The organism is Kitasatospora sp. NPDC005856, assembly GCF_040629945.1.
Lineage (GTDB): Bacteria > Actinomycetota > Actinomycetes > Streptomycetales > Streptomycetaceae > Kitasatospora.
Window position 1 is genome coordinate 1 of sequence record NZ_JBEXWT010000068.1, and the last position, 51,140, is coordinate 51,140.

Annotated in this window: 25 protein-coding genes and 1 pseudogene; 20 read left to right on the top strand and 6 right to left on the bottom strand. The window is 74.5% G+C overall.

Translation table 11 applies throughout. The features are described 5' to 3' along the window. Window positions 1–4 precede the first annotated feature (4 nt). Complete coding sequence (locus tag ABZ449_RS30835; protein WP_360352745.1) at window positions 5–787, bottom strand: maleylpyruvate isomerase family mycothiol-dependent enzyme; 783 nt, start codon at window positions 785–787, stop codon at window positions 5–7. 250 nt (window positions 788–1,037) lie between these two features. Here ABZ449_RS30835 and ABZ449_RS30840 point away from each other — a divergent pair, with 250 nt between their 5' ends. The 3 genes from ABZ449_RS30840 to ABZ449_RS30850 all read left to right on the top strand — a co-directional run bounded on the left by ABZ449_RS30840 (window position 1,038) and on the right by ABZ449_RS30850 (window position 4,486). Next, window positions 1,038–2,060 carry a DUF1702 family protein gene (locus ABZ449_RS30840; RefSeq protein ID WP_360352747.1) on the top strand — a complete coding sequence of 341 codons (1,023 nt, stop codon included), beginning with the start codon at window positions 1,038–1,040 and terminating at the stop codon, window positions 2,058–2,060. Window positions 2,061–2,150: 90 nt separating this feature from the next. Further along, window positions 2,151–3,125: a DUF1702 family protein gene (locus ABZ449_RS30845; RefSeq protein WP_360352748.1), complete on the top strand. Its 975-nt coding sequence runs from the start codon at window positions 2,151–2,153 to the stop codon at window positions 3,123–3,125. A 2-nt stretch (window positions 3,126–3,127) separates the two neighbouring features. Then, complete coding sequence (locus ABZ449_RS30850) at window positions 3,128–4,486, top strand: cytochrome P450 (RefSeq protein WP_360352750.1); 1,359 nt, start codon at window positions 3,128–3,130, stop codon at window positions 4,484–4,486. Between the two features lie 143 nt (window positions 4,487–4,629). Here the strand turns inward: ABZ449_RS30850 and ABZ449_RS30855 are convergent, their stop codons facing one another. Beyond that, window positions 4,630–5,406, bottom strand: coding sequence for a helix-turn-helix transcriptional regulator (locus ABZ449_RS30855; protein WP_360352752.1), 777 nt, complete (start codon window positions 5,404–5,406; stop codon window positions 4,630–4,632). 450 nt (window positions 5,407–5,856) lie between these two features. Between ABZ449_RS30855 and ABZ449_RS30860 the strand changes: the two genes are divergently transcribed. From ABZ449_RS30860 to ABZ449_RS30890, 7 genes are all read left to right on the top strand, one after another. After that, entirely contained in the window at window positions 5,857–6,387 is a 531-nt protein-coding gene (locus tag ABZ449_RS30860; protein WP_360352754.1) for a DUF5987 family protein, read from the top strand. Beyond that, the gene (locus tag ABZ449_RS30865) at window positions 6,384–8,039 is read left to right on the top strand and encodes a GMC family oxidoreductase (RefSeq protein ID WP_360352756.1); all 1,656 of its coding nucleotides are present in this window, start codon (window positions 6,384–6,386) and stop codon (window positions 8,037–8,039) included. The genes ABZ449_RS30860 and ABZ449_RS30865 overlap by 4 nt, the downstream gene beginning before the upstream one ends. Window positions 8,040–8,079: 40 nt before the next feature. Next, window positions 8,080–9,141, top strand: a complete 1,062-nt coding sequence (locus ABZ449_RS30870) for a carboxymuconolactone decarboxylase family protein (protein ID WP_360352757.1) — start codon at window positions 8,080–8,082, stop codon at window positions 9,139–9,141. 393 nt (window positions 9,142–9,534) lie between these two features. Further along, window positions 9,535–15,414, top strand: coding sequence for an SDR family NAD(P)-dependent oxidoreductase (locus ABZ449_RS30875; RefSeq protein WP_360352759.1), 5,880 nt, complete (start codon window positions 9,535–9,537; stop codon window positions 15,412–15,414). Continuing rightward, complete coding sequence (locus ABZ449_RS30880) at window positions 15,414–15,911, top strand: acyl-CoA thioesterase (protein ID WP_360352761.1); 498 nt, start codon at window positions 15,414–15,416, stop codon at window positions 15,909–15,911. The genes ABZ449_RS30875 and ABZ449_RS30880 overlap by 1 nt, the downstream gene beginning before the upstream one ends. Further along, window positions 15,908–16,486: a flavin reductase family protein gene (locus ABZ449_RS30885; protein ID WP_360352762.1), complete on the top strand. Its 579-nt coding sequence runs from the start codon at window positions 15,908–15,910 to the stop codon at window positions 16,484–16,486. The genes ABZ449_RS30880 and ABZ449_RS30885 overlap by 4 nt, the downstream gene beginning before the upstream one ends. Before the next feature lie 14 nt (window positions 16,487–16,500). Beyond that, window positions 16,501–17,532 (top strand): NAD-dependent epimerase/dehydratase family protein, encoded by a 1,032-nt coding sequence (locus tag ABZ449_RS30890; RefSeq protein ID WP_360352764.1) that lies wholly within the window; start codon window positions 16,501–16,503, stop codon window positions 17,530–17,532. Window positions 17,533–17,625: 93 nt separating this feature from the next. Here ABZ449_RS30890 and ABZ449_RS30895 read toward each other — a convergent pair whose 3' ends face one another. The 3 genes from ABZ449_RS30895 to eccCa all read right to left on the bottom strand — a co-directional run bounded on the left by ABZ449_RS30895 (window position 17,626) and on the right by eccCa (window position 25,911). Next, window positions 17,626–18,507 carry a chitosanase gene (locus ABZ449_RS30895; protein WP_360352766.1) on the bottom strand — a complete coding sequence of 294 codons (882 nt, stop codon included), beginning with the start codon at window positions 18,505–18,507 and terminating at the stop codon, window positions 17,626–17,628. 160 nt (window positions 18,508–18,667) lie between these two features. Further along, on the bottom strand, window positions 18,668–21,733 hold the full coding sequence (locus ABZ449_RS30900; protein WP_360352768.1) for a hypothetical protein: 3,066 nt from the start codon (window positions 21,731–21,733) through the stop codon (window positions 18,668–18,670). 188 nt (window positions 21,734–21,921) lie between these two features. Further along, the gene (eccCa, locus tag ABZ449_RS30905; protein WP_360352786.1) at window positions 21,922–25,911 is read right to left on the bottom strand and encodes a type VII secretion protein EccCa; all 3,990 of its coding nucleotides are present in this window, start codon (window positions 25,909–25,911) and stop codon (window positions 21,922–21,924) included. 199 nt (window positions 25,912–26,110) lie between these two features. Between eccCa and eccD the strand changes: the two genes are divergently transcribed. The 9 genes from eccD (at window position 26,111) to ABZ449_RS30950 (ending at window position 47,831) form a co-directional block, all read left to right on the top strand. After that, window positions 26,111–27,478 (top strand): type VII secretion integral membrane protein EccD, encoded by a 1,368-nt coding sequence (gene eccD / locus ABZ449_RS30910; RefSeq protein ID WP_360352769.1) that lies wholly within the window; start codon window positions 26,111–26,113, stop codon window positions 27,476–27,478. A gap of 52 nt (window positions 27,479–27,530) precedes the next feature. Further along, window positions 27,531–28,985, top strand: coding sequence for a type VII secretion protein EccB (gene eccB, locus ABZ449_RS30915; protein ID WP_360352771.1), 1,455 nt, complete (start codon window positions 27,531–27,533; stop codon window positions 28,983–28,985). A gap of 104 nt (window positions 28,986–29,089) precedes the next feature. Next, complete coding sequence (locus ABZ449_RS30920) at window positions 29,090–29,422, top strand: hypothetical protein (protein ID WP_360352772.1); 333 nt, start codon at window positions 29,090–29,092, stop codon at window positions 29,420–29,422. A 98-nt stretch (window positions 29,423–29,520) separates the two neighbouring features. Then, window positions 29,521–29,820: a hypothetical protein gene (locus ABZ449_RS30925; protein WP_360352774.1), complete on the top strand. Its 300-nt coding sequence runs from the start codon at window positions 29,521–29,523 to the stop codon at window positions 29,818–29,820. A gap of 18 nt (window positions 29,821–29,838) precedes the next feature. After that, window positions 29,839–30,351, top strand: a complete 513-nt coding sequence (locus ABZ449_RS30930) for a hypothetical protein (protein WP_360352776.1) — start codon at window positions 29,839–29,841, stop codon at window positions 30,349–30,351. A 129-nt stretch (window positions 30,352–30,480) separates the two neighbouring features. Beyond that, entirely contained in the window at window positions 30,481–32,670 is a 2,190-nt protein-coding gene (locus tag ABZ449_RS30935) for a hypothetical protein (RefSeq protein ID WP_360352778.1), read from the top strand. A 60-nt stretch (window positions 32,671–32,730) separates the two neighbouring features. Further along, a complete protein-coding gene (locus ABZ449_RS30940; protein ID WP_360352779.1) occupies window positions 32,731–33,219 on the top strand; it encodes a YbaB/EbfC family nucleoid-associated protein in 489 nt (162 codons plus the stop codon). Continuing rightward, on the top strand, window positions 33,212–33,526 hold the full coding sequence (locus ABZ449_RS30945; protein ID WP_360352781.1) for a hypothetical protein: 315 nt from the start codon (window positions 33,212–33,214) through the stop codon (window positions 33,524–33,526). The genes ABZ449_RS30940 and ABZ449_RS30945 overlap by 8 nt, the downstream gene beginning before the upstream one ends. Window positions 33,527–33,539: 13 nt before the next feature. Then, the gene (locus ABZ449_RS30950) at window positions 33,540–47,831 is read left to right on the top strand and encodes a toxin glutamine deamidase domain-containing protein (RefSeq protein WP_360352783.1); all 14,292 of its coding nucleotides are present in this window, start codon (window positions 33,540–33,542) and stop codon (window positions 47,829–47,831) included. Window positions 47,832–47,961: 130 nt separating this feature from the next. On the opposite strand, the gene ABZ449_RS30955 is transcribed toward ABZ449_RS30950, so the two are convergent. Then, the gene (locus tag ABZ449_RS30955) at window positions 47,962–49,932 is read right to left on the bottom strand and encodes a hypothetical protein (RefSeq protein WP_360352785.1); all 1,971 of its coding nucleotides are present in this window, start codon (window positions 49,930–49,932) and stop codon (window positions 47,962–47,964) included. A 249-nt stretch (window positions 49,933–50,181) separates the two neighbouring features. Between ABZ449_RS30955 and ABZ449_RS30960 the strand changes: the two are divergent. Continuing rightward, window positions 50,182–51,140: pseudogene (locus ABZ449_RS30960) on the top strand (hypothetical protein); the annotation flags it as partial.

Genomic DNA, 51,140 nt, shown 5'->3' on the forward strand with positions numbered 1-51,140 from the left:
CACCTCACTTCAGATTCCGTTCCCGCACCGCCGCAGTCCGCACGGCGTCCACGCCACCGCACTGCACAGGGACTGGCTGAGCCGCCACCCGCTGCGGCGGCCGGAACGGGCCCCAGGTGAACGCGGGCAGCCAGGACTCGGGCGCCGCGCTCCAGTCCAGTTCGGCGATCTGCCCGAGCGAGCGCCGGCCGGTGAGCGAGCGGAGCAGGTCGTGCCGGTGCCCGCGGACGACGGCGGCCGGCTCGCCGTCACCGGCCTGCCAGTCGGAGCCCGGCGTCTCGATGCGCAGCGCCGGGAGCCCGAGCGTGCGCACCGCGGCGGAGAAGCCCCGGACGACCAGGTCCAACGACGAGGGGTAGGACGCGTGGTCCGGGACGACCGGCGCCCCCAACGCGCCCCGCAGGTCGATTTCATGGGTGAACGCGTCCATCATCAGCATGGTGTGCCGCAGCTGCGGGGATTCGGTGAGCACCCGTTCCACCCGGCCGTCCAGCCGCGACCACTCGTCGAGCAGACCGGCGAGGCCGTCGTCGGAGTCGGCGTGCGGGACCTCCCACAGGTTGCCCGGCGCGTCGGCGGCCACCGTCCGGCAGACCTCCAGCAGGTGGCCGACCACGTCCAGGACGGTCCACCCCGGACAGGCGGGCACCGGAACGTCGGCCGCCCCGGTCCGGTCGCCCACCAGCGCGGTGATGTTCTCCCGGGCACCGCGGTAGGCGAGGTGGTCGGGCGCCCGGTCCCAGAGCGATCCGGGCGTGGCCTCGGCGTTCCGCTGATCCGTGCTCATACGGGTTCTCCTTCGGTCGGACGACGTTGACGGGGACGGACCGGCGACGCCGGAACCCGGCCCCGCGCGGGCCGGTTCCATTGTGGCGTCCGGGGTCCCCGGAGGCCGAGGGGGCGGAGGGCGGAGCACGTCCGAAGACGCCGGGCGGCCGCGCCGGTCCAGGAACGCAATCGCGGAGATGCGTTCCGCGACACGGCGTCAGGACCATGGGGAGACAGTCACATTCGGGACGTGAAGCCTGGGAGGGATCGTGCCGACGACCTTCGGATCGCTGCGCCGGCTGGTACTGACACCGTCACTGGCCTCGGTGACGTTCGCCGGACGCGGCTTCCCGGTGACACCGACGGAGAGCACCGAGCGGCTGGAGGCGGTGCCCCAGGCGGTGGTGTGCGGCTTCGAGTGGGGGATCGACGCCCGCAGCCAGTGGGAGGTCGAGCGCCGCCTCGGCCTGGTCGAACCCGAGCAGCGCGGATTCGCGTACGAGGGCGCGACCATGGCCTTCACCGTGCTGGACGCGATGGGCCGGGGCGGCCACCGCACCCGCGACCTGCTGGCCGGGTCCGGGCAGCCGCACATCTTCCTGGCCTACATCGGCATCGGCTTCGCCATGGCGCGGCTGCCGAGGCCGCTGTGGCGCAAGGTGCTGCCGGACCTCACCGGGACGCCCTACCACCCGACGATGAGCTGGCTGGCCGTCGACGGCTACGGCTTCGACCTCGCCTACTTCCACACCCGGCGCTGGGTGGACGAGCAGCGCAGGCCGAAGCCGTACCCGTGGCAGGGCGCGCCCGAGTACTTCCAGCGGGCCGTCGACCAGGGCGTCGGACGGGCGTTGTGGTTCATCCACGGCGGATCGCCGGTGAACGTCGCGGCCGCGGTGGGCAGGTTCGCCGCGGACCGGCAGGGCGATCTGTGGAGCGGTGTGGGCCTGGCCTCGACCTTCGCCGGAGGCGGCACGGCCGACGGCCTGGCCGGGCTGCTCGACGTCGCGGGCCCGCACCGGGCGCAGCTCGCCCAGGGGTCGGTGTTCGCCTCCAAGGCCCGCGCGTACGCGGGTTTCGTGCCCGCGCACTCCGAGGTCGCCTCGACGAGCCTGACCGGTCTGTCGGTCGAGGCGGCGGCGAAGGTGGCCGACGACTGCGCGGTGGACGGCCGCACCCGGGCCGCCGCCGACGGGCCGCCCCCGTACGAGCTCTGGCGGGCGAACGTGCGCGAGCACTTCCGCGACGCCGGGCCCTCGCCCGCGCCGGGGAAGACGGCCAGGGCGGACTGAGCGCCTTTCGGGCGGCCCCGGGCCGGACCGGTGCGAAGTCATCCGCGGGGCAGATCGGCTGCCCCGGGGGAAATCTGAGAGGAGTAAGGCGTGTCCAGTGCATGGCGGACGCTCCGACGACGAGTTCTCACTCCGAGCACCTCTGAAACGCTCTTGGAAACGCGTGGTTTCCACCGGAAGTCGCCGGCCGCCCAGGAACTCCTGGAGACGGTCGGCGCGCGGTTCCTGGAGGGCTACGCCTACGCGGTGGAGGCCCGGAACCCGGCGGAGGCGGAATACCCGCTGGAGGAAATCCCGGACCGGTTCCGCGGCTTCGCCTACGAGGGCGCCGGCATGGGCTTCGCCATGCTCGACGGGCTGCGGATGTCCGGCCGGAATTCGGTGGCCCGCTGCCTCGAGGGGCGGGGCGCCGACCACGTCTACATGGTCTACGTCGGAATCGGCTGGGCGATGGCCCGGCTGCCGAGGTTCTGCTGGCCCGACGTCGACAGGCTCGACCCGCTGCTGCGCTGGCTGGTCCTCGACGGGTACGGGTTCCACCAGGCGTACTTCCGCACCGACCGGTACGTCCACCAGCAGTACCGGGACCCGGCCTTCCCGTGGCCGGCGCACGACAACCCGTCGTACGCCGGGCGGGCGATCGACCAGGGCATCGGCCGGGCCCTGTGGTTCGTCGGCGGGACCGACGCCGATCTGGTCGCGACCATGATCGAGAAGTTCCCGGAGTCCCGGTGGTCCGACCTCTACGGCGGTGCCGGACTGGCGGCCACCTACGCCGGCGGCGTGGACGAGGCGGAGCTGTGCGCCTTCCGCGAGCGGGCCGGAGAGCACCGGTCGATGGTCGCCCAGGGCAGCGCCTTCGCGGCCGAGGCCCGGATCCGGGCCGGACTGCTGGTGCCGCACACCGAGCTGGCCACCCGGGTCTTCTGCGGCATGGCGCCCGCCGAGGCGGCCGCGGTCACCCAGGAGGTGCGGCCGAGCGGGCCGGTGCCGGGTGCGCTGCCCGCGTTCGAGGTGTGGCGCCAGGCCATCGCCGACCGCTTCGTCGACGCCGGGGGGTGCTAGCCGTGGCCGCCACCCGCCGGGTGCCGCCGGGCCCGCCGCGCCGGGCCGCCCCCGTCCTGCTGCGCAGGCTGGTGGGGGACCGGCTGGAGATGATGCGCGCCGCCGCGTCCGAGTACGGCGACGCCGTCCGGATCTCCATGGGCCCCAAGACGCTCTACTTCTTCAACCACCCCGACCACGCCAAGCACGTGCTCGCGGACAACGCGGCCAACTACCACAAGGGGATCGGCCTGGCCCAGGCCCGGCGGGCCCTCGGCAACGGCCTGCTGACCAGCGAGGGGGAGCTCTGGCGCAAGCAGCGCCGGCAGATCCAGCCCGCCTTCCAGCACAAGCGGATCGTCCAACAGGCCGGTGCCGTCGCGGAGGAGGCGGCCAAGCTGGTCGGCCGGCTGCGGGCGCACGAGGGCGGCCGACCGGTCGACGTGGTCAAGGAGGTGACGGCCCTCACCCTCGGGGTGCTCGGCCGCACCCTGCTCGACGTCGACCTCAGCGCCTTCGAGGCGGTCGGCCACGACTTCGAGGCCGTCCAGGACCAGGCGATGTTCGACATGGTCACCATGGGCATGGTGCCCGGCTGGGTGCCGCTGTCCAAGCAGCTCCGCTTCCGCAAGGCCCGGCAGGACCTGCAGCGGGTGGTCGACCGGCTGGTGGCGGAGCGGGTCTCCCGCGACGCCGGGCGGATCGAGGGGGAGGACGCGCTGTCCCGCCTGATCGTCGCCACCCGCCAGGAGTCCGACCGCAAGGTCGCCCGCCAGCGGATGCGCGACGAGCTGGTCACGTTGCTGCTGGCCGGCCACGAGACCACGGCGAGCACCCTCGGCTGGACGTTCTACCTGGCCGACCGGCACCCCGAGGTGATGGACCGGCTGCACGCCGAGGCCGTCGAGGTGCTCGGCGACCGCCTGCCCGAGTTCGAGGACCTGCACCGCCTGCGCTACACCTCGATGGTGGTGGAGGAGGTCATGCGGCTCTACCCGCCGGTGTGGATCCTGCCGAGGCAGGCCCAGGCGGACGACGAGGTCGGCGGGTACCACGTGCCGGCCGGCTCCGACGTCCTGATCTGCCCGTACACCCTGCACCGCCACCCGCGCTTCTGGGACGCCCCCGAGCAGTTCGACCCGGAGCGCTTCGACCGGGACAGGGCCACGGACCGGCCGCGCTACGCCTACATCCCGTTCGGGGCGGGGCCGCGCTTCTGCATCGGGAACCATCTCGGGCTGCTGGAGGCGACGTTCACGATCGCCATGGTCGCCCGGGAGCTGCGGCTGACGAAGGTGCCCGGGTACCGGGTGGTGGCCGAGCCGATGCTGTCGCTGCGGGTGCGCGGCGGTCTGCCGATGACGGTGAGCCCCGCCGGCTGAGCGGCCGCGGCCGTGGCCGCTCAGCGCTCGCGCCGCGCACGACAGAGCCCCCGCGACATCCGTCGCGGGGGCTCTGCGCGGAGGGCCTCCGTCGTCGCGCAAGGCCCCTGTGGTGGTGGCCGGCCGGCGCGGCCCGGGCCGGATCAGGCGGTGTCCGTGATCGGGGCCAGTACGGTCTGCGCGATCGCCCGGGCGTCCAGCAGGGCCAGCAGGACCGGCGGGTCGAGGACGCGGGCCGGGCGCAGGCGCAGTTCGATCGGCAGCAGCGGCACGTCAGGCCGCACCTCGATCGGTCCGACCGATCCCACCGAGACGGGGTGGTCGCCCGTCAGCACCTCGTCGAAGGCGGCCGGGACGGAGTGCGCCAGCAGGTACCAGGTGCCGGCCGGCACCTGGTCGAATAAGAAGACGCCGGGTCGGGGGAGGACGGTACAGGCGGCGGGCCGGCCCTCGGGGACCCGGGTCGGGAACAGCCCGACGTACACCAGGCCGAGGCTCCCCGCGACCGGGGGCCGGATCTCGCCGCGGAAGGTGGAGAGCTCCGTGCTGCGGGCCAGGCCGCGCGAGTCGACCTCGATCCGGGGAGTGAAACCCCCGAGCTGGCGGTAGGTGGTGGGAGGCACGCCGACGCTGCTGGCGAACCGTGAGCTGAACGTGCCGACGCTGTTGTACCCGACGCGGTGGCTGATCTCGGTCACCGTGAACGAGGTCTCGATGAGGAGGCGCTTGGCCGTTTCGAGTCGGAGGGCGGAGAGGAACCGCCGTGGTGACACCCCGGTCATCCGCTGGAATTCCCGGGAGAAGTGAAACTTGCTGTACATGGCCGCCTGCGCCATATCGTCGATCGTCAGTAACTCGCCGATGTTGTCGTGCATGGTCTCGATGGCCCGGGAAACAGCTTGCTCGATGGCAGATGTCATCTTTGACTCCAGCTTCTCCGCCGCACCTGCGGATGAACAGAATTCCACCCTTGCGATGATCGGGAACGAAAGTCACGGCCGCGGTGACAGGCCGACTGTCGAAGGCGCCAGGGCAAGCGAAGGGAGAACCCCCTTCGGAAGGCGAAGCTGAAAAGTGTCGCCGCCATAGCAAGTGACGACCGTAGCAGCAGGCACATGACAGTCGCAATGGTGCGTGGGGCACTTGCCGTTGGCATGCCCGATCGTCAGACAACCCGGGATTTCGGGTTTGAACGGCGTCCGGACCCCTCAGCAACGCGAGAGATGCGGGGGGTAGCGCATTGCGCGCACGATGCCACAGTCGCGTATGCGAATCGGGACCGGCCGGTCTGCGCCGTCCCCGCTTTTCGACAAGCTCCCGAGGAGATGCCGGTGGGATCGCCTACCTCAGATCGAAACCATGACCGGACCATGACACTCGAGGCCTTCGCGGACACGATCGTCCCGGGCGAGAAACGGTCGCCCGACGACCGGGCGGTGGCCGGCGCCTCGACCGGCGGCGGTGCCGTCCAGGCGGGCGCCATCGAACTGCTCGAAACCCCCGCGACCGGACTCACGGACGCGCTGGACGACTACGAACAGGCGCTCAACCGCCACGCGACCAGCTACGCGGACGAGCACGGCCTGCGGCTCGACGACTCGGTGCCGCCGTTCGTCGCCCTGCCGTTCGCCGACCGGACCCGCCTGGTCCAGGAATTGACCGGAAAGGGTCACCAGGAACGGGAACTGTGGGTCCTGCTGGCGCTGTTCGCCAACATGGCCTTCGACACCGCCGCCCACATGCACACCACGGACGCGCTCGCGGCGGGTCACCCCGGCCTCACCGGGATGGGCTTCATGAAGCCGGGCGAGGACGGCCTGTGGCGGTTCCCCGACTTCTCGTACGGCAAGCAGCTGGCCGATCCCCACCCGGACACCACGCCCACAGGGAGTCCCGCATGACGAGCAACGAGAGCACCGACGTCCTGATCGTGGGCAGCGGCTTCGGCGGCGCGATCGCGGCGTACCACCTGGCGGCCGGCGGCGCGCGGGTCACCATCCTGGAGCGCGGCCCGTGGCTGAAGGCGGACGACTTCGACCACGACTTCATGCTCGGCTCCTCGTACACCCGGATCTTCGACTTCGTGGTGGGCGACGGCATGAGCCTGCTCGGCGGGAACTGCGTCGGCGGCGGCAGCGTGGTGTACTTCGCCGCGATGCCGCGCGCGCCGCGGTTCGCCTTCGAGCGCCGCGGCAGCATCGGCCGCCGGATGTGGCCGGCCGCCATCGACCGGGACGTCCTCGATCCCTGGTACGACCGGGTGTCCGAGGCGCTGCCCATCAACCAGCAGGACTGGAACGACGTCACGTACGCGGGCGGGCTGTTCGCCGCCGCCTGCGAGCACGCGGGACGCACCGCCAACCCCGTCCCGGCCGCCATCGACCGGGCGAAGTGCACCAACTGCAACTGGATGATGTCCGGTTGCCGCTTCGACGCCAAGCGCTCCCTGCTGCTGAACTACCTGCCGGCGGCCCTCGCGCACGGCGCCGAGATCCGGCCGCTGCACGAGGTGCAGCAGCTCTCCCGGACGGACGACGGCGGCTACCGGGTGCACTACAACGTCGTCGACGACGAGGACTACCGGGTGCACGTCGGCAGCGGCACGATCGACGCGAAGATCATCGTGCTCGCCGCCGGCGCCGGCGCCACCCCGGTGATCCTCCAGCGCTCCGAGGCGACCCTGGGCACCATGCCGCACGCCGTGGGCCGCTACTTCTCCGGGAACGGGGAACGCCTCAACACGGCCGTCGTCGACGAGGACAAGGCCCGTGACCTGCTGGGGCTCAAGCGCTCCGACGGCCGGGCGTTCCGGGCCAACCAGATCGGCAAGGGCCCGGTCGTGGCGAGCTGGGACAACCTCGACGGGTCGCTGCCGGAGCACTCCCGGTTCTCCCTGGAACAGCTCTACTTCCCGCCGGGGTTCGGCACGATCCTGGCCCAGGTGCCCGACGCGACCGGGCCCAGCTGGTTCGGCGTGGAGAAGAAGGAACTGGTCCGGCAGTGGCAGTCCTGGCTGACCGTCTTCACCATGATCGAGGACGACAACGAGGGCGTCTTCGGGCCGCCGCCGCCCACCGGCAACGCCGCCCGGATCTCCCAGCAGATGCTCGGGCGCGGGACGATCTCGTACCAGCCGACCGCCAACACCCTGCGCGCCTGGGCCGATTCGGACGCCGTCGTGAAGGACATCCTGGAGCGCGACGGACTCGCCCGCGTCATGCCGTGGACCAACGACCTGGTGGGCGCCTACACCGTGCACCCGCTGGCGTCCTGCCGGATCGGCGACGACCCGCAGACCTCGGCGCTCGACGACCGGCAGGAACTGCGCAACCACCCGGGCATCTTCGTCACCGACGGCTCCGCCGTCCCGGGAGCGCTGACGGTCAACCCCGCGCTGACCATCTCCGCGCTCGCCGAACGCGCGATCCCCGGCATCGTGAGCGCCGCGCAGGAGCGCGGCGTGAACGTCAAGTACGGCGCGCCCGCGCCGGACGGTGCGACCAGCGGACGGCGCGGCGTGCAGGTGCAGCTGCCCGGCCTGATGCGCCGCTAGCGGGCCGGAACACCGGATCGAGCCATCGAGGAGGAGGCACATGACGACACCGTTCCTGCGGCCGGCCCTGCGGCGGTCGATGGCGCAGATCCACCGGATCGCCGCGGTGCGGCCCGGTGACGCGGGGGAGGAGGTGGCCGGCGTCTTCGCCGACGTCGAGCGGGAGTTCGGCATGCTGGCACCGCCGATCGGGCTGCACGCGGCCTCGCCGGAGGTGCTCGCCGCCTCCTGGGTGATGCTGCGGGAGACCCTGGTCGCCGGCGGGCGGGTCGACCGGGCGACCAAGGAGGCGGTGGCCGCGGCGGTCTCGGCCGCCAACTCCTGTCCGTACTGCGTGGAGGTGCACGGCACGACCCTGGCCGCGCTGCTGCCCGGGGCCGCCGCCCCGGGCACGGCCCGCGCGACGGCCGAGGGGTGGGCCGACTGGTTCGGGCAGGACGGCGACCGGGAACGGGCGCCGGAGGAAGGGGCGCCGTTCCCCGCGCAGGCGGGGCCCGAGCTGGTCGGGGTGGCCGTCACCTTCCACTACCTGAACCGCATGGTCAACCTGTTCCTCGAACCGAGCCCGCTGCCGGCCGGTCTCCCGCCGGCCGCCCGGGCCGTGGCGAGGGCGGTCCTGGGCCGGCTGATGCGCCGTGGCGCGCGCGTCGCCCCGCCGGCCGGGACCTCGCTCGACCTGCTGCCCTCCGCGCCGCTGCCCGGGGACCTGCGCTGGGCGGCGGGCACCCCCAGCGTCGCCGGGGCGTTCGCGCGGGCGGCCGCCGCGATCGATGCGGCGGGAGCCCGCGCGGCGCCCGAGGGCGTGCGCGCCCTGGTGGCGGAGCAGCTGGCCGCGTGGGACGGCCGGCCGCCGGGGATCAGCCGCGGTTGGGTCGAGGAGGCGGTGTCGGACCTGCCCGGGGACGAGCGTCCGGCGGGCCGGCTGGCCCTGCTGACCGCCAAGGCCTCCTACCAGGTCGACGACGGCCTCGTCGCCGAGTTCCGGCGCGGCCGGCCCGGCGACACCGCGCTGATCGAGCTCACCTCCTGGGCCGCCCTGACGGCGGCCCGCGAGCTGGGCGCCCGGCTCGGGGCACGCCTGCCGGCGAGCACCGGCGGCTGACCCTTCGCACGGCCCGCACGACCCGCACGACCCTGTACGACCCTGTACGACCCGAGGCTCCCGCCGAACCGGCGGGAGCCTCGGTGCGTTCCCGGACGCTGCACAGCCGTTCGCACAGCCATTCGCACGGCACTTCGCACGGCCGTCCGCACGGCCCTCGGCACAGCCGCCTGCACGGCCCTCCGCACGGGCGCCGGAACGGACGCGGCCGGTCCCGGAAAATGACGGCGTTATTGAATAGCGGCGCCATGAAATCACACCGTTATGTCAAATCCGCGCCCCCACCAGGCGGAAAGCAAACTCGGAGATGACACCCGTACGGCCGCGGCCGCACCCTTGAGGACAGTGCAGTCGTGTCGAGTCGGCGAAAAGAATCGCCGTCAATTCATCTCCATGGGTGGTGAATACGTGAGCAGTGAGCGGATCGCTATCGTGGGAATTGGCCTCCGTTACCCGGACGCCAATTCGGCGAGCGAACTGTGGGAGAACGTACTGGGCGGCCGGCGGGCTTTCCGGCGGTTGCCGGACGAGCGGATGAACCAGGCCGACTACTGGTCGGAGGACCGGAGCGCGCCCGACCGGCACTACACCAAGAAGGCCGCGGTCCTCCGGGACTACGCGTTCGACCGCATCAAATACAGCGTCGCCGGAAGCACGTACCGGGCGACCGACCTGACGCACTGGCTGGCCCTCGACGTGGCCGCCGAGGCGCTCGCCGACGCCGGATTCCCGGACGGTTCGGGCCTTCCCCACCAGAGCACCGGCGTGGTGGTCGGAAACAGCCTCACCGGGGAATTCTCGCGGGCCAACATCATGCGACTGCGGTGGCCCTACGTGCGCCGCACGGTGGCCGCCGCGCTGAGCGGCCAGGGCTGGACCGAGGGGGAGGTCGCGAAGTTCCTCCAGGAGCTGGAGCCGCAGTACAAGGCGCCCTTCCCGGCCATCGACGAGGACTCGCTGGCCGGCGGCCTCGCCAACACCATCGCCGGCCGCATCTGCAACCACTTCGACCTGCGCGGAGGCGGCTACACGGTCGACGGGGCCTGCTCCTCCTCCCTGCTGTCCGTCGTCACGGCGGCGAAGGCGCTGGCCGACGGCGAACTGGACGTGGCCGTCGCCGGCGGCGTCGACCTGTCGATCGACCCGTTCGAGGTGATCGGCTTCGCCAAGACGGGCGCACTGGCCACCGGCGAGATGAAGGTCTACGACCGGGACTCCAACGGCTTCTGGCCCGGCGAGGGCTCCGGCATGCTCGTGCTGATGCGCGAGCGGGACGCGCTGGCGCAGGGGCGGCGGATCTACGCGAGCATCAGCGGCTGGGGAGTCTCCTCGGACGGCAAGGGCGGCATCACCCGGCCGGAGGCGAGCGGGCACCGGCTGGCGCTGACCCGCGCCTACCGGCGGGCCGGCTACGGCGTCGAGACGGTCTCGTACTTCGAGGGACACGGCACCGGCACGGCCCTCGGCGACGCCACCGAGATCGAGGCGCTGTCCTCCGCCCGCCGGATGGCGGACCCGACGGCCCGTCCGGCCGCGCTCGGGACGGTCAAGGGGAACTTCGGGCACACCAAGGCCGCCGCGGGCGTGGCCGGCCTGATCAAGGCGACCCTCGCCGTGCACCACCAGGTGATCCCCCCGGCCACCGGCCACGTCGACCCGCACCCCGGCCTGCTCGGGGACGAGGCGGCCATGTACGTCCCGCGGGATGCCGAACTCTGGCCGACCGACCAGCCCGTCCGGGCCGGGGTGTCCGCCATGGGCTTCGGCGGGATCAACACCCACATCACCCTCGCCGAGGCACCCGGCAGCACCCGGCGGGATGCGCTCGACGAGGACACCACCCGGCTGGTGGCCGGCCGCCAGGACGCCGAACTCCTGCTGCTGGACGCCCCGGACACGGCCGCGCTGCGCGCCGAACTGACCCGGCTGCTCGACCTGGTGCCGAAGCTGGCCCAGGCGGAACTGGCGGACCTGGCCGGCACGCTGGCCGACCGGCTCACCGGCGGCCCGGTGCGGGCCGCCGTCGTGGCGACCGGTCCGGACGACGCCGTGCGCGCCCTCGAACGGCTGCTCGCCCTGCTCGACTCCGGAGCGCGGGAGGCGTTCTCGGCCGGTGAGGGGATCTTCCTCGGCCACGACCGGACCGCCCCCCGGATCGCCTACCTCTTCCCGGGGCAGGGTTCCGGCCGCGGCGCCGTCGGCGCGATCCGGCGCCGCTTCGCCACGGCGGAGGAGGTGTTCCGCGCCGCCGCCCTGCCCACCGGCGACGACCAGGTCGCCACCCAGGTGGCCCAGCCGCGCATCGTCACCGGTTCGCTGGCCGCGCTGCGGGTGCTGGACGCGTTCGGCATCCAGGCCGACACCGCCGTCGGCCATAGCCTCGGGGAGCTCACCGCCCTGCACTGGGCGGGAGCGATGACCTCGGAGCAGGTGGTGCGCCTCGCCACGATCCGCGGCCGGGTGATGGCGCGGGCGAGCCGCGGCGGCGGCGCGATGGCCGGCCTCGCGGCGACGCCGGAGCAAGCCGCCCGGCTGTCCGAGGGACAGGACGTGGTCGTCGCCGGCTACAACGGGCCCCGGCAGACCGTGCTCTCCGGCCCCGCCGAGGCGGTCGACGAGGTCTGCCGCCGGGCCGCGGGCGAGGGCGTCACGGCCACCAGGCTGAACGTGTCGCACGCCTTCCACTCGCCGCTGGTCGAGCCGGCCGCGGTCGCGATGGCGGAGGAACTCGCGCGGTTCGACTTCGACGAGCCCGTCCGCCCGATCGCCTCCACCGTCACCGGCCGGCTCCTGGACCCGTCCGCCGACCTGCGCGAGGTCCTGCGCGAACAGGTCCTGCTGCCGGTCCGGTTCCAGGAGGCCGCCACCGTGGCGGTCGCCGACGCCGACCTGGTCGTGGAGGTCGGCCCGGGCCGGGTGCTCTCCGGCCTGCTGGCGGAGATCGCCCCGGACGTGACCACCCTGGCGGTCGACACCGACAGCGCCTCGCTCGGCTCGCTGCTCAGGGTCGCCGGCGCCGCGTTCGCGCTCGGCGCACCGCTGCGGACCGAGGCCCTGTTCGGCGACCGCCTGGTCCGGCCGCTGCCGGCGGACGGTGCGATGACCTTCCTGGCCAACCCCTGCGAGGCCGCCCCGGCCATCGACGCGGACCTGGCGGCGCAGGACGGCGGGCCGGGCCAGGGCGAGCGGGCTGGCGCGGCGGTGTCCGCGGACACCGGCGAGGGCCCGGACTCCACCCTGGAACTGCTGCGCAGGCTCGCGGCCGAGCGGGTCGAACTGCCGCTGGAGTCCGTCACCGCGCAGACCCACCCGATGGACGACCTGCACCTGAGCTCCATCACCATCGGTCAGATCGTCAACGACGTCACCCGGGCGCTCGGCCGACCGGTGCTCGCCGCGACGCCGAACTACGCGACCGTCAACCTGGGCGGGATCGCCGAGCTGATCGACCAGCTGGCGGACACCGCGCAGGACGGCGGCGAGTCCGCGGGCGAGGCCGCCGGCGTGGCTCCGTGGGTGCGGCCCTTCGCGGTCGAGCACGTGGACGCCGTCCTGCCGGCCCGCCCCGCCGCGCCGCAGTCCGCCGCCGCCGGGCAGTGGACGGTGCACAGCACCCCCGGCCACCCGCTCGCCGAACCGCTGCGCACCGCGCTCGCGGCAGCGGGCGTCGGGGACGGTGTGCTGCTCTGCCTGCCGGACGCGTGCGGACCGCAGGAGGCGGAGCTCTTCCTGACCGCCGGGCGGGCCGTCCTGGCCGCCCCCGAGGGCACCCGGCTGGTCGTGGTCCAGCACCGGCTGGGGGCGGCGGGCCTGGCCAAGACCCTGCACCTGGAGCACCCGTCGGTCCCGACCACGGTGGTCGAGCTGGCCGACACCGCCCCCGAGGGCGCGGCCCGCGACGAGGCGGTGGCCCGGGTGGTCGCCGAGACCGCCGCCACGGCCGGCTTCGCGGAGGTCCGCTACCAGCCGGACGGGCGCCGGACCGTCCCGGTGCTCCGGCCGCTGCAGCTCCGTCCGGCGGTCGAGGGAGAGTCCCCGCTGGACGCCGGGGACGTCCTGCTGGTCACCGGCGGCGGCAAGGGCATCACCGCCGAGTGCGCCATCGCGATGGCCCAGGACTCCGGGGCGGCCCTGGCCCTGATCGGCCGCGCCGATCCGGCCACCGACCCCGAACTCGCCGGGAACCTCGCCCGGATGGAGGCCGCGGGCCTGCGCCACCGGTACGCCCGCGCCGACGTCACCTCGGCCGAGCAGATCACCGCCGCGGTGGCCTCCTTGGTCGACGGGCTCGGCCCGGTCACCGCCGTCCTGCACGGCGCCGGCTTCAACCACCCGGCCGCCCTGGAGGCGCTCACCGCCGAGGACTTCCGGCGGACCCTGGCGCCCAAGACGGACGGCCTGGAGGCGGTCCTGGCGGCCGTCGAACCGGAACGCCTGAAGCTGCTGATCACCTTCGGCTCGATCATCGGCCGGGCCGGACTGCGCGGCGAGGCCCACTACGCCACCGCCAACGACTGGATGACCGAGCTGACCCTGCGCTTCCAGGACCGCCACCCGCGGGCCCGGGCCATCGCGCTGGAGTGGTCGGTCTGGTCCGGCGCGGGCATGGGCGAACGGCTCGGCGTCGTCGAGGCGCTGATCCGCGAGGGCATCACGCCGATCTCCACCGAGAACGGGATCCAGGTGCTCCGCGAGGTGCTCGCGGACCCCACGGCCGGCCCCGTCCTGGTGGTGAGCGGACGGGCCGGCGGCCTGCCGACCCTCACCACCGTGCGGCGCGAGCTGCCGCTGACCAGGTTCGTCGAGCGGGTGCTGGTGCACCACCCGGACATCGAGCTGATCACCGAGACCGAGCTGACCGAGGGCGGTGACCCCTACCTGTCCGACCACCGGCTCCAGGACGACCTGCTCTTCCCGGCCGTGCTCGGCATGGAGGCGATGGCCCAGGTCGCCGCCGCGGTGAGCGGGCACCAGGGCCCGCCGCTGCTGGAGGACGTCGAGTTCCGCCGTCCCGTGGTGGTCCGGCCGGGCGGCTCGACCACCATCCGGATCGCGGCGCTCGTCCGGGAGCCCGGAACGGTGGACGTGGTGCTGCGCAGCGAGGGCACCGAGTTCGCGGCCGACCACTTCCGGGCCAGGCTGCGCTACCCGCGGCCCGAGGTGCCCGGGACGCCGGTGCCGGTCGAGTTCGGCCTGCCGGCGGTGCCGGTGGACCCGGTGACCGAGCTGTACGGCAGCGTGCTCTTCCAGGGCAAGCGGTTCCAGCGCCTGCTGGAGTACCGGCGGGCGAGCGCCCGGCACGCGCTGGCGGAGATCTCCACCACCGCCCCCGCGCCGTGGTTCGCGGCCTTCCTGCCGCAGGACCAGCAGCTGGCCGACCCCGGCACCCGGGACGCGATGATGCACGCCATCCAGTGCTGCGTGCCGGACGCCACCCTGCTGCCGCAGAGCATCGAGCGGCTGTGGCTGGCCGACCCTGCGGACCAGGACGCCGAGTACGTCGTGCTCGACGCCCGGGAGCGCTCGCAGGACGGCGACACCTACGTCTACGACCTCGACGTGCGCACGCCGTCCGGGAAGGTCGTCGAACGCTGGGAGGGGCTGACCCTGGTCGCCGTCCGCAAGCGCGACGGAGCCGGGCCGTGGGTGCCCGCGATGCTCGGTTCGTACCTGGAGCGCGGCTTGGAGCAGGTGCTGGGCGGCAACCGCGCGGTGGTCGTCGAACCCGCGGCGAAGCCGACCGCGGAGCCCGCCGCGGAGTCCGCCGCGGACGGGGACCGCAGGGCCCGCACCGAGACGGCCCTCGGCCGGGCGCTCGGTCGGCCCGTGGCACTGCTCCACCGGCCCGACGGCAAGCCCGAACTCGCCGGTGCGCCCGGCCTGGAGGGCATCACGGTGTCGGCCTCGCACGGCCCCGGCCTGACCCTGGCGGTGGCCGGAGCCGGGCGGCTCGCCTGCGACGTCGAGACCGTCCTGGAGCGCAGCACCGAGGACTGGGACGCGCTGCTGGGCGCCGGCCAGCTCGCCCTGCGGGACCTGCTGGTCAGCGAGGCGGGCTGCAGCCCGGCGGTGGCCGGCACCAGGGTCTGGAGCGCGCTGGAATGCCTGCGCAAGTCCGGCGCGACCACGCAGGCGCTGACGCTCGACCGCGTCCACCCGGGCGGCTGGGTCGTCCTGTCCGCGGGTGACGCGGCCGTCGCCACCTGGGTGACCACCGTCAACGACCGGACGGAGCCGGTGCTCTTCGCCGTGCTCGTCGGGAAGGAGAACTGATGTCGGCCTACTACGAGATCCGGCACACCGTGGGCTTCGAGGAGACCAACCTCGTCGGCAACGTCTACTACGTGAACTACCTGCGCTGGCAGGGGCGTTGCCGGGAGATGTTCCTCAAGGACAAGGCGCCGGGCGTGCTCGCCGAGCTGCAGGACGACCTGAAGCTGTTCACCCTCAAGGTGGAGTGCGACTTCTTCGCCGAGATCACCTCGTTCGACGAGCTGTCGGTCCGGATGCGGCTGGAGGAGCTGACCCAGACCCAGATCCAGTTCAGCTTCGACTACCTGCGGATCGACGGCGAGCAGGAGAACCTGGTCGCCCGCGGTCGGCAGCGGATCGCGTGCATGCGCGGGCCGAACACGGCCACCGTCCCCTCCCGGGTGCCCGAGGAGCTGCGCCAGGCGCTGGCGCCGTACGCCGAGGGCCAGGCCGCACGGGCCCTCGCGGTGGCGCCGGCCGCGCCCGCCGGGCCGGTGCGGACGGGGGAGGCACGGTGATCGGCAACGGCCGGTCCCCGGTCAACACCCAGCTGCCGGACGTGACGCCGGCGGCCACCGAGAACCACGCCGTTCTTCCGAAGGCCCTGCGCGAGACGATGGCCCGGTTCGCCACCGGGGTCACGGTGCTGACCACGGGCGGCGAGTACGCCCACGGGATGACCGCCAACGCCTTCAGCTCGGTCTCCCTGGAGCCGCCGATGGTGCTGTGCTGCGTGGGCCGCTCCGCGACGATGCACGAGGCGATCACGGCGACCAGGTCCTTCGCGGTCACCGTGCTCGGCGCCGACCAGGAGCACCTGGCGCGGTACTTCACGAACAAGAGCCGACCGCGCGGGGCCGCCCAGTTCGACGGCCTCGACTGGCAGCCCGGCCCGTTCACCGGGGCGCCGCTGCTGTCCGGCTCGCTGGCCTGGCTGGAGTGCAAGCTCGCCGAGCAGTACGACGGCGGCGACCACTCCATCTTCCTCGGCGAGGTGCTCGCCTCGGACTGGGCCGACGACCGGCAGGCACTGCTGTTCTACGGCGGCGCCTTCCACCGGGGCATCGGCGGCACACCGGAACAGATCGGCTGAGGGGAGGACGACCGATGTTGGTGAGCGTGACCGGCGGCACCGGATTCGTCGGCATCCACTCGGTCGCGGCGCTGGTCCGCGGCGGCCACCGGGTGCGGATGCTGGTCCGCGACCCGGCCGCCGCGGAGCGGGTCCTCGGCCTGCTGGCGGTGGACCCGGGCGCCGTCGACCTGGTCGTCGGGGACGTGACCGACGAGGGCGGCGCGGCCCGAGCGGTGCGCGGCGCCGACGCCGTGCTCCACGCGGCCGCGGTGTACTCATTCGACAGCCGGCACGACGAGCGGATGCGCCGGACCAACGAGCGGGGGACCGAACTGGTGCTGGCCGCGGCCCGCCGCTCGGGCGCCGACCCGGTCGTCCACGTCTCCAGCATCGTCGCGCTGCTGCCGTCCCCCGGACGGCCGCTCGGGGAGCACTCCCCGGTCGGCTGTCCCCGGGACACCTACATGGCGACCAAGGCGGCGGCCGAGCGGATCGCCCGGGGCCACCAGCGGGACGGCGCGCCGGTGGTCATCAGCTACCCGCCCGCGCTGCTCGGCCCGCAGGACCCGGGGCTGGGCGACCAGAACGCCCGGCTGCGCAACGCCCTGCGCGGACTGATGCCGATCTGGCCGCTCGGCGGCTTCCCGGTCGGCGACGTCCGCGACACCGCGCGGCTGCACGCCCGGCTGCTGACCACGCCGCGGGCGGGCTCCGGCCGGCACTTCGGGCCGGGCCGCCACCTGCCCACCCGGCAGTACGTGCGGACCCTGCGGGAGGTCACCGGGCGGCGACTGCCCGCGGCCTTCCTCCCCGCCCGGGCCATGCTGCCGGTCGGCGCCCTGGCCAGCCTGCTCCAGCGCGGATGGCCCTGGCACATCCCCGCCGAGTACGGCGCCGTGTACACCTGTGCCTGTGCGGCCCCGGTCGATCCCGCCGCGAGCACCGGCGGGCTGACCCCGAGGCCGACCGCCGAGACCATGGCGGACACGGTGCGCTGGCTGTACGACCAGGGCCGGCTGACCGCCGCCCAGGCCGGCCTGATCGCCGCGGACAAGGACCGCTGAGCCGGACCCGACGGCCGGCCGCGAACGGACCCCGGTCCGTCCGCGGCCGGCCGTCGGCCGTGGCGGCGGGGGAGCCGCTGCGGCGGATGCCCGTCAGCCGTCGATCCTGAACGACTCGCCGTAGACCTTCCACACCAGCGGGGGCCTGAGATCGAGGTTGCCCGCCTTCAGGAACACCAACTGCTCGGTGTCCACCCGGTCGGTCTCCCCGTGGGCGGCCTCGGTCTTCATCGCGGCCCGGCGGGCGTCGAGGAAGGCGGCCAGGTAGGCCTTCTCGTCGCCGCCCTGGGCGGGCGTCCTGGCCTTCCTCATGGCGGCGGCCCGGATGCCGCCGAAGCTGACCGACCCGTCGCCGGGGCCGTGCATGACGATGGCGTCGTAGTAGACCAACTGGCCGAGGGCGCGCAGCCCGTCGGTCCGGGCCTGCATGACGGACGGGTTGAAGTAGACCCGGTCCCGCTCGTCCGTCTGGGCCTGCCGGAAGACCGGGTCCTGGGCCGCCTTCTTCCAGGCCCCGACGAAGTCCGGGTCGAGGCCGGCGTGCGAGGAGGAGTCGTTCACCTTGCGCAGCGCCGGGAGGTACCCGGACAGCGCGTTGCCGGGCTTGAGCTTCCCGTAGTGCTCGACGAGGTCGAGCATGTCGCCGGTGCCCGAGCAGAAGCCGACGATGCCGGCCGTGTAGCCGCGGCCGTCCCCGATGTCCTCGATGTAGGCGAACTGGGCCTTCCAGTCGAGCGAGGAGTTCTCCGCGCTGGAGACGATCTGCTGGGCGATGTCCTTCATCCGGGGGTCGTCGAGGCCGTTCCCGGTGGAGGTGGTGGCGGCGGCGGTGGCGGTGGACCCGGGCTCGGGGGGCTGGGTGGTGCGGTGCGGGCGGGCGTTGGCGACCGTCGCGGTGACGGCGGTGACCAGCACCGCGGCCGTGGCGATGTGCAGGGCCCTGGGGCGCGACGGCCGGGCGTGTTTCGACGGCATGCGTACTCCGGATCTGGCGGACGGGGATTCGGTGGACGGGGATTCGGTGGGCGGGGATTCGGTGGGCGGGGCGGGGCGGGGTGGCCGGTGTCCGGGGGATTCCGGACACCGGTGAACCGCCGCCGGGCCGTTCGGGCGTGGCGCGGGTGGCGCGGGCCGGTCAGGCCATGGCGGACGGGTCGGGATCGGGGTTCGCGGGCGTGGGCGGCTCCGGGAGGAGCACGCCCGGGGTGAGGCGGAAGCGGTCCGGGCGGGTGACCGTCCGGCGGTCGGCCGGCGCCACCTTGTCCCGGCGCTCCAGCCAGGCACGCAGCCGGTTCCGGGCGCTGAGGTCCCGCCCGGCGTCCGGGCCGGCCGGCGCCGGGCCGGTGGTCTCGCGCAGCAGCACCCGGGCGGGGCGGGCCACGCCGTCGCCGGGGGCGACATCGACCACCACGAAGCCGGTCCCCGGCGGGAAGGCCACCTGGGGCACCTCGCGGTCGTCCCCGAAGGCGGCGGTCCGCCGGCCGGTGGTCGACCAGACGGCGAACTCGACCGGGGCGCCCAGGTCGGCCGCGGGCGAGGCCAGGCCGGCGATCGCCCCCGGTTCGAGGAGCACCAGGCCCACCGGGAAGGCCTCCAGCGCCTCCGGCGCCAGATCGGCACCCAGCAGCACCGCGCCGTGGTGGCTCGGCAGCCGGAGCAGGCCCGAGCCCAGACAGGCGAGGTACGGGCGCAGCGGACCCTCCACGCCGCCGCGGGCCTCGGCGAGGAGAGCGGCCCGGTCGGCGGGGACACCGGAGTCCTCGTGGTGCAGCAGCACGGCCACCAGGTCGGCCTTGAAGTCGTCCCGGCCGGTCGACCGCAGGCCCGGCAGCCGGGTGACGGCCGGCTCCACCCGCCCGGCGCAGCGGTGGTAGTGCTCGCCGAGCAGCAGCCGGAAGGCGTCGCGGTCCTGCACGGCGCTGACCGGGGCCAGGGGCAGGACGTCGGCGGCGGTGAAGTAGCGGGCGGCGAGGGCGGGGGAGACGGGGGCGGGGGCGGGCGCCGTGGCCGGCATGGTCGCGAGCGGGGTCCCGGTTGAGAACTCCCTTGCAGGCTCTCCCGACTGGGGCGTCTCGCCGTCGGCGGTGCGAAGGGTTGGCGGCTCGGTGGCGAACTCCCCTGTGGGGCCGGCGGATCGGTTGGCCTCGCCGGTGGTGGTGCGATGGTCGGGCGGCTCGGTGGTGAGGCCAGCGGCCGTCGGCTCTCCGGGTGCCGCGGCCGTGAACTCCTCGTCGCTGGAGCCGGGTTCGGGCCCTGCCCCAGCGGCAGGACGACGGGCCGCGCCCGCACTCCCCGGAGCGCCGGTGGCCGACTCCGTCGCCGTACCGCCCGCTCCCGGCACACCACCGCTGGTGGCCAGGCCCACGGGCGCGGTCGGCAACCCGACCGACAGCCCGACCGGCGGCTCGGTGGGGAGGGCGGCCTCGGGGGCGGGCCCTGGGTCCGTGTCCGTGGGGAGGGCGGCCTCGGGGGCGAGGCCGTGCGGTGCCCTGGTGGGGGCGGCCGTCTCGGTCGTGAGCCCCGGGTTCGTACCGGTGGGGAGGGCAGCCCCGGGGCCGAGGCCGTGGGGTGCGCCGGCCGGTGCCGGCTGCGGCGCCGGGGCGGACAGGGCGAACCGCTCGGCGGCCGGGGCCGGGACGGCCCCCGCCCAGGTGCCGGCGCCGATACCGGCCGGTCCGGTCGGGTCGCCGGTGGCGGGCCGGGTCGGCGGGTCGAGCCACACCAGGCCGTTCATCCGGGCGAAGAACCGGGCGCTGCTCTCCGACGCGGCGTCGACCAGCCCGTGCAGCAGCAGCCCGTACCCCCGGACGCCGGGGACCGGCAACTGGTCGAGGACGGCCGCGAGTTCCTCCCAGACGTGGTGCGGGACCAGCCGGGCCTGCTCGCCGACGACGATGGTCGGGCGGGCCGGGTCCGGGCGCAGGTAGCGCGGGGCCCAGGCGTACGGGGGTTCCGGGCGGAGCCAGAGCCCGGCCGGTACGGCCTCCAGGCACCAGAACGGAAAGGCCCGGAACAGTCCGGGCCCCACCGTCTCCCAGCCGGCGGCGCCCTTGCGCCACGCCGAGCTGACGGTCTCGTGCCGGCCGGAGGAGCTGAGCCGGAGCAGGTACGGCTCCCAGGAGGCGGCGCCCCGGTGGTCGAGCACGGCGGTGGTGTAGCCGCTGCCGCCCGCGACCGGCAGCCCGATCGCGCTGTGGACCGGTCGCCCCAGCCGCTCGGCGAGGCTGCCGGACAGCAGGGCGACGGCGCCCGGGTCGGCCCAGGGCGCGCTGACCACGAGCTGGTCGGAGCCGATCGGCAGGGACAGCGCGGCCTCGGTGAACTCCTGCGGGTCCAGGACGGGCCGGGCAGGCGTGCCGACCAGCAGCGGGGTGGTCCCGGGGGGCGTCGCGAGTTGCCGCAGGAAGGGCATCGGCCCCGCGGGCCGGGCCGTGACGTGGTTGAGCCAGAAGCCGGTGGCCAGCCGGTGGACCGACACCGAGGCGGGCGGGGTGCCCGTTCCGGCGGGGGCGCCGGCCCGTCCGGCGCCCGGTCCGGCCGGGTCGGGAACGGGGAGCGCGCCGGGCGCGGGGAGCACCGGCCCGGGGGCGACCGGGGCGGTGGCGGCGACCGTCTCGCGCAGTCGGCGGGCCCGGCCTCCGGGCGGGCAGCTCCACCAGGTGGCCGGCTCGGCGGAGCCGTTCGGGGCGGTCACCTTGAGGGTGCCGTCGGGCTGGACGGCGACCATGCCGTCCGGGGCGACGACCGTGATGCCCGCCCTGTCGGCCACGACCTCGGCGGGGCGCCGGCCGCCGGGGCCGACGGCGGCCAGCCCGGAGGCGGCCAGGATCAGGCTGGACGCGCCGCGGGCCCGGGCGATCATCCCGAGCTCGGCCATCTGCTCGCGCAGCACGGGGGCCGCGTCCGTCGCCGCCGCCACCACGACCAGGGCGTTCGGGACGGGCCGCAGGGTGCCGATGGCGGCGGACAGCTCGTGGTCGGTCACCTCGGGCGGGGCGATGACGAAGTGCGGCCCGAGCACGCGCAGGATCGAGCGTCCGCCGCGGCGGGCGGGTGCGGTGGCGGGCGCGGTGCCGCGGCGGCCGAACCAGCGCCGCACCGCCGGTGCGCCGCCGTCCGCCGCGGAGCCGCCGGCGTTCCCGGCCGCACCCCCCGCCGCACCCCCGGCCGCACCCTCCGCCGCACTTCCGGCCGGGCTCATCGCGGGCTCCGGACGGCTCCGGCGGATGTCCGGCGAGGCTCCACCTCGGCCATTGGCGTCTGCCTCCCTGGTCGGTCGTCGGGGCCCGCACGGGCGGACCTCGCCCAGCTACACGGGATCGCCGGGCACCCGGTTCACCGGGCGCGCGGCGAACCGGCGGCGTCCGGCGGTCCCGTACCGGGGTCGGCTCAGGTGCGCTCCGCCCCCTCCGGCTCGGGAGCCCTGGCGGTCTGCAGCTGGACGGTCCGCCGTCGGCTGATGTGCAGCGCCCGGCCGGGCGGCAGCTCCCGGGGCTTGACGCTGCCGAAGAGCACGCCCTCGCTGGGCGGGCAGGACAGCAGCACCGCCGGGGTGTTGACGTCCAGCAGCCGGCGCATCAGCGGGTCGCTCATGGCCCGGGCGGCGCCGTTGGCGCTGCGCGCCACGATCAGGTGCAGGCCCAGCTCGGTGCCCTGGGCGAGGTGGTCGAGCAGCGGGGCGAAGGGGTGGCCGGTGATCGGAGCGGTGATCAGGTCGTAGTCGTCGACGACGACGAAGAGCTCGGGGCCGGTCCACCAGTCGCGGAGCCTGAGCCGGGCGGGGGTGATGTCCTCGCCGGGCACCCGTCCCTCCATGGCCCGGGCCGCGCCCTGGACGACCTGCTTGAGGACGTCCACCGCGACGGCGTGGCCGACCCGGTACTCCTCGGGGACGAAGTCGAACAGGCCGCGCCGGAAGTCGATCAGCATGATCCGGGCCTCGGCCGGGGTGTAGGCGGAGGTGATGCCGTCGATCAGCAGGCGCAGCAGGTTGGTCTTCCCGGACTCGCTGTCGCCGATCACCACGAGGTGCGGGGTCTCCTCGAAGTCGTGCCACAGCGGCGCGATCCGGCGGTCCTCCAGGCCGATCGGCACCCGCAGCCGGCCTTCGGCGGCGGGCAGTTCGGCGGCCTCCAGCATCAGCGGGAGCATCCGCACCTGTGGCGCGCGCGGGCCGGTCCAGTGCTCGTTCACGGCCTCCACCAGGTCCGCCACGGCGTCGGCGAGGTCGTCGGTGCCGCCGGTGCCGTCGATGCGGGGCAGCGCGGTGAGGAAGTGCAGCTCCTCGTCGGTGAGCCCGCGGCCGGGGATCCTGGGGACGGTGGCGGCGGCCCGCATGTTGATCACGGAGTCCACGTTGTCGCCCAGCCGCAGCTCGAACCTGGTGCCGAGCTGGTCGCGCAGCGCGCTGGTCACCTCGGCCCAGCGGGTCGCGGTGATGATCAGGTGGACGCCGTAGTTGAGGCCGCGTCCGGCGATCAGGCCGAGGATCTGCACCAGCTCGCCGAACTCCTGGCGGACGGTGTTCCAGCCGTCCACGACCAGGAAGACGTCGCCGTGCGGGTCGTCGGCGAGCGCCGGGTCGCCGGCCGCCCGGCGCCGGCGGAAGGCGGCGGCCGAGTCGATGCCCAGCCGGGCGAAGCTCTGCTCCCGGCGGGCGATGACGCCGTTGATCTCGGCGATGGTGCGCCCGACCCGCTCCGGGTCGTGCCGGCCGGTCACCCCGCCGACGTGCGGCAGGTCGCGCAGCGCCGACAGGCCGCCACCGCCGAAGTCCAGGCAGTAGAACTGCACTTCGCGCGGGGAGTGGGTGAGGGCCAGGCCGGTGACCAGGGAGCGCAGCAGGGTGCTCTTGCCGCTCTGCGGGCCGCCGGCGACGGCGACGTGGCCGCCGGCCCCGGAGAGGTCGGCGGTGAGCAGGTCGCGCAGCTGCTGGAACGGGCGGTCGACGACGCCGACCGGCACCGACAGCCCGCCGCGCAGCTGCCACCCGGCGGTGGTCAGCCCGTACTCGGGGTGGGGGGAGAGCGGCGGCAGCAGCTCGTCCAGGGTCGGCGGCACGTCCAGCGGCGGCAGCCAGACCCGATAGGCCGGCGGGCCAGCGTCGGTGAGGCGCTCGGCGGCCAGGTCCAGCAGGGTGCGGGCGGTCGTCTCCGGCTCGCTCTCCTCCGGGAGCTCCGGTTCCTCGACCACCGGCTGTCGGCGGGGCGCCGCGTACTCGGTGCCGAACGGCAGGATCTGCCCGGCCGCCGCCGCCTGCCGCTCGGTGCTGGGCTGCTGCCGGCGGTACGGCCCGGAGACGTAGGCGGCCTTGAACCGGCTGAGGGTGGCGATGTCGCTGCGCAGGATGCCGTTGCCGGGCTGCGAGGGCAGGTGGAAGGCGTCCGGCACCCCGAGCACGCCGCGGCTCTCCATGGCGGAGAAGGTGCGCAGACCGATCCGGTACGAAAGATGGGACTCCAGGGCGTGCATCCGGCCCTCGTCGAGGCGCTGCGAGGCCAGCAGCAGGTGCACGCCGAGGGAGCGGCCGAGGCGGCCGATCATGATGAAGAGGTCCATGAAGTCCCGGTGGGCGGCGAGCAGTTCGGAGAACTCGTCGACCACCACGAACAGGGTGGGCAGTGGGTCCAGCTTGGCGCCGGAGGACCGGGCCGCCTCGTAGTCCACCAGCGAGGTGTGGTTGCCCGCCGAGCGCAGCAGCTCCTGGCGGCGCATCATCTCGCCGTGCAGCGCGTCGCGCATCCGGTCCACCAGGGCGGCCTCGTCGGCCAGGTTGGTGATCACCGCCGAGGTGTGCGGGAGGCGGTCCAGGCCCAGGAAGGTCGCGCCGCCCTTGAAGTCGACCAGCACGAAGTTGAGCGTCTCCGAGGAGTGCGTCAGCGCGAGGGCCAGCACCAGGGTGCGCAGCAGCTCGGACTTGCCGGAGCCGGTCGCACCGATCAGCAGGCCGTGCGGGCCCATGCCGCCCTGCGCGGACTCCTTGATGTCCAGGTCCACCGGGGTGCCGTCCGAGCCCACGCCCAGCGGCACCCGCAGACGCTGCTCCCGGGGCCGGTCGGCCCACGCCCGGCGGACGTCGTGCCGGTGCAGGTCCTTGATCCCCAGCAGCGAGGTCAGGTCGAAGTCGGTGGCCAGTGGCTCGGCGCTGTCGGTGGAGTCGCCGAGCCGGTGGGGCGCGAGGACGGTGGCGAAGCGCCGGGCGGCGGCCGCGGTGAGCGCATCGGGGCGGCCGAGCGCGGTGACGCTGTCCTTGCGGTCGCGGTCGGTGCCGACCAGCTCCAGTGCGCCGTCCGCCGTGATCCGCAGCCGCAGCCGGTGCTTGGCGTGCTTCCACTCCAGCGCGTCGTCCACGTCCAGCACGGTGGCGTTGCGGTAGCCGGCCAGCGCGGCCCGGCCGGCGGCGGGCAGCCGCACCCCGTCGACCACGATCAGGGTGTACGGCTCCTCGCGGCCCGGCTGGGCATCCGGCTCCCAGGGGCCGCGCGCGGCGAACTCGGTGCCGAGCAGCTGCTCCAGCTCCACCATCGAGGCGGCCACCAGCCGGACCGGGCCGGCGCCGTCGGTCTCGTCCGGGTGCAGGGCGTGCGGCAGCCACTTCAGCCAGTCCCAGTCGGCGCGCCGCTCGGGTGCCGTCACCACGCCGATCCGCAGTTCGTCGGGGGCCTGGAAGTAGGCCAGCTGGGCCACCATCGCCCGGGCCAGCGCGCGGGCCGGTCCGGTGGTACCGGTCGCGTCGCCGTCGGGGGAGGCGGCCTCCTCGCCCGCGTCCGCCCGTAGCAGCACGTGGGCGTAGCCGCGGACGTGCACCGCGATCGGCTGTTCGGGCAGGGTGCCGTACGCGTGGATGAAGCGCCGCAGCGCGTGCGCGCTCAGCGGCTCCAGGTCCTCGACCGGCTTGGTGGCCAGCGGGGCGAGCCGTACGGCCAGCCGCTGCGCGCCCACCGCGATCCGCACGTCGCCGAAGTCCGGGTGGGCCGCCCGGCGCTCCCACAGCCGGGAGGTGCGCACCATCGAGGCCAGCGCGGCGGGCTCCGGGTGCCGCCAGGCCAGCGCCCGCTGCTGCTTGACGGTGTGGCGCCGGACCTGACGGCGGATCTGCGACAGGTAGCGGAGGTAGTCCCGGCGCTCGCCGCGCAGCTGGCGCTTGCGGTCGCTCTCGCCCCGGATCAGCTGGGTGACCAGCATGCCGACGGCGGACAGGGCCATCATGCCGATCGCCACGTACGTCAGCGGGCCGCCCGAGGTGCTCGGGTTGAGGACGATGAACACCATCGACAGGGAGCTCAGCGCCATCGGCGCCATGGTGAGCACGGTGGACAGCCCGCTCTGCGGCTCCGGCAGCCCGGGCGGCTCCTGCAGCTGGATGTCGCCGTCCGGCATCTCCGGCCCGGAGCGCCTGGGCGGACGCTCGACCACGACCTGACTCAACGGGCTCCTCCTCACACGATGACGTTTCCGCCCGGGGCACGGAACCGGGCCCGGGAACGGTTCACCGAACCGGTGCCCGTCCCGGTGAACCGCGGCCCCCGGTGTTTCCGTGCAGCCGGGCGAAGAGCCGAGGACCGTCGGGAGGGAACGCATGAGTGGTGGCGCCGTGGCCGGCCTGTGCAGACTGAGGTTCCGTGCGCCCGACTCGGCGTTCGAGCTGGTCGTGCCCTCCGACGTGGTCCTGGCGGACCTCCTCCCGGGCGTGCTCGGGCACGCGGGCGCCGAGACCGAGGAGGCCGGCGCCGAGCACTCCGGCTGGGTCCTGCAGCGGGTCGGCGAGGAGCCGCTGGACGAGGAGCTGACGCTGGAGGCGCTCGGACTGCGCGACGGCCAGGAGCTGTTCCTGCGCCCGCGCACCGCCGAACTGCCCCCGGTGCACTTCGACGACCTAGTGGACGGGGTGCGCAGCGGCATGCTGGAGCGCCGCGACTCCTGGCGCCCGGCGCTCACCCACCACCTCGCGGTGGCCGCCGCGCTGGTCGCCCTGGCCGGCGGACTGGCGCTGCTGCTCCTGCCGGGCCCCGCCCACCTGCGCTGTGCGGCGGCCGCGGTGGGCGCCGTCCTGCTCCTGGCCGGGGCCGGCGGCGCCGCCCGGACGGTGGGCGACGGCGCCGCGGGCACGGCCCTGGGCGCCGCCGCGATCGGCTACGCCGTCACCGCCGCCGTCCTGGTGCCCGGCCTCGACGGCACGGACCGGCTGCTGTCCGGCGGGTCGGCCGGCGCCGGCGCCGCGGTGCTCGCCCTCGCCGTGACCGGCGCCTCGGCGCCGTTCTTCCTCTCCGTCCTGTTCGCCGCCCTGGTCGCCCCGGGCGCCGGCGTGCTGGCGCTGGAGGAGGTGCCGCCGGGGCACGCCGCGGCGATCCTGGCCTGCGCGGCGGTGCTCTCCGGGGCCTTCGCGCCCGGCCTCGCCTTCAAGATCGCGGGGCTCCGGGTGCCCGCGCTGCCGCGCAACGCCGAGGAGCTCCAGGAGGACATCGAGCCCTTCCCGGCCGCCGAGGTCCTCGCCCGCGGCGATGTCGCGGACGGCTACCTGACCGGCTTCCTCGGCAGCATCGGCCTGGTCTGCGCCGTCTGTCTGACCCTGCTGGCGGGTGCCGACGGCTGGGGCCCGGCCGCGACGGCCGCCGACCTCGCCGTGCTGCTCCTGCTGCACGCCCGGGAGATCGGCAGCTTCCGGCAGCGCCTCGCCGTCCTGCTGCCCGGCCTGTACGGGCTGGTGCTGCTGGCGGGAGGGCTCGGCCTGCGGGCCGGCTGGCAGGACCGGCTCACCCTGGTCGCCGCGCTGCTGGGCGTCGCGGCGGTCCTGCTGGTCGTCGCGTGGACGGTGCCCGGCCGCCGGCTGCTGCCGTACTGGGGGCGCGCCGCCGACCTGCTGCACTCCCTGGCGGCCTTCGCCCTGCTGCCCCTCGCGCTACAGACCCTGGGCTTCTACCAGTTGATGCGGGGCCTGGCCGGCTGACGCCCCGCCCGCCGCCGCGCCCGTCCCCACCACCGATCCCGGGAGAGGTCCCATGCAGTCCAGACGCGACCAGGTGCAGGCCCACCTGTTCGTGATGAGCCGGGTCGCCTCCGGGATGCTGCGCGCCGAGCCGGACGCGCCCGACACCCCCGTCGCCCGGACCACCCGCGGCGCCGCGGTCGGGCTCGCCATCGGCCTGCTGATCGGCGTCGGCGCCGGTGTCTACGGCCTCGTCCAACCCGGGGGCGCGACCGGCTGGAAGAAGCCCGGCACGCTGGTGGTGGTCGAGGAGAGCGGCGCCCGCTACCTGTACGCCGGCGGGCAGTTGCGCCCGGTGCTCAACCAGGCCAGCGCCAGGCTGCTCGCCGGGGACCGGTTCCGTTCGACGACGGTCGGCGCGGCCTCGCTCGACGGCGTTCCGCGCGGGGCGGTGGTCGGCCTCGTCGGCGCCCCCGACGCCCTTCCGGCCGAGCGGGACCTCGGCCAGGCCGACTGGTCGGCCTGCGCGGTCCAGACCCCCGGGGCCGCACAGGGTGCCCGGGCCGCACCGCAGCTGTCGCTGGCGATCGGTCTGCGGCAGGGAAGCCGCCCGCTCACCGACGAGCGGGCCGTGCTGCTGGCCGGGCCGGACGGCGTTCCCCAACTGGTATGGCGTGGAAGGAGGTTGCGCCTGGACGCCGGCGGGCTGCGAGCCCTCGGCTACGGCGGCGCCGTGCCGTACCCGGTGACGGCCGGCTTCCTCGACACCCTGCCGGTCGGCCCGGACCTCAGGGCGCCCGAGCCGCACGGGCGCGGCGGCGCCGGCCCGGCGCTGGCCGGCCGGCCCACCCGGATCGGCCAGCTGTTCACCGGCCCGGGCGGGGAGCGCTACCTGCTCGCCGAGGACGGGCTCGTCCCGCTCGGGGAGACGCTGTACCAGCTCGTCCAGGGCGATCCGCGCACCCAGCAGGAGGCCTACGGCGGTGCGCCCGTCACCCCCGGGCCGGTCGGCCCGGCGGATCTCGCGGCGCACCTCGCCCCCGCCGCCGCGGCGGCCGCCTGGGCGGGCGCCGAACTCCCCGGCCGGCCACCGCAGTTGGCGACGGTCGGGGAGGGGCAGGTGCCCTGCGCGGAACTGCGGCCCGGCGCCGGGCCGGCCGTGGTCGCGGTCGCTCTGGTGGACGCCGCCGCCGTCGCCGGCCAGCCCCCGGCCGTCCAGCCGGGCGTCGCCCCGGCCTGCAACGGCGCCGACCGGATCGTGGTCCGGCCCGGCGGCGGCTCGCTGGCGCGGGCCGTCACCGGCTCCGGCGCCGGCTCGACCCTCTACCTGGTCACGGACACGGGGGTGAAGTACCCGCTGCCCTCGCCCGCGACCGTCAAGCTCCTGGGCTACACCAAGGCCGCCCCGGCGGCCGTCCCCACCCGGCTGCTCGGCCTGCTGCCCACCGGGCCGAGCCTCGACCCGGCCGCCCTGACCGGCGGCGGAGTGGTCGACACGACCGCCGCAACGAACCCCTGCGGGGGCTGAACCCCCGGGCACCGCGCGTCCGTTCAGTGTGCCGGGCCGCGGACCCCTGACCCACCCGAGGCACCGGCGACCGGCCGGCGCCCGCCACAGAGAAGGGATGTCACATGGCCGGCAACAGCATGCTCAACGATCCGTTGGTCGTCCAGCAGGTGCTGATCACGGTGGCGACGCAGGACACGCACATGCAGCACACCCAGCGCCAGATCCAGAACATCGTCGAGCAGGTCCAGACCTACTTCAGGGCCGAGGCCAGCGCCGTGTTCTGCCAGAAGATGCAGGACTGGCAGGCCAGGTACGCCCAGGTGCGCGAGCAGTACACCAGGTTCCACGACCTGCTCGTCGGCGGTTCGGGCCTGATCCAGGACTCGGGCCAGCAGTCCGTCCGCGTCGTCTCGAGCCTCGGCGCCGGCGACGCCGTCCTCAGGGAACTCGGCTGACCGGCTCCGGCTGACGCCGGCCGGCGGGCGACACCGCGGGCACACCCACCGGCCGGGTCAGGGCCGGAACCACCACAGCCGCTCGAAGGAGACCGACGATGGCAGACGGCAGCATCGAACTCCACCACCAGCAGATCGACGAGGCCGCGGCGATGCTGCGCCAGCACGGCGTCCTCATGCACGAGATGATGGAACAGACCCGTACCTTCCTCACCCAGGGCCTCGGCCACGAGCTGCACGGTGAGTACGCCACCGCGGGCAAGGGGTACGCCGACTTCCTGTCCTCCGCCGACTCCGCCATGACCGACGACATCGCCAAGGCCGCGGCGGCCCTGGACGAGGTGCACCTCATGATCCGCGAGTCCGACCAGTCGGCCGGCGCCAGGTTCAAGCTCTGACCGGCCGGGCGAGTCACGGTGACCGAGGACGAGAAGGCCGAAGAGGACCGGAAGAAGAAGGACGAGGAGAAGCGGAAGCAGAAGGAGAAGGAGGCCAGGGAGAAGCAGGAGCAGAAGGAGAAGGACGACGCCGACAGCTTCAAGGTCACCGAGAACTTCCTGCTCGACTTCGCCCACACCAAGCTGACCGCGATGCTGGCGGACCTGAAGACCCACCCCTCGCGGGTGGCGCTCAAGGAGTTCGTCCTCGGCATCGGCGGCGGCAAGTTCTCCGGCGACTACGCGAAGCTCCTGCCCGGCGGTCGCGACGCGGTGGTCCCGAGCGGCAAGACGCTGCGCGAGGGATTCACCAAGTACTGCGCGGCGCTGGAGGACCAGTTCAAGACGCTGGAGGATCAGGTCCAGGCGATGATCGACGACCTGGCGTCGGCCGACACCGCCCTGAAGCACGGCGGGGACGACGCCCTGGCGGCCGCCGAGATGATCTACCTGGTCAGTGACGTCCTCAGCCCCGGCGGCGGCACCAGGTAGTCCGCCCGCCGGGCCGCACCGGCCCGCAGCCCGGCGGCGCCCCCTCGCCGCCCACCGACAGCGGGGCGGGCCGGATCCCTCCCCGGCCCGCCCCGCCCGCGAACCGAAAGCCCCCTGGAGCTGTGACAGATGGCCACCAACACCTGGGAATCCGTGCTGCTGGCGTTCGCGCCCTCCGACCGGACGACCTTCCTGCAGCGCAGCGCCGTCACCGGAGACGAGAAGGTCCAGTGGATCGCCAACCACAGGTACGAGACCCTGCCGTACTTCAAGCAGACCGGGGGCGACGAGGGCTACGACGTCTGGTGGTCGTACAACTACACGGACGGCCTGGGCAAGCCGTGGAGCCACGTGATCGGCTGCAACCTCAACTGGAAGCAGTTCCAGGACGAGGGCACCGAACTGGGGAAGTGGATCCGGCAGGGCTACGACGCCCTCATGCCGCTCGCCCACTCGCCCTACGAGAACGACAGCATGAGCCCCTGGAGCTTCGACACCGCCGTGTCGACCCTGAAGGGCGCCGAGCAGCTGCTGCAGACCTGGGTGCCGACGATCAAGGGCTGGACCGCCGACGTCGCGGCGCCGGGGGCCGACTGGCAGGGCACGGCGGCCGGCGTGTTCCGGACGATGCTGGACCTCTTCGGCCACAAGGTCGAGAACCTCGCCAAGGCCCTGCAGGACAAGCACGTCGACACCCTGCTCCGGACGGCGCGGGACGCGATGGGCCAGGCGGTCCTCACCATGTGGAACGGGCAGGAGGCCTACCGCGACAGCCGCGACGCCTGGCCGGTCAACCCGCTGTTCGCGGCCCTGGTCGAGGGGATGTCCACGGCGAAGGTCACCGTCTCCGAGGGCCTCAGCGGCACCAACAACGACGGCACCGCGGTCGCGGGCGGCACGGTGGACTTCCGGGTCACCACCGCCTGGGGCGACCCGCACGGCGACGACTTCTGGAAGCAGGCCGAGAAGCGGGCCAAGGAGGTCTGGCTCAAGAACGTCGCCGACATCCTCGACAAGGCCGCCGGCACGGCGGCCAAGACCCTCGACAACGCCTACGGGCCGGCGATCCAGAGCCTGGCCGAGGGCATCCACGTGCGAGCGCCCAAGCCTCCCTACCGGGCGGCGCCGGACGACCCGCTGGGCGGCGGCAGCGACCCCTTCTCCGACGTCAGCAAGAACCTCAGCGACCTCAACAAGAACATGAACGACTCGCTGACCACCATGAACAAGGGGATGAACGACAACCTCAAGGGGATGAGCGACAGCTTCAGGAGCCTCACCGGCGGCGGCCCCGACTCCGGCCTCCCGACCGGCGGGCCGGGCGGGCTCGGTGGCGGCTCGGGCCTCCCCGGGCTCGGTGGCGGCTCGGGCCTTCCCGGGCTCGGTGGCGGCTCGGGCCTTCCCGGGCTCGGTGGCGGCTCCGGCTTCCCCGGCGTCGGCTCCGGCGTCCCCGTGCTGGACGAGAACGGCAAGCAGGTCTTCGACGGTCAGGGCAACCCCGTCACCGTGCCGCCGGGCAGCCACATCGACCCGACCACCCACCAGGTGATCGGGCCGGACGGAAAGCCGGTGCTCGGCGCCGACGGCAAGCCGATCACCGTCCCGCGAGGGGCGACCGTCGGCACCGGTCCGGGCGAGCACATGAAGGTGCCGCCCGGCTCGCACGTCGACGACCAGGGCCGGGTGATCGGCCCGGACGGCCGGCCCGTGCTGGACCGGAACGGCAACCCCGTCCTGGTGGAGCCCGGCTCCCGGGTCGACGGCGACGGCACCCTGCTGGACCCGGACGGCCGGCCGGTCTCCGAGCTCTCCCAGCTGCTGGCCGACCAGCGGCACGCCTTCGAGAGCGGCTTCGGCGGCGGTGACGGCGACGGGCTGATCGGCGGTGGCGGGCCCGGCTCCGGCTACACCCGTCTCCCCGGCGGCTCGCCGTTCGGCGGCTCCGGCGACACGGACGGCCTCGGCCTCGGCGGCTACTCGGGCACCGGCCTGATGCCCGGCGGACGCAGCGGCATGAGCGCGAAGGCGCTGGCCGGCGGTGGGGACCCGAACACCGTCCAGGCCCGGGCGGCGGCGGAGGCGGCCGAGGCCGCCGAGAAGGCCGCCGCGGCCAGGGCGGCGGCCGAGGCCGAGAGGAACGCGCTGACCGGCAAGGGCACGGCCACCACCGGCGGCATGCCGCCGATGATGCCGCCCGGCGCGGGCGCCGGTGCGCCCAACCAGAAGGACAAGGACCGTCAGCGCACCACCTGGCTGGCGGAGGACGAGGAGGTGTGGGGCACCGAGAGCACCGCGGTCAGCGGCGTCATCGGCCGCTGACCACCGCACCCCCCCGCAGGACCCGCGACACCCGGCCCCGGCCGGAGGAAAGGAATCCCGATGACCGTGCCCCCGACCGCCGACCCGTTCGGCCCCGACGGCCTCCTCGGCTCGATGAGCGAGGAGATCGAGCAGGCCATGGAGGCCCTGAGGGTCCAGCAGCGGAAGGCCGAGGAGATCCAGGCCGAACTCGCCCGCTCCTCCGCCACGGTCACCTCGAAGGACCGGATGGTGACCGCCAAGGTCGGCCCGCAGGGCCAGGTGCTCGCCCTCACCTTCCACACCACCGGCTACCAGGAGATGGCCCCCGCCCAGCTCGGCAGGCTGCTCACCGACCTGCTCAACGAAGCCCGGGCCGCGATGGGCGAGCAGGTGATCCGGGCGATGCGGCAGTTCGACGGCGTGGGCGACGCGCTGCGGCTCTCGCTCAGCGGCGGCAGCAGCCTCGACCGGCTGCTGGAGCCGCTGCGGGCGATGAAGCCGGGACACGACACCGAGGCCGAGGCGGAGCGCCGCCGGGCCGGCCGACAGGACGAGTTCCGTGAGTAGGCAGGACGTCTTCGCCAAGACCGAGGAGCTCAAGCGACGGTTCGGCGAGTTCCACGAGCTGTCGCTCCTGATCGACCAGGTCATCAGCGACGTCGAGACCGTCAACACCCGCAACAGCAGGGTCGGCGGCGACGACGAGATCGGCAGGCAGTACCACGACCAGGTCGACCGGGCGACCGAGGACCTGGCGGAGCTGATGAAGAGCATCAAGCAGACGGTGGACAACGCGGGCGAGAACGGCATCAACCTGGCCGCCGAACTCGACTACGCGCAGGACACCGTCGCCGACATCATGAAGACCCTGTAGGGAGAAGCGTCCAGTGCCGTACCCGTCGATCGTCATCGACGATGGCTTCGCCGAGTTCTTCACCGTGGTGTCGGGCATGCCCTGGCCCAAGGTCATGGAAGGCGAACTGCGTGACGTCCGCGACGCGTACGAGGTGCTGGCGAAGGAGATACCCAAGCTCCACGAGCTGATCGCGACCGTCGCGATCAAGGCCCGGCAGGAGTTCGAGGGGAACGCCGCCGAAGCGTTCTCCGCCGCGATGAACGAGTTCATCGGCGTCGGCGGCGGGAAGGACCTGGTCAAGGGCGCGGCGGACACCGCCCAGGCACTCGCCGACTGCGCGGGCGACGTCGCCAACTCGGTCGAATACACCAAGGTGATGGCGATCGCGCAGCTCGTCCAGCTGCTGTTCGAGATCACCATGGCGACCCTGTGGGCGCCCTTCACCTTCGGCGAGAGCTTCGCCGGCCTGACGCTGAAGTACTTCTTCACCCGGCAGGCGCTGTGGATGCTGCTGAAGTACCTGCTCAAGTCGATCCTGATGCACACCTTCACGGGCATCGTGAGCGGCATGCTCCTGGACTCGGTCATCCAGGGCATCCAGATCTCGCACGGGGACCGCAAGCAGTTCGACCTCGGTTCGTTCAAGGAGAACGTGCTCAACGGCGCCATCGGCGGTGCGCTGGCCGGCCCGATCAACCTGCTCGGCATGGGCCTGGGCAAACTGATCGGCAACCTGCTCGGCAAGAACGCCGGAAAGGTGCTCTCCAAGGAACTGTCGTCCCTCCTGAAGGGCGGCGACAAGGAGGCGCTCAAGCACCTCCTGGACACCGTCACCAAGCAGGCCGGCGGCTCGGCGCTGGGCGACCTGGAGAAGGCGGGGGCCAGGAACCTCGGCAAGGCCGGTGGTTCGGCGCTCTCCGACCTCGGCGGGCGCGGCGCGGGGGCGGGCGCCAAGCTGCTGACCGGGGAACAGGCCGAGGCCTTCTCCCGGTCGCTCGGCAAGCACCTGCAGAACGTCGAACCCTGGCTGAAGCAGGGCTTCGGCAAGGCGGGCGCCGGGAGCGTCGCCGAGCGCTTCACCGAGAACCTCGCGGGCAGCTTCGAGAAGCACCTCGGGGAACAGCTGGGCACGGGCGCGGCGCGGAAGCTCGGCCAGGAGTACGCCGAGGCCTTCGCCGCCGGCTGGACCAAGCACGGCGCCGGCAACGAGTCGCTCGGGGCCGTGCTGCGTTCCGTCCTGGAACACGGCGGGTCGGGGATCGGGGAGCACGGCGTCTCCGCGCTCGCCGAGCACCTGCCCAGGCTGGCCGCCGCCATGGGCGAGGGCGACAAGCTCTACCGCCTGGGCTTCGCGATCGGCTCCCAGCTGACGGAGGGCGCGCAGGGCAACCTCGCCGAGGGCTTCTACAACCTCATCTTCGACGACAAGCACCAGTTCACGACCAGCGCCGCCACCTTCGGCGGGGGCATGGCCATGGGACTGCTCGGCAAGGGCCTGCACGCCGGATTCCACAGGCTCGGCGTCGGGCAGGCCTGGACCGCGTACGTCCAGAAGATCCAGTTCAGGGAGATCGCGGCCGGCGCGGGCGCCTACTTCCCGCCCCTGCACCCGATGAACCTGCTGTCGCTGGCCAGCAACCTCGCCGGCCACCCGGCGCCCTTCCCGGTGCCCCGACTCGGACCGAACCACGAGGAGGTGACAGCCGGTCACGTGCTCGGCCACTCGCGCGGGACGGGCGAGGCGCCGGACGTCGAGTACGCGGCGCTGTTCGCCAAGGCCTTCGGCCAGGCGGACCTGGAGACCCTGTTCGCCGACCCGACGCCCAAGCCGGTGCCGACCACGTCGAGCGGCGGCGGCGCCCCCGGCAGGCACGACGTCGCGACGGGCCCCGGGAAGGCGGAGACCTCCGGCGGCGGCAGGACCGAGCGTGCGGCGCCCGTCCCGACCGAGGGCGGCAAACCCGCCCCGGGACGGCCCGCGCCCGTCCGGACCGGATCCGGCTGGAGCGGCACCACCCTCGTCGACGAGCCGGTGAGCCCCGCCCGGCCGGGCCGGACCGTCGGCGGGGGCACCGTCGGCGGGGGCGGCGCCGGCGGCGCGGGGGAGACCGGGCGTACCCGCCACGCCGTCGCCACCGGAAGCCCGACCGGCCGTCCGGACCCCGAGCACGGCACCCCGCCCGCCCGGCAGCAGGACGACCACACCCCGCGGCCGCCGTCCCGCCGCCGCGACGAGTACGAGAACGAGTACGGGAGCGAGAGCGACCACGACGGCTCCGGTCAGGACGCCCGGAACAGCCCGAACACCCCGGCCGGCCCGGAACCGGCCGCCAAGCGTCCCCGGCCCGACCAGGAGCGGTCCCTCGACGGCCGCCCGCCCTTCGACCAGGACGGCGACGCCCCGCGCCCGCCGCGCCCGCTGGACGGCTTCCTGCACGAGTTCTCCGACGGCGGCTACGGCACCCCCGACCCGGCGGCCCGGCACGCCCTGGAACAGGCGCTGACCGGCCCCGACGGCCCGAGGAGGTTCGCCCACCCCAGGGAGTTCGTCCGGCTGGTCAACCCGGAGGACGGCGGCGACAGCCTGCTCGGGGACGTCAACTGCGTGGCGGCCGCGATGGCCTTCCACGCCACCTTCCACGGCGACCCGCGGACGGCCCTCGCCCTGTCGCAGCGTCACCTGGGCGCCGTCACCGACGCCCAGAACTGGACCGGCCACCCGGCCGAGTACCTCGGCCTCGGCACCGCCGGCCTGAGCGAGGTCGCCCGCCGGGTCACCGAGGGCGGCCCCGGCTCGGCGGCGATGGTCTTCGCCTGGACCGAGGGCGGCAGGGGCCACGCCTGGAACCTCGCGAACGTCCCCGGCGAGGGCCTGGTCTGGGTCGACGCCCAGCAGGGACTGCACTCCCCGGGTGACCGCCCGCTCCCGCGGGACGTCACCCGGGTCTGGGCGATCACCCTCGACCCCCGGAACCGGCCGGTCCGCGGCGAAGGCGGCTTCAACGCGGCCGCGCCGCACCCGGACGAGCGGTCGGCCCGGCCGACCCCGGCGGAGGCCTTCACCGGTACGGACGGCCCCTCGAACCCCGCCCCCCACCCCACCGAGCCCGTCACCGAGGCCTTCCCGGCACCCGGCGAGCGGGTGCGCGTGAACGGGGACGGCCTCTGCCTGCTCACCTCCGTCGCCACCAGCCGGCCCGACGCGGTGCACCGGGTCCTGACCGAGCACGGCGCGACCGGTTCGGGCTCGCGCGGCCCCCTGCCCCCGACGCCCGAGGCGATGAAGCGGGCGGTGAGCGAGCACCTGCTCCGGCAGGGCCCGGAGAAGCTGCCGCCGGAGGTCACCCGCGGCTACCGCAAGACCGTCACCCGGGAACTCGGCGAGCGGCTCTCCGGGCAGAGCCGCCCCGAGCTGCTCGACGGCCTGCTCGGCCTCGGCGTCGGCGGCGTCACCACCCACGAGGTCGTCCCCGCCCCGCTGCTCCGCGAGCGCTACGTGACCGCGCTCGCCCACGAACTCGCCGGCTCCGGCGGGGACCCGGCCGCCGCCCGGGCGCAGGCCGAACGGAGCGTCACGTGGAAGTTCAAGGACCCGCGGGAGCAGGCGGCCGCCGAGCGGTACCTGCGCGACCACGGCCTGGAGCCCGCGACCGACCCGCACGAGCTGCGCCGGCAGTACGTCGACGAGCGGGTGGCCCGCGGCGAGGCCCGGGACACCGTCGAGCACGAGGTGGGCTGGAACTTCGCGGACGCCTCCGTCGGCCCCCGGGAGCAGTTCGAGTTCCTGCTCGGCCGCCCCGAACAGATCGGGCTGCACGACCTCTCCGACGACCGGCTCGCCGACCTCCAGGTCTGGCACCGGACCGTCTCGGACACGCCGCTCACGCCCGAGGAGTTCGCCGGCCTCCGGGACGCCGTCGAGAACTGGGAGCACTCCTGGTGGCAGGGGCTCGGCGAGACCTTCCCGCCGCTGCTGGCCGACGCCCTCGGCCTGCGCCTGCGCATCCTCGGCCCGGACGGCCTCGGCGGCCACACCGAGTACCTGCGGTACGGCCCCCGGGACGGCCACCGGGTGACGGTCTACTACAACGGCGCCGACCACTACGACGCCAGCCGCCCGCCCGCGGCGGCGCCGTCGGTGAGCACCGCGCCCCCGAAGCACCCGACCGGGCACGACGGCCCGGTGCTCCCGCCCGCCCCGCACAGCGTGCCCACCGTCAGCGGCCACGACCGGCCCGGCCCGTCGGCGGAGCCGCCGAAGCCGGAGTCGACGTCCGATTCGACGTCCGATTCGACGTCCGATTCGACGTCCGAGACGCGACCCGAGGCGGGGCCCGAGCCGACGTCCGCGCCGAATCCCGAACCCGAACCAGGGCCCGCGACTTCGGCGCCGCACCGGTCGGAGGCGCCGAGCATCGTCATCACCGAGGCGGAGCACGACCCGCTGCTCCACCCCGCGACGCCCTCCCCGCCGGCGTCCGTCCTCGCCGTGTCCGTCTCCTCCACGGAGTCCGGCGGCCCGCACCCGCAGGATCCGGCGTTCACGCCGAAGAAGCCGCTCGGCCCGGACGAACTGCGCCTGCCGCCCGCCCGGATCACCGACCACCGGCGGCTGTCCGCCTCCGACCTCGTGGTCGGCCTGCACCAGGACGACACGACCGTCCTCCAGCACATCACCGAGCTCTTCGAGGGCAGGTTCAAGGACGACCTGCCCGCCGCGCGGACGATGGCGAAGGACTTCTTCGACCCCGCCACCCTGCGCCCCCGGCTGGCCGCGCTCTCCCGCGGCGACGTCTGGGAGGCGAGGTTCGAGACCGACGGCTGGTCCGGGAAGATCACCGTCCGGGCCGCCGTCGAGGACCTGCACCACCAGGAGACCGCCCCCGGCGTCGAGTTCGAGAACGGCTCCGACCGGCACGCCTCGATCGGCCTCCAGGACGACGGCCTGAAGCGCTTCAACGCCGGAGTGCAGGCCAAGCTCAAGGTGGGCAGGGCCGACCTCACCGAGACCGTCGGCTACCAGCACGACGAACTGCACGGCAACCTGTCGGCCGAGGCCGGCCGCTCCATCGCCCGCGGCAAGACCGTCGAGCCCGGTGCCCTGTTCGCCGGAAAGCTGCGCCTGGTCCTGGACTTCACCGAACTCGGCCACCACGGGCGGCCCGTCGCCCCCGGGGGCGGGGAACGGGTCCGGCGGCTCGACATCGGCGTCACCGTCGGCATCCCCGTCCGCGACACCCTGGACTCCCACGGCGCCCCGGTGCCGCTGGACCAGGAGAAGCTCTTCGCCCCGCCGCAGCGCGTCGTGGACGGCCACCGGCTCGGCGGCTCCGACATCGTCCTCGACGTCTCCACCCACCGGCACGGCCGGCCCGACTCCGAGCGGCCGGTGCAGGAGATCCTCGACGGCGTCGAGGACACGGCCGAGGGTGTGCTCGGCGGCATCTGGCCGAAGCTGCGCGAGAAGATGACCGCCGAGCTCGACCTGACCCGGCTCCAGCAGGACCTCAAGAGCATGATGTCCGGCGAGCCGACCCGGATCGAGGTCGTCGACGACACCGGCCTGGTGACCGGCTCGGTCGAGATCACCGCCTCCGTCAAGGCCATGCGGCAGGTCGGCGGGACCGCGCAGACCGAGTTCAACGTCGGCACCGGCGTGCAGCGCGTCCGCAGCGTGCAGGACACCGGCAGCGACGGCCTCCAACTCCCGCTGCCCGGCGTTCTCTCCGGCAGCGCGGTCGACACGTCGACCGGCTCCGGCGGCGGTGGCCTCCAGCTCGTCCGGGACAAGGTGCGGATCTCCGGCAGCAGCCAGGAGACCCTGCTCACCACCAAGACCAAGGGCCCGGGCGTCGTCTACGAGGGGCGCGGCGAGCTCACCCTCTCCTTCGAACGGAGGTCGCCGCTCGGGACGGCCACCGACACCGCGAGGACCGCGATCGACTTCCGGGCCCTGATCGAGCAGAGCGAGACCCGCCCGGTCAAGCAGGAGGGCACCGGCGACCCGACCCTCTTCGTCGCCACCGAGGCGCCCGGCCCGGGCACGCCGAAGACCTTCGAGCCCGGCACCGAGGTCCCCAGCCCGCCGGACGGCGTCTGGCAGCGCCCCGACCGGACCGGCGGCGGCTTCAGCGACACCACCACCGTGCGCGACCTGCCCACCGTGCAACCGCTGCACCAGGGCGTCGACGAGCTGGGCCGGCGGGTGCTCGGCGGCTCCTGGAAGGACGTCAGGGACGGGATCCGGCAGCTCTTCAGCCATCCGATGGTCGCCTCGCACCTGACCTCGATGACCCGCGGTGTCCCGCTGGAGGCCCCCGAGCGGCTGGCCGCCACCCTGCTGGAGCACGGCGTCAAGGTCTCGGCCACCGCCCACGTCACGGAGCTGGACCACAAGCGCTCCAACGCCAAGGCGGAGCTCAACCCGGTCGACGAGACCACCTCCTTCACGGCCGGCCGCCGCCTGATCTCCGACACCAGGTCCGTCCAGGGCGCGGGCGGCGGGAGCGTCGGCCTCGGCGGGAGGAACACCGCCGAGATCAGCGGCGGCTACGCGCGCCAGGTCCGCGACCGCGACGGCTGGCGCGACGGCAACTCGCAGAAGGTGTACGCCAACGGCAAGTACGCCCGCCCGCAGGAGATCTACGACGCCGGGATCGCCGTCCGGGTGAGGCTGACCGTCGACGGCGAGGACCACGAGGTCACCGTCCCGATCCGGGCCGAGGTCAGCCTGGACGCCGGGGAGACCGGCCGGTACACCGTCGGCGCCGACGGCCGGGCCCACTTCACCGGGCCCGGCACCGGCACCCCGGTCACCCACCGGGGCCCCGCCGAGCGGCACGACCCGCCGCACCGGATCACCGACCGCGGGGCGCTCAGCGCCTCCGACGTGGTGCACAGCCTCGGCCGCGGCGACGTCGAGGTGCTCAAGGGCATCGAGGACACCCTCGGGCGCGAGTTCGGCTCGGTGCCCGACGACGTGCTGATGAAGATGAAGAACCGGTTCGACCCGTTCGCGCTGAAGCCGCAGCTGTCCAAGCTCAGCCGCGGCGGGAAGATCACCGAGCACGTCACGATCAACGGCTGGGACACCACCGTCACGGTCGAGGCCGGCCTCGACAAGGACTTCCGGCACACCGACACCGTCGAGAAGTTCGAGTTCGAGCTGGGCACCCAGACCCGGGTCTCCTCGGGCGTCAGCAAGGACCGGCGCGTGCGCGACGTGTTCTCCCTGCCCACCCGCTTCAAGCTGCCGTACGTCGACCTCGGCCTCAACCTCGCCCGCCGCAACGACTACGCCCACGGCTCCACGGTGGACACCACCGGCGCCACCGTCAGCAAGGGCAAGACCGTCGAACCGGCCGGACTGTTCAGCGGCACCGCCGACTTCACCGTCCACGTCGAGGCCAGGAGGCTCGGCCAGAAGGTCACCGCGCCGGACGTCCACGTGCCGGTCGACATCACCGTGGCCGTCCCGCTGCGCGACGCCCCGCCGCACGGCTCCACCGAGGCCGCGGCCCTCGCGAAGCCGCTCGACCCGCCCGCCCGCGTCGAGCGGACCCACCGGCTGGGCTCCTCGGACGTCGTCACCGACGTGTACCCGCTGCGCCCGCGTGACGGCGGTGGTCCTCGCCCGGTGGGGTGGGACCACCGGTCCGTCGGCGAGAGCGCCGTCGACCGGATCGACCGGCGGGGATCCACGGCGCTCGGCTCGGACTGGGCCGGGACGAAGGAGAGGATCCTCGCCGAACTCGACGTCACCAGGCTCCAGCCGCAGCTGAAGTCGATGATGTCCGGCCACGAGATCGTGGTGAAGCACGGCCGCAGCACCGTCCGGATCACCGCCGGGGTCTCCCGGCTGGAGCACACCGGCGAGACCTCGCAGACCGAGTTCAACACCGGCACCCAGGTGCAGCGCACCTTCGCGAGCTCCGACGGCGTCACCAGCTACGGCGCCGGCCGCGGCAGCACCGTCACCGTCTCGGTCCAGGGCACCAGCAACCCGCTGCCGGTCGGCCCGGCCGTCACCGCGGGTGGTCAGGTGAGCCACTCCTGGGGCCACGACCGGTTCGACGTCCAGGCGCAGCGGACCACCGCGGGCGCGGCGACCAAGGCCAAGCTCCCCGGCAGCGTCCACACCGGCGAGGCGACGCTCTACTTCCGGATGGAGCGGCGGCCGCTGATCTCCCTCGGGGACCCGAACCGGCTGGTCGCGCCGGGCCGGAACCAGGCGCCCGGGACGGCCTTCGAGCACGTCAGGTCGGCCGCCGGGCAGGCCTGGCGGGAGCTGCGGAAGCTCGGCACCACCGTCCACACCGTCGACACGGCGAAGATCGGCTTCGAGGTCGCCGTCGAGGCGGGGGAGGGGCGTCCGGCCAAGGGGCCGAAGCCAGCGGCGTTCGAGGCACCGGAGCACCGCACCGGGCAGGCCGGCGGCCCGGCTCCCGGCGAGCCCGCGGTGGAGACGGTGGTCAAGGCGCCGCCGGCGCGGGTCTGGAACGAGGGCCTGCGCGACATCGACGTCATGCGCTGGCTCGGCGACTCCTCCGGTGTGCAGGACATCCTGCGGCTGCGAGGACGCGAGTTCTTCGGCTCCCGCACCTGGGACCGGATGGAGAGCCTGGCCCGCAACACCACCGACCACGCCCGGCTGTCCAGCCACTTCGGCACGGCGACCCGGGGCGAGGAGATCACCACGCCGTCGCCCGGCCGGCGGCCGCTGGTGTCGGACGGCGGCGTGAAGGTGAACCTGAAGGTCCTGCAACTGGAGTACGACCGCACGGACGGCAAGGTCGAGCTCAGCCCCTCCAACGCGACCTCGACCAGCGCCACCAGGACCAGGCTCGACTGGTCGATGTGGGGCGGGCAGGTCCAGGGCGGGGTCAAGACCGACCTGGGCCCGGTCGAGGGCACCTTCCAGGGCATCGTCGGCGGCTCGCACCGCAACCGCGACGGCCTGTCGCTGGGCAACACCGGCCAGGTGGTCTCGCACGCGAAGTTCAACACGCCGATGGCGCGCTACGACGGCTTCGCCGAGGTCGAGGTCGTCTTCTTCAAGGGCGACCAGGAGATGGTGGAGAAGGGCGTCATCCCGATCACCGTCGACATCCCCGAGCGGGAGACCGTCGACGCCGAGGTGATGAGCGACCACTACCTCACCTTCAGCGAGGAGAACCCCGACGGCCTCGCCACGCCGAAGCACCCGGCCCCGAAGGCCGAGGCTGCGCCGGAGCACCACCAGCAGCCGGGGCACGACGGGCAGCCCGGGCACCCCGAGCAGGCGGCGCCGCCCGCGGACCGGTGGTCGCGGGCCGCGCGGGTGCCGCGCGGCGAACCGAGGCCGATCGTGCCCGAGCCCCACCCCGGGACGGCCGACGGCCCGCGCGGCCCGGGCGACAAGGCGGGTGGCACAGCGGCCGGCACGGCGGGTGGGAAGGGCCGGCCGGGCGGTGACGGGCCGCGGCCGGCGCCCGGCCCCAGCACGTCGAGCCGGTACCGCCGGCTGAAGCACTCCGGCCCCAGCCCCAGCCAGTCCATGGACGACCGGCGGCTGCGGCCGCGTCTGTCGACCGGCGGTCACGACCCCTTCCACGTCACCGCGGAGGGGCCCGTCCAGACCGCTTCGCCCGAGGGGTCGCCGGAGCTGCGGCCCTCGCAGCGGATCCTGGCGGACCGGCTCACGAGCCTGGACGAGGCGTCGGGCGGTCTGACCGCGCTGCGGGAGTCGGACTCCGAGTCGGACACCGGCTCCGAGGCGTCCTTCATGTCCCTCGACACGGTCTGGGAGAGCGGCGACGACCCGTCGCCGAACCCGGAGCTGTGGAAGGACGGCGCCTCGTACCTGACGCCGTTCCTGCCCTCCTCCAGGGACGCCGACGGCAACCTGGTCCACCGCGGCGACGTCGAGGAGACGTCGATCGGCGGCCAGGGCTTCGTGCGGCTCTACGTGGTGTCCTCCGGGGACACCCCGCCGCTCGGTCTGCGCGACGGCGGTGCCCTGGAACTGCACACCGGGGACGAGCACGCGCTGCTGGTCATCGGCAGCGAGGACACCGCGGTGCGCGTCGCGACCGGCCTCACCGGTGGTGACCCGGGCCGTTCGGCGATCTCCTCGGTCCTGGTGGACCGCTCGGTCGCGGTCGGCCTGAGCCTGGCGGCCGGGGCCGGCAAGGAGGGGAAGGTCACCTCCGCGTACTCGCTCAGCGAGGCGAACGTGGTGCGCGCGGACCGGGAGGCGCTGTCCGACGCGCTCCGGCAGGCGGTGGGGGCCTCGCTGCGGCACTTCGGCGGGGAGGAGCACCACAACCGCTCCGGGGGTGGACCCTCGGCTCCCGCCGGAGGGCTTCCGGCAGGAGCCGTCCGGACCTGGAAGGCCCACGAGAACCCGTACCCCAAGCAGGAGTTGAAGGACCAGGCCGAGGTCGGGGCGCACCTGGCGAAGGTTGCCGGCCTGCGCGCCGAGTGGGCCGGGCACGTCGCCACCTGGGAGCAGTACGTCCAGCGGGCGGACCGGCGCACCGGCCACCCGATGCTGGACCCGAACGTCGCCGCGACCAGGAGCCTGGACGACCGGGTCACGGAGCTGAAGGCGTTCCTGAAGGACCACGGGGTCGCCGACCAACCCACCGCCGGGACGGTGAAGCTGGGCCGGTGGATCACCAAGGCCGACCACAAGATGCGGCAGGTGGCGGACTGGATCGACGCGGCCGACCACGTGACGAAGGCCCTGACGGAGGGGCAGAAGCTCCAGGCCGGGCTGCAGGAGCTGCCACCGCCCGGACAGGTGCCCGGCACGGCCCGCCACCGGCTGGAGGACGAACAGCTGGAGATCCGCCAGCAGAAGGCGGCGAACGACCTCGCAGGCCTCTGGGACGCACCGGGGAAGACCTCCGCCGAGGACCTGGTCGACGCGATCGGCGCGGCGCTGAGGGAACCGCTCCGGGCCCGCCCGCAGGAGGCGGTCGAGCTGGTGAAGGCCCTGCGGAAGTACGCGGAGGACCACGCTCCCCGGGACCTGCTCGGCAGCCGTACGCTCAGCGGCTACGCGGTGGGCCTGGTTCTGTCCGCCGAGGCCGGTAACGACCGGAACTCCCTCGCGGAACTGGTCACCGGGAACCGGGCGCTGCTGTCGCGCCAGCTGACCCGGGTGGCTCTGCTGACCGGGGCCGCGGGCGCCGTCCCCGCTCCGCGGACGCTCGGCGACTACCTCGACGGGCACCACGCGGGCGAGCCGGACCAGGGCCTCGGCGAAACCCTGCGCAAGCTCGCCGACCTCAGCCGGAACGCCGCCGGGATTCCCAGGCTGACCGCCGGGACCCTGACGCCGGCGGTCATCGGGGCCATCCGCCACGACCTGCGCCAGCTGCTGGTGTTCGACCAGGTGCGGCGGATGGCCAAGGCCGGGGAGGGCGTCGCCCCGCCCGGCATGAAGCACGACTCCGGCGAGCTGTTCTTCGACCCCTTCGGCGATCTCGGGCGGCGCCACCGGGCACTGCTGGACGTCCTGGGGGACGACGCGAGGTTCGGCGACGTGTTCCTCGCCGCCGACAAGGCCCACACCGCCGCGGTGGAGGCGCACCGCAAGGCGGAGGCGGCCAAGTACCCGGGCGCCTCGGTGGGTGACCTGTTCCAGGGGCGCAAGCCGGAGGACGTCGACGACTCGATCACGAGTGCGCTGGAGAAGAGCCGGAAGAAGGAGCTCTACCCGGAGCCGGAGCCGGACCCGGGCGCGGACCCGGGGCCCGCGCCCGAGGCGCCGAGGCCCGGCGAGACGGCGCCGGTGATCCCGACGACCCGCCCCGACAGCTCGGTGATCCGCGGACCGAAGCTCGGCGTGGACTCCGCCGCCTACCGGGAGGCGCTGCTGCTGACCCCGCACGTCCCCAACGAGCGGGTCGTCACCGTGGAGTCAGGCCCGCACGGCCCGGTGTTCGTCACCGACCGGGGCGAGGTCCGGCAGCTGACCCCGGAGGCGTTCGCCGAGGCCCTGGAGCGGCTCGGCGTGCGCCGGGACGAGACGGTCACCCTCCACTTCACCGGTGAGCGGCTGGAGAACGACGTGCGGCAGAAGCTGGTCGACCACGCCTCGGCACGGCTGGGCGCCCGGGTGCGGACCGATCTGATCGGCGGCGCGCGGACCGACGGGAGCCTGCCCCAGTACACCGAGGCCGGGGTGCTGATCCCCGGAGAGGTCCCCGACCACGGACTCGTCCGGGACCTGGAGAAGCTCCCGGGGCTCGCGGACTCCAAGCTGCTCGTGCTCACCGCGCAGGGCGGCGGCATCGTCGACCACACGGGCGGGCCCCTGACACCGGCCAAGGCCGTCGAGATCCTCTCGGCGAACGGCGCCGGGCCGGGGACCCCGGCCCTCGCCGTGGTGATCACCGGTGAGGAGGGCACGATCGACGACAAGGCCCGCAAGGCCTTCGGCAAGGAGCTCAGCACCGCACTGAAGGACGCGGGCACCCGCGTCGAGGTGCGGATCGCGCTCCGGGACGAGCGGGTGGCGCGCTACCGGGACGGCAGGCTGGTAGCGGAAGGCCACGTCAAGGAGCCCGACGCCCGGACCTGGGAGGGCGCCGGCCTCGACGGCGGCGGGCGGCGGGGCGGCTACCGCAGCGGCGAGGTCGAGGTCGAGGTCGAGACGACCCGGGACGGGCTCGGGTTCCTCTTCGCCGACCTGGACGCGGCGACGCCCGGCGGCGTCCGGAACCTCGACGGCTTCCGGAACCTCGACGGGAACCGGGTGTACCTCGACTACACCCAGCAGAGCCGCTCCGGGCTGACCACCCGGCACGACGACGCGGACGTGCCGTGGGCCCGCGCCATGCGCGAGAACCTCCCCGACGGGACCCCGAAGCAGGTCGCGGTGGTCGTGGTCGACGACCGGCGCGGTGGACTGACCGTCACCTCGAAGGACGGCGGGACGGTGACCCTGCCCTGGCGGGACGGTGCGAGCCTGATCGGGCACGTCCTCGGGGAGAGCGGCTTCCCGCCGTCCGGGGAGGTCGGCCTGGTCGGCCTGCACGGCGACCTCGCCGAGGGCCCGCACATGGAGCAGCTGGCGCGCTGGATCGCCGCCGAGACCGGCCGGACGGTGCACTTCAAGGCCAACCCGATGCGGACGGAACCGCTGCCCGGGGATCCGAACGGCGCCACCACGCTGGCCGTGACGGCCCGGCACGGCCACGACCTGCCGCCGCGCGACCACCGGACCTCGCCGTCGGACTTCGACACCGGGAAGTTCCGGGAGAGCGGCTTCTTCGTCACCCACAGCGTGGGCGGGCAGGACGGACCGGTCCTGCCCCTGAGGATCCCGCTGCCGGACCGCTCCACGGTCTCCTACCCGATCTACTCGCGGCCGGTCGGAGGCCGCCCGTCCGAGCAGGTCGGCCGGAGCACCTGGAACCTCGAGGACCAGTGGAGGTTCTGGGGCTTCGACGACGCCGTCCCGATGGACGTGCCGTACATCGGGGTCGTCGACAAGCCCGGCCGGGAGAGCCTGCCGAACAGCCGGGTCCACGACAGGACGCTCGGCGCCGTCGGCGTCTTCAAGGGCGTCGGGATCAACTGGGACCCGGACGCGCGCCAGTACGTCGACGAGGGGCACGGCCTGGGCCCCACCGCCCTGACGGAGGTCGGCAGCCACACCCCGGGCAGCTACTCCGTGACGGTCCGGATGGAGGGCGAGGCGCTGGGCCGCTCCGTCCGCCGGCGGGCCAGCTTCTCCCACGTCGACGTCAACACGCTGGGCGTCGGCGCCCAGCGCCGGCAGCACGTCGACGTGCTGCTCGCCCGCTGCTTCGCCTCGCAGAAGGACCTGGCGTCGACCTTCGCGGCCTCGGCCAAGGTGCGGACCGTCGCGGTCGACGGCCTGCTCTGGAACACCTCCGAGCCGGGCCTGATCGAGCAGGCCGTCACCCAGCCCCCGGGCAAGGTGCTCTGGGTGGAGAAGGGCAAGAAGGTCACCCACTACCGGGCGGACGGCACCGACGAGGCGCAGCCGGGCGGTCCGAACGCCCCCGCGCCGCCGCTGAAGCGGTCCAGTACGAGCACCAGCAACGTCACCGCGACGCCCACACCGAGGCCGCCCGACACGCCGAGCCCGGTGAGCGCGCCGAGCCCGGCGGCCGCGGACCCCGGAGCCGGGCCGAGCGGGCCGCAGCCCAGGCCGATCGATCCGTTCGACCCGGACCAGCCCGTCTCCCGCGGCGGTCCCGGGCCGGAGCACGGCGGCCCGCCCGCCGCCGTCGCGGCCGAGGACGAGGACGGTCCGGCCGGGGCGGGGCTGGCCGACCTGGTCTTCCAGGAACTGACGAGATGAGCGCCGGGTCCACGGGCACCGCCGCCCGCGGCCCGTCGACCCGTCCACCGGGCCGGGGCCTCGGCGTGCGGCCCCGGCCCCGGCCGCGTCGGCAGCGTGCCGAGGAGGCGCCGGGGCCGGGTCAGTCCGGTCAGCCGGTGTGCCGGCCGCGGCGGCGCTCGCGGGCCAGGCCGACTGCGAGCCCGCCCACGACCAGCGTGCCGCCGGCGACGGTGAGCGCGGTGGACAGGTCGCCGGAGCCGGTCGCGGCCAGGCTGCTGCCGGGCGGCTCGGTGGCGGCGCCCGCGGCGACCGCCGCCGGGGTGCTGCCGGTGGCGGAGGGCGTGGGGGTACCGGTGCCGGTGGCGGTGGTCGCCGGGGCGGTCGGCGGCGCGGACCTGGCACCGGCGGTCGGCCCGGCCGTCGGACTGCCGCTCGGGGCCGCCGCCGGAGTGGTGGCCGGGGCCGTCGTCGGGGCCGTCGTCGGGGCCGGCTCGGGGGCGGAGCCGCCGCGCTCCGCGAGCTGCTGGGCGTACAGGCTCCCGGGCCGCACCGGGGTGCCGGTGGAGACCAGCACGCCGCTCTGCTTTCCCTCCACCGGGGTGCCGCGGGTGCCGAAGGCCCAGTTGTGGGCGGTGGGCGGGTTCTCCACGCCGTAGTAGCCGACGTCGGCGTTCCACATCACCTGGTTGGCACCCGCCCAGCCCTGCCCGGAGCCCGCGTTGGAACGGTTGGTCAGGGCGAGGTCGTCGTTGGGGCCCCGCGAGTGGAGCATGGTGATGTCGTCGTACAGGGTGCCGGTGGCCCAGCGCTGGTGCGGCCCGGCGTCCAGGCGGAAGCCGCCGACGTTGTCCGAGGTGCAGTGCGAGAACACGTTCGGCCCGGCGACCCGGGCCCCGGTCAGCCAGGCGTGCAGGTTGCTGCCGCTCACCCTGCAGTTGACCACCAGGCTCTGCTGACCGTCGATGCTGTAGGCGCCGGGCTGGGCGAAGGGCGCGCGCTGGGGGATCGCCTGCTCCATGCCCGTCGCTGAGGTGTCGGTGACGGTGACCCGGGAGGCGGTGGCGCCGATCGAGCCGATGCCCGCGCCGAAGCGGTCGGCGGCGAGGTCCCGGGCCCAGGCGTCCTGGACGGCGGCGAAGTGGACGAACCGGGAGGCGGAGTAGCCGTGTTCCTCGTACCCCGGGGTCCGGACGAAGGCCGAACCGTCCGCGCTGAGGCCCTCGACGCCGACCTGGGTGATCCGGCCGGGGAAGTCGTACGCCCACACCTTGGCGTGGGTGTACTCCTTCTCCAGGGCGTTGGTCAGCGGGACGTCCAGGGTGATCCGGTTGCCGTCGACGGCGGTGACGGTGCGCTGGAACCGCAGCCCGTCGTTGGGGGTCCAGGGCTTCGACGGGGTGCCGTCCTGGCGCGGCGGGATGCGGTCCATGCCGATCGCCCTGATCCAGGCGTCCTCCTGGGGCCGCTGGACGACGATGTCCTGTCCGACCTTGAGCCCGGCGGCCGAGTCGAGGGTCAGCGTGGTCCCACCCACCGGGACGTAGGCGTCGGTGACGGTGTGTTCGGCGCCGCTCCTGCGCGGCTCGCCCTCGCCGGACAGCTCCACCAGCGGACGGGGCTGGCCGGAGGCCACCAGCTTCGTGCCGCCCGCGCCGCTGCCCGCGCCGCGCAGCACCACCCCGGAGGCCTTGATCCGCAGCGGCTTGCCGACCCGGTACGTTCCGGCGTTCAGCAGCACGGCCCCGCGCAGACCGTCCGACCCCTGCGGCAGCGCGGCGACCCTGTCGAGTGCCTGCTGGATGCGGTCGCCGTCGTCGCCGTTCGGGGCCGGGTCCAGGGTGACGGCGACCCTGGCGGTCGGCAGCGGCCGGGTGCCGTTGCGGTAGCCGGCGTAGCTGAAGTCGGGGATCCGGTTTCCCTGGGCGTCCTGGCCGTAGACCAGGCGGCCGCCCGCGAACGTCAGCCAGTCCGTGGCGTCGGGCGCGGCCCTGCCGGGGGTGGGCCGCGGGTCGGCGGCGAGGGCCGCCGGTGCCGCCCAGGCGGCGCCCAGTCCGGCCAGCGCGGACACGGCGACGGCGGCTCGCAGGGCGGTGCGCCGGCGGGCGCGGTGTGGGGACATGGACTCTCCTCGGTCGGGACCTGGAATCGGGACCTGAAAAAGGTCGACAGTGTGAACGCCCCGTCCCCGTCCGTCGGTTCACCGCCGAGGGTGGTCCGGGGGCGGTGGCCGGCGCCCGCCGTCCGAAGGATCCGGCCGCGACGGTGAACCCCGGACCGGGGTCCGTCCGTGCTGTGTGCGGGTCGAACCGTCGGCACGTCGTCGGACGCCCCGTGGAAGCGGAAACCTCGACGGATCCAGGGAGCTGTGGTGGGCACGGGCCAGAACGCGAGCGGCGGCGAATCGACCGGGTACCAGCTGCCGGCGGTCGCCTGGTTGATGGAGGAGGGCGACGAGGCGGACGCGGCGGAGCCTGCCGCCGTCACCGGGCCGGGCCCGGCGGCGTCCGCGCCGCGCACCCGCTTCCCGTCCGCTCCGGTCGGCGCGGGGGCGGAGCCCGTCGCGGCCGGGCCCGCCGGGTTCGGCGCGGCGGGCTTCGGCCCGGCGACCGCCGCCGGGCCGGTGTCCGCGACCGCCGCCGAGCCGGGTGCCCCCGAGCCGGGTGCCCCCGAGCCCGCGGCCGGAGCCGAGTCGGCGGCCGGCCGGACCGGGGCCCTCGGTGCCGCCAGGCTGAACGCGCTGCGGCGGGCCTTCCTCCAGGCCCCCGCCCGCGCGGCACGCGGCCTCGCCCCGGCCGCCCCCGCCCGCGCGGTCGCCGCAGCCGGCCCCGAAGCCCTCGGGCCCGCCGCCGCACCGGCCGCCGAGGAGCGGACCGGTCGCCTGCGCGGCCTGCCCCGCCCGGCGGTCGCGGCCGCCGCCGTGGGCGTGGTGCTGATGGGCCTGCCGCTGGTCCTCGGCCGGGGCGACGGCGGTGCCGACCCGGTCGAGTCGCTCGGCGCCCCCGGAACGAGCCGCGCCGACACGACGGTTCCGGACGCCGAGGTGTCCGGAACGCCCGCCGAGACCCCCGCCGAGACCCCCGCCGGGACGCCGTCGGCCGGCGCCGACCCGACCACGGCTCCCGTCGGGACACCGATCGACCCGGCCGCCACCGGGCTCCCGGTCACCGGCCCGCCCGTCCCCGGCCCGCCCGGCGTGCAGCCCGCCGTGCCCGTCCCGGCCGGCGGGGTGTCCCTCGTCCAGCCCGTCGGCTCGGCACCCGTCGTGCGCTCCGCGGCGGGGACCGCCCCCGGCCCCGCCCCCGGCGGCGCGCCCCAGCCCCCGGCCCA

What these genes read in the sequence shown, in the direction of transcription:
- ABZ449_RS30835 (WP_360352745.1), bottom strand. Translation starts at nt 787, where the DNA reads ATGAGCACGGATCAGCGGAACGCCGAGGCCACGCCCGGATCGCTCTGG.
- ABZ449_RS30855 (WP_360352752.1), bottom strand. Translation starts at nt 5,406, where the DNA reads ATGACATCTGCCATCGAGCAAGCTGTTTCCCGGGCCATCGAGACCATG.
- ABZ449_RS30860 (WP_360352754.1), top strand. Translation starts at nt 5,857, where the DNA reads ATGACACTCGAGGCCTTCGCGGACACGATCGTCCCGGGCGAGAAACGG.
- ABZ449_RS30865 (WP_360352756.1), top strand. Translation starts at nt 6,384, where the DNA reads ATGACGAGCAACGAGAGCACCGACGTCCTGATCGTGGGCAGCGGCTTC.
- ABZ449_RS30870 (WP_360352757.1), top strand. Translation starts at nt 8,080, where the DNA reads ATGACGACACCGTTCCTGCGGCCGGCCCTGCGGCGGTCGATGGCGCAG.
- ABZ449_RS30875 (WP_360352759.1), top strand. Translation starts at nt 9,535, where the DNA reads ATGGGTGGTGAATACGTGAGCAGTGAGCGGATCGCTATCGTGGGAATT.
- ABZ449_RS30880 (WP_360352761.1), top strand. Translation starts at nt 15,414, where the DNA reads ATGTCGGCCTACTACGAGATCCGGCACACCGTGGGCTTCGAGGAGACC.
- ABZ449_RS30890 (WP_360352764.1), top strand. Translation starts at nt 16,501, where the DNA reads ATGTTGGTGAGCGTGACCGGCGGCACCGGATTCGTCGGCATCCACTCG.
- ABZ449_RS30895 (WP_360352766.1), bottom strand. Translation starts at nt 18,507, where the DNA reads ATGCCGTCGAAACACGCCCGGCCGTCGCGCCCCAGGGCCCTGCACATC.
- ABZ449_RS30900 (WP_360352768.1), bottom strand. Translation starts at nt 21,733, where the DNA reads ATGAGCCCGGCCGGAAGTGCGGCGGAGGGTGCGGCCGGGGGTGCGGCG.
- eccCa (WP_360352786.1), bottom strand. Translation starts at nt 25,911, where the DNA reads ATGCCGGACGGCGACATCCAGCTGCAGGAGCCGCCCGGGCTGCCGGAG.
- eccD (WP_360352769.1), top strand. Translation starts at nt 26,111, where the DNA reads ATGAGTGGTGGCGCCGTGGCCGGCCTGTGCAGACTGAGGTTCCGTGCG.
- eccB (WP_360352771.1), top strand. Translation starts at nt 27,531, where the DNA reads ATGCAGTCCAGACGCGACCAGGTGCAGGCCCACCTGTTCGTGATGAGC.
- ABZ449_RS30920 (WP_360352772.1), top strand. Translation starts at nt 29,090, where the DNA reads ATGGCCGGCAACAGCATGCTCAACGATCCGTTGGTCGTCCAGCAGGTG.
- ABZ449_RS30925 (WP_360352774.1), top strand. Translation starts at nt 29,521, where the DNA reads ATGGCAGACGGCAGCATCGAACTCCACCACCAGCAGATCGACGAGGCC.
- ABZ449_RS30935 (WP_360352778.1), top strand. Translation starts at nt 30,481, where the DNA reads ATGGCCACCAACACCTGGGAATCCGTGCTGCTGGCGTTCGCGCCCTCC.
- ABZ449_RS30940 (WP_360352779.1), top strand. Translation starts at nt 32,731, where the DNA reads ATGACCGTGCCCCCGACCGCCGACCCGTTCGGCCCCGACGGCCTCCTC.
- ABZ449_RS30955 (WP_360352785.1), bottom strand. Translation starts at nt 49,932, where the DNA reads ATGTCCCCACACCGCGCCCGCCGGCGCACCGCCCTGCGAGCCGCCGTC.